Origin of the sequence: Enhygromyxa salina (genome assembly GCF_002994635.1) — a bacterium.
In the GTDB taxonomy this organism is placed as follows: domain Bacteria; phylum Myxococcota_A; class Polyangia; order Nannocystales; family Nannocystaceae; genus Plesiocystis; species Plesiocystis salina_B.
Map to the genome: position 1 here is coordinate 1 of NZ_PVNL01000114.1, position 41,221 is coordinate 41,221.

Genomic DNA, 41,221 nt, shown 5'->3' on the forward strand with positions numbered 1-41,221 from the left:
GCGAGGACGAAATGAGCACTAGGAAACGCCCATTGCGGGATGGAGTGGTCGCTTTGCGAAGAGACACGCGGTCTGGGTCCCAGAAAGCGACCACTCCATCCCGCAATGGGCGTTTCCTAGTGCTCATTTCGTCCTCGCTTCGGAGATGGCGCTGCTCTGGCGAAGCCAAGCCAGAACAGACCCCTTCTCGAAGATGAGGCGCCGGCCAAGCCGGCGGTGGGGAATATCCCCACTCTTCGCGGCCTCATAGATCGTCTTGCGGTTGACCCCCAGGAGCTCCGCAAGCTGGTCTGCGCTGTAGATCTCTATCTCACCGTGATCTGCTGGCATCGATACGACTCCACGGCACCGCGTGGATGAGCACGGCACACCACCCATGGTCGATCAAATGGCGAGCTGTTGCCAAGCTGGTCGCGGAGTTGGCTAACCTTGCGAATGGGCTCTCCACCGCGCCTACAGCAACCGTCAAAATGCTGCGATCACGGGCGAGTATCCTGTGCGCCGGGCTGGAATCAGCTCAGTCGTCATCGTCTTCGCGGCGCCGAGCTTCGCGGTCGAGTTCGGCGGCGACCGAGCCGCTGATCGAGCCCAGAGTCGACCCACCCAAGCCCGGGCTCAAGAGAGCCGACGCGAAGAAGGACATGCTGAGGCGGTAGCCGCCAGAGTAGATGATGACCTCGCGCGGCAAGGTCAAGCCGACCTGCGTCACGTAGGAGCCGGTCTCGGCTCGATGCGTGGTCAGGGAGCGCTCCCAGCTCAATGCCGCTGGTGGGTCGCGATCTGGATGATTAAGCTCCGCCGAGAGGCTGACCCAGGTTGACCCACCATGCCGGCTCGGGCTCGTGCTCGCCCGGAGGCGCGCGAGCACGGCACCACCCAGGGCTAAGAACACTGAGCCGTCGTGGAGATCTGTGAACAGTGGGCGGTTCATGGCGGCTCGCAGTGCGAGCCACAGGACACCGAGATACTCGTCGGCTCGGTGCCACACCTCGGCGTCAATGGAGAATAGGCTTGGCGACGAGTTCACACACTCGACGATGCCGAGTGAGTTGTTGGTCAGCTTTCGCTTGTAGTTAGCGAGTGTGCCCTGTTCCTTCCGCAACACCGCGTCATCGAGGTAGTCGGGCAGCAGGCCCGACGCGTCGACCAACCCTTGCCACGTGGCGATGGGACCGGATGCGAGTTGCCGTAGCGAGACAATGCCCCGACATTCTGGAAACACGTACGATTCCCTTCGCCCCCATTGGTCCACGTCTTCGTGGTAGCGGTACGAACTTGCGTGTTGAAGTGCGTGAAAGGTCCAGCCCCTCGCGTGAAAGCCAAGTTGACTGTGGCGATCGACCCGCAGCAACGTGGTCACCGACGGTAGATATTGCCACCACGACACGTCCTCGTCTTCAACAGTCAGGCGCGGGTCGCCATAGGTGTTCAACCACTGCGTCGGCCTCCCCCATATCTTCTCGGTGCCGTAGCGTGAAGGCAAGAGCAGCTCGGCCGCTGGCGGGCCCTTGGTCAGTGCGGCATCGAGCGCCGCACGCCAGTCGGCGGGCTCACTCGGTGTTGCCGGTGGGTGGTGCCCCGTCGCCAGCAAGAAGGCGCGCGCGTGGTGAAAGAGCAGCTTGTGTTCGTCCGGGGGGGCGAGGCGCTCGAGCAGGCGGTCGTAGTAGGGGTCGCGCAAATAGTCTTCCTCCCCCCAGCCCTCGAGCTCATTCAAGAACTCGCGGAGAATGACCTTTGGCGAGGACTCGTGGATGTGTACGCGCCCGGAGTCGGGCGGCTCGGCGGCGAGCGGCTGGCACGACTCCACGAGCAAGTGGAGCTCGTCGTCGACGCGTAGGACCTTGGGCTGGATGCTCCGAGTTTTGCGAAGCTCGAGTTCACGGTCGAGCTGTTCGCGCTCGACGGTCTCGACCGCCTCGGTGCCGAGGGAATGGCAAGCTGCGCGGCCAAGCTCTCCAAGCTCGTGCTCGAGCCGCTCCCGAGCAGTCGAGGTCGCCTCGACACCGAGGGCGAGGGCGAGGGCCGCCCGGTCCTGGGGCGTCCGCGTGCGACACAACTCGGACGTCTCGTCGCCGAGTTCGTAGAGCACGCGACGACGCTCGAGTGGTGACTCGGGCAACTTCGCCGGGGCCTCGGCGACGACCCCAACATCCGCGAGCGGGTGGTCGACAGCACCGACTTCGGGCAGGGCACCGTCGCGGGCAAAGTCGGCCAGACCGTCAGGGGGGTAGAGTTCGATCTTGCGCGCGACGATGTCCATAGCCAGCCAGTGCTCGGGACGCTCGTACTGGGCCCGCGAGACGACCAACGTTCCCTCGTCGGCCAACTCCTCGACCCTGGGCCACGCAAGATCCACACTTTCGACCGTGTCCAACTTGACCCCGTCGAGGTTGGCGACTCCGAGGGGAGTCCTATCAGCCTGGCCCTTGGTCAAGACCAGACTGAGCGGACCCAGCTCCAAACCCATGAGCAAGACCGGCAGGCCCTCAAACAACGCCGCCTGGTCCTCGGCCGACGAGAAGGGCGTCAGGTCGATGACGACCTTTGGCGGGGCCGAAGCACCGCTCAGCAGCGCTTGGACCGTATCCCACAGCGCAGCCTGCTCCTCGGTCGGTACGCCGAGGATCTCGAACAGGAGGTCCGCCCGGACCCGCTGGCCAAAGAAGAACCTCAACCCGGTCGGCGCGAGGTTGACGCAGCGGCTGAACTGCGCCTCCACGGAGCTGGGCTTGTTGGTAAACTCGGGGTGGCCAGCCTGCCAGCGCTCGTGCCAGGTCATGGCGATCTGCTTGCTGGGGCGGTCGCCGATGTAGCGTCGTAGTTCGTTCTGAACGTTCATGAGATGCAGGCTAGTGGCAGGGGTGGGTTGCGTGCATGCCAAAACGCTTGCATGCATGAACTCGACAGGGTTCTGCGCTTGACGCGGGCGCCCGCCTGGCGCTTGTGCAATCCGTGCAATCCTAGAAAATTCCTGATCGAAGCTTGGTCGTCAGCACACCGCTAGGCCGCGCGAGCCCAGTCCTTGGCGACCCGCTCCGCTTGCTCGATCACCGTCAACACGGCCAGCTCTTGCTTGTCTGGCGGGTAGCCGTGCTTGCGAAGCAACCGCCTCACCTTCCGCCGCATGTCGGCGCGCACGGCCTCTTTCTGTGTCCAGTCGATCGTCACCGACCGCCGGATCGCCGCCACCAAGTCATGAGCGATCGCTGCGAGGATCGTGTCGCTCATCATGTTGTTGCGGAGCAGGTCGGCCGCTGCCCACAGCTTGTCCTCAAATCCGAGCGACCCTGTGGACTCGCTGCTCTTCGCCTTCTTGCCATTCGCCTTCTTCGTCCCTGGCTTCTCCGCGACGACCTTTACTGTTTTCTTCGACGCTGCGGGAGGCGGAGTACTGGGAGCCGCTGGCTCGTTGCCAAGAATCCGGGCGGCGATCTTCGCCCTGTCTTTGCCGGAGTCGTCGAGCTCATGCGCCTGGCAGATCGACTTGAGTTCCTTGCGGCCAAGGGTGTCGAGGACCTCAGCGAAGTTCGCCCGCTTGGAGCAAGCCAGCACGCCGATCAGATCATCCTTGAGCGTCAATCCCGTTCGGTCGAGTTCGAATGCATCACAGAGGCCACCAAGGCGCTTGACGGTGAGCGTGGCGAGGGCTGTGCGCTTTGTTGGTTTCGTCATCGCGAAGCTGGCACGAGAGTACGGCGGCAGCCGGCCCTGTGGGAGATCGGGCACCGAGATCGATGGGCCGAGAACCTGGTTGCACTCACCGCCAAGCGCGGCTCGCATGCGTGCAACCCGCAAGAAGAACTGAACGGAAAACTCAACCTCACCTCCGGTTGCTTCCGAAACCCAGCAACTCGCCGAAAGGCTTGGTGTTGACTGCCACCCGTCTTCAAACGGCGGAGCTCACGCGTCGGGCACCTGGGAGTACCATGGCGGCCTCGTGCGCCCGCCCAACGAGATTGTCGAGGCCAACGTCCGCCGCTACGCCGCCACCAAGCAGATGCCGCTCGACGCGGTTGCCCGCGCGAGCGGCATCTCAGTTGACCGCCTGCTGGCGATTTTCCGGGGCGACTTCGACCCCGACCTGGATCTGGTCGGGCGGATCGCCGAAGTGCTCGGTGTGACGGCGTCGGATCTGCTCGCCGAGCCCGACTACAACTGACCCGGCCGGCCGGTGACGTGATCCGACAGCGCCCGGAGCATGACGGTGGCGATCTCCTGCTCCGCGTCGGGCAGCCCCAGAACCAGTTCAACCGTCTCCTCGCTGAACTTCTCGGCCAGCAAGACCGATGGAGTCGTCTGCAGAGCTTCGGCCACCTTGCAGAAGGTGAACAGGTTCGACTGGCGGCGTCCTCGCTCGAGCCGACGGATGGTCTCGGGCGATAACCCGGCGGCGTCGGCGAGAGCTTCTTGTGTCATGCCCAGAGTGCGTCGGCGATCGACGAGGCGGCGACTGATCTGCCGGATGGTCAACATCGCCGCCTCCCCGCGAGCAGTAACGTGGGAGACGGGGCGCGTGGTTGTAAACGGGTGCTTTGGTGGCGCATGTTCTCCTGCCCTTGCACGGGCATGCGGGTGCGAGGCGGGTGCAACCACCCCGCTACGTGCCGAGCCCCGACTTCGCTCGGAAGGCCGCCCTACAGCCGGAGAAGGCCGCAGGAGGCAAGAAAGTTTTCTCTCCAAGCCCTTGCACAGGCTCACAGCCACCCTAGCAGGCGGCCGGATCGGAGGCAAGACATCCCCGCAAAGGTGCCGGCGACCTCGGCTGATCGAGCGACAGCAACCCACTTGTCACGGGCCACGCCACGATCCGGCATCGCTGACCTGTTCCCAGTCGCGATGGTTCGCCATGTTTGTGGCATGTTTCGCCAAGCAAAAGTTCGAGATATCGAGGTGCTGTCGTGAGCGAGCCTCAACGCGGTGACCGGCCGGCACGAGCGGAGAGCGGTCGACGCTTCGGGCGGCACGTGCGGTCGTGTCGTCGAGCGCGTGGCCTGACACAGGAAACGCTCGCTGAGCGCTCGCGTCTGTCGCTCGACACCGTCCGACGGGTGGAGAAGGGCACCTTCTCGCCGTCGCTCGACACGCTCAGGAAGCTCTGCATGGGGCTACGACTCGAACTCTCGACGCTCTTCGAGAGTCTGGAGCTTGGCGAGCGCGAAGCTGCGCGCGAGCTAGGCGATGCACTCGCGGATTTAACCCCGGAAGTGCAGCAGTCCCTGTTTCAGCTCGTGGCAGCGATCCGGCGGCAACGGAGCGAGGATTGAGGGGCGACGACTACCTCGATCTCGCCGAAGCCGTCGAGCGCGGCGCGGTTGGGGGCGACGGGCGACTCGAGCCTGATGGGCTGCGGGCTTGGTACACGGTCGAGCTTCGCTCGTGGGCGATCATGCTCGACGATCTGTGCTGTCAGCTGGCCGCGGATGCCGGGTCGACTCGCAAGGCGCTGGTCCTGCTCGGCGCCCCGGGCGAGCTGCTCGACGCCTGGATAGAGGGTCCGATGGTCGGGAGCGAAGCGACCTCTCTGTGGTGTGCCGGGCGATGGCGCGACGGGCTGCGCCGAGTCGCGCTCACGCCGGGCGTGCGGGCCCTCAGGGGCGATGACTACCTCGACCTCGCTGAAGTCGTGGGCAGCGTGGGGCTCGCTGGCGATGGTGCCCTCGACCCGGCGCGGCTGCGCGCGGGCTACACGGTCGAGCGAGCGTCGTGGGTGCGGATGGTTGCCGACTTGCTCGGCCAAGTCGTCGCGGACGCTGGCTCGATCGAGCGAGCGTCGACGGTGCTCGCGGTGCCGCTCGACGTGTTGGCCCCGTGGGTCCGCTGGCTCATATCACGGGGTTCGCTGTGTGCGGCGGACTCGCGCTGGCCCGTTGCTCCGATCGGCGATAGCCCGGGAGCGATGGCTTATCTCGACCTCGCCGAAGCTGTGGAGCGCGGTGCGGTTGACGGCGACAACGCGATAGACCCGCCCAGCGTGTCCGACTCCTACACCGTCCAGCTCGACAGCTGGAAGCGCATGGAGGCCGACTTGCTCTGCCAGGTCATTACCGATGCTGGCTCGAGCCGTAACGCGGCGAAGGTCCTAGATGTGCCTCGCTCGACCCTCGGCGCGTGGAGCAGGCGAGCGCGGGCACGGGAAGCGAAGCGATGACGACGCTCGCTCAGGCCCCGCGCAGGGTCGGTGGTCAGCCGTCCTCGAACACTTCGAAGATCTCACTGCTCTTGGGTCAACTCCCGATCCTCGCGCAGGCGCCTGACCGTCGTTGTTAACAGACAGGTCAGGTCTTGGACCGTTGGTCATCGAGGGACTCACTGGGGGTCTTGTGGTCATCATCATCGTGCATATCGATCACGGGTTCGCGTTGGAAGTACTGGGCAACCTTCCCCAGTCCGATCGTGGATAGCGACGCCAGCATGGCGACGCCAAACTCGCGGCGTCGAACCTTGCAGCGCCGGCCAGGGATCACCAGATCGGTGAGCGCGTCGGCGAGCGCATCCATACTCGAGAAGCGATCGCCTGGTTCAACCGTGAGCCCCCGCATCAACGTAACCGTTCAGGGGAGGTATTGAGCGGCCGATCGAGCCGTGAGAATCGAGGGGCCCGTGGCAACGGCCGCCGCTGCACCGTCGACGGCGAAGGCCAGCAAGCGCGCGTCGTCCAGCAAGCGGGCCAAGCCCAGCAAGCAACGGACGCGGGCCGAGGTCGCCGAGCTCGGCCCGCGCTTCTACGAGACCCTGTGTGCGCACCCGGGCGAGGCGATGGTCATCCTCGCCGCGCAGGTCGGCGCCACGCCACGCGAGCTTCACCGCTCGGTCACGTTGCTCGAGGAACGATCTTCCCGCGGCCCTGCTGGCGTGGCTTCCCGACCCATGCCGGGGCTGCGGCCAGCGGCACGCGGAGTACGACGTGCTGGCGTGAGCGGGAAAAACGATCGGATGCCGCGCCTCGCGGCGTGCGCGCTGGAGATCTCGTCGTCCGATCCGAGCGAGAGATCTTGATCAGCCTCACGGCCTGTGGCGCCCCAACGGTGCGCTAGCTCCAACTTGGATCACGAGTTCGGCAGCGGGTGCGCTATATTGCGGCGGCAATGCCCCAGAACCGCAAGCCCCGCACCCCATTGGTCGTGGCGAAGAGGACGCCCCCAAAGCCATCGGACTTGTATCCGGTGTTTTGGCGTTTCGCGGCGGAACGCCACGATGTGTATCTGAAGCGAGTCGCCGGAGTTCGGCCCCCCTGGACCGAGGACGCAGTACTGCGAGAGTATAAGTTTACAAACGTGTACCGGGCTTCCGACCGCGTGAGCCAGTACTTCATCCGAATGATCTACTCGGAGCCACAACAAGATACGAACACCGTATTTCTCCGCACACTGCTCTTCAAGATCTTCAATAAGATCGAGACATGGAAGCAGATCGTGGGCCAGTTGGGCCAGCCGATTGCCTCCTCGTTCGATTTTGGAGCCTGCGCACGGCTGCTCGACACACTTCGGGCACGCGGACACTCGATTTACTCTGGGGCCTACATTATGCCGTCAGGGGGCGGCAATACTCCGTCGAAGCACCGGATGCATCTGGAGCTGCTGAAGCAGACTCTTGCGGAAGGTCTGCCGAGCAGGCTTGAAAAAGCCGCCACCCTCGAGGACGCCTACAAGCTCATGCTGGCGGTTCCCACATTTGGACCCTTCCTGGCATTTCAGTATGCCATTGATCTCAACTATACGGAGCTGCTTTCCCACTCGGAAGGCGACTATGTTGTCGCCGGACCGGGGGCGCTCGATGGCCTTTCAAAGATTTTCGAGCATCTTGGAGATTACACTCCAGCGGAAGCAATTCACTGGCTGGCGAAAACTCAAGAGGAGGAGTTTGCAAAGTACGGGCTGCATTTTCACGGTCTATGGGGCCGGCCGCTTCAGCCGGTTGATGTCCAAAATGTCTTCTGCGAAGTGTCCAAGTACACTCGTGCTTCCCATCCAGATGTGATGGGAAAGAGCGGGCGCACCCGCATCAAGCAAAAGTTCAAGTCGCACGGCCCGCTTCCGAGCCCCTTTTTTCCTCCCAAATGGGGCCTCAACCAGACTGTGGAAGACGACTTGGCTGACGAACGGCAATCGACCGTAGCAAAGTGCGCGCGCGAACAGATTTCACTGCCTCTGTGACTACTTGGGGGCAGTGTACCGCATTGTCCTTTCGTTGAGGTTCAAATCGACGGTCCCGCCGTTGTGATTGCGGAGAGCCCGAAATATCCTGAAGCCCTCAAGAATGGCGAGTTCCCACTGCCACAGCGGGATACTCTCGACTTCATAGCCACGCACGAACTCCTGAATGGTCTTGAGCAGGTCGTAGTCGACCTGATCGAGGCCGTCATAGAAGTTCAGCGACTTCGCGCGGTTGAATACAATTGCCGAGACCGCCTCCTCAGTGATGGTAGCTCGACCCCCATCCTCCGCCTCGTCAACTTTTGGCTTGCTCTTCCGCTTGCATTTGAGCAAAGAGCGCATCACCGGCGACCAGCCGAGATGAACGGCGAAAGCGAAATGAAATATGTCGTGGAACCGGTAGTGATCGGGTTCGGAGATGTTGTCGGTCAGCCTGTCTCCAAAATTCAGGTTGTTACAGCGGAGGATAGCAGTCTCAGAACCCCCGTCCTTAGCCGGTAGACGCCGGAATTCAACGGTCAGGGTGCGCGGAAGTTTCTCCTCCTCCCGGTCGTCATCATCGAACAACCCGTGATGACGCCGCTTCGACTTCATCGGCCAGCGGCTTTGCGTCTTAGCAAGGTTCCGATCAGCGATCTCTTGGAGCGAGAGGTCACGAACTCGAATAAGCCGGGACAACGCACGCCATGCATCGCGTATAGCAACGACCGCGCTCACAGGCTCGGTCCGACTCTCCAGCAGCCTGCCAGCGGCGGCTCCCAGATCGAAGGCGACCAAGAGATCGATTCCATTGGTGCGTTCATCCGGCGTTCCGCCGCTGGGCGACTGGCCTAAGAGAGCCTCGGGCGTCTCAAGTTCCGTCGGAGCAAATACGTCGGTAAGGCGCGTGAGGTACCACAGAACGTCGCCGACTTCATCCCGCAGGCGATCGTAATCTCGCGGGTATGCAGCCATCTCGCGCTGTTGCTTCTTGATTTCGGCCAGAACGCTCCCTACTTCGCCGCAGAGACCCGCAGCGAGAAGATCAATGTGGTTGGGTTTCTCTCGTAGCTGGTCGCTTTCAAAAGCCTGAACGCTGTAGTCGCGGAGCCATGTCATGGTGACAGCCTTTCTTGATTGAATTTCTCGAGCAATGCCTTGAACTGCTTGAGATCCTTCACGTAGTTGGGGAACTCCAGACGTGCGTGCGTCGAGACGCAAAGGAGACGTCCGGGCTCGAGCCCAGTTTGCTCACAAACAAAAGCCATCAGTCGGCTCAGTCCCAACAGGTTTCCCAGCGCTTTCTGGGCGTAAAAGTGACTACGGTAGATTGCCGCAAGATGGAGTTTTCGGTCGCTACTGAACTTCATGCTGAGGTGGGAGAGGCAAGGTCCATTGGCGGGATTCGGTTCCCGCCGGGACATCCTGGTGAATTGGAGTTCGCCAGCCAGGTCCTCCACGAAGTCCATTTCGTAGATAACCCTGTTGTTGCTCTTCTGTGTGAGCTGACGGTTCATGCGGTCGATGCATCGCCTCAGCGGGTTGATCGGAACACCATCGTCGAGCGCAACTTTCCCCTTGCTATCCAGCCTTCGCACGAGCAAGTAAGCGTAGCGGCCCCAGTGGCTTCCCTTGATCGCAGGGTAGACTTCGTTCGGGTAGATCTCGTACACTCCGTCGGTACCGTATTGTTCGTAGAGTCCCGCTGGAAAAATAGTCTCGGCAACTGTATGGACAGGCTGCCATTCCCCCTTAGTGTTCTTCTTAAGAAACTTGTCCAGGCCATCCCGAAGTCCCATTTGCCACTGCTGTGGCTGGGCGCAGGGATGCATGATTTCGAATACCAGATGGTGCTGCTCTCGGCCCGGTTGATCAAACAAGTGCAAACAGGCGGCAATCCAAGCACTTTCGAGGGTCGGCTCTGCGTGGGGCTTCATGACGGGTCTGCTGACGGTGTGAGGGTGATGAGGGTGATGCAGCGCGCCTCGAGATAAGAGGCCGAGATCCACATGTAGCCGCTGTTCCCCCAATGGGGCCCCCAGCTGTTTCGTACGAGGACGGGACCATATGAACTGGACATCTCGATCGCCAGGACACTGTGCAGAGCACGGTCTGGCCCAGATGCATCAACAAGCTGGGGGATGTCCTTCGCTCGGCGAAAAGCGTCGTTGATCTTGAGTCCGAGAACACAGGGCTGCTTCCGCTCGATAATTGAAGCGGCGATGTGAGGAAACACCTGGCTCAGCCTGACCGAGGATTGTGCGTGCACTGCCGTGGCAGCGGGCGCAGGGTGCCACCGTGCTGACCTCGGCTCGGGGCTGTACGGGCACGTAACCTCATCAGGCTGTCCGTTGGACCGTAGTGCGGCGAGGGCGTCCTGTAGCGAAGGGGCGTCATTGATACTCGTGCCCGTAGTCCTGGTGGCATGGTAGTGCAGATAGTCGGCTGCCAAGGCTCCACTCTGTCGAAGGATGGCGTGACAGTCACTGAGCGCGAGGGACAGGCACGTGTCGCGGGATCCCTGATTGCGGATTGGGAGGCCGGAGCCTGCATCTGTCAATTCAATTCGATCCACGGAACTCGCCTTCGGGATGTGCGCCGGAGGTGCATGCGATCAGGGACAACGAACCCAGACTGTCGCTCTTGTCGAAGGCACGGTGATGACGAAGTGCGATTCGGGAGTCAGGTGAACGTTCAGAAATCTCAAGGAGAAGATGCCGCCTGGTGGCGGCACCGATTCGGTCAAAGTCGATGGCGCTGTGATCATGCACGATACGGACGACGGGCACGTTGGAGTCGTCCACCTCCCATAAGTATCCGGCGGCGGCGGACTCGGCAAGATCGAGCACAAGAATGTCCTCAGGGCTCGCCATAATTTTCCGCCCATGGTCACGGTCAGTAATCTTCCATACATCCGCCCATCCGTGCGGTGGCTCGAAGCCAGACGGGAGCAACTCCTTCTTGAGTTTGCGCGGCGGAACTTTGGACAGTTCCGCCGCCGTTGGCACCGGTAATATGGAGTGGGCGCCAAGGGCCCAGCATGTCGCCGAGTAGCTCGCCCCCAAGCGAAGCGAGAGCTGATACACGGTCCCGGGGTCACTCAGTCGGGACGAGTCCCACCACGCATGCTGCTGCGCAACCATGGTGAGAAGCCAATTCGGGATCAGGAACTCGGCCGCAAAAGAATCTGCGGCGGTCTCCCTGGGATCCTTGCGGGAGGACCAGGGGGTGAGGATCTCCCGGTCGAGACTTCCCTCGTGCTCGAGAACAAAATGGCCGAGCTCATGGGCCGCGGTAAAACGCTGTATATGGAGGCGCCGACGCGATGTTACAACGATTCCAACAGCGGGCCCATGTTCGCGGATACAGGCCCCAAGTAAATTGTCCAGCGGCGCGAAGTAGAGAGGAACAGCCAGCTCGTCGATCGCTCCGAACACGTCGATGTAGGGGGAGCTGCGCTCTACTGCGGACTCTTCGGTCCGCAGCATACGGTGGACTGTCGTTGCCGCGTCGACGCCAGCCAGGATGGCTTGGGATTGCAGACTCACTCGGCACCCTGTCCTTTTTTTCGCAGAAATTCTGCGAACTGCAGAACCTGCTTGCGGTCGTTGTCGGAGAGATCCTTGACCGCCCGATGAAGTACCGACAGGTTGTCGTAGTCCTGTCCTTCGTCCGCGAAGTAGTTGAGCGGCCTGCCGTAGAGTTTCGCCATGCGGCCGAGCTCCAGCGCCTCAACACGGCGGTTGCCATTCTCAATCTGAGAGATGGCAGGACGAGGAAGGCGGAGTTCGGCCGCGACCTGCTCCTGCGACAGCCCGGCTGTTTCTCGACCCATCCTCAGCTTCTGTCCGAGCCGCTTTCGAGCTTCAGTGGACACGGGCTGACTCCGATACCGAAGACATTGCGGCAGTCGGCGGGTTCGGGAGACAAGCGCCTCGGAGCATCTTGCATGAATGATTGAAGAAGTGAGCGAAAGACCGGTAGCCCCCTTTCCTGATGAACTTCGGATTGAACCGAACACCGAGAACTTCCCGGAAGATCGAGTTCGCGCGGACGACCTCCTTCGAGTCGATATCGGGCAAGCCCGCGAACGGGCCCGAGGTAGACGAGTCCGGCCGCGGGGGACGAGGAGGGCGACGATCATACCAATCTTCGCGCAGACGACGCTTCAGCTCGCCCGACAACTCGTCGAACTCGGAGCAGGTGAGATCTGGAGTGTACTTGGACATGTTTGATTTTCAAACATATAGGATCGGTCTGTTCGATTGTCAAACATGCGCATGTCGCACGATGCACACAGAGACAATCCAGGGGCCGGTGGCTAGTTGAACGCCGTTCGCCACGACACCACAGGGTCCAATCCCGCGGAAGGTCCCGTCTTGCGCGCTTTGCACGCAGACGTCCGGCCAGTACGGTGACTCTCGAGTGACTGGGAATTGAGCCTTGTAGTAGCTCTCTTTGGCACTCAGTAGCGCTGTTGCGAGTGACCTCACGGGTGTCATGAAGCGATCTCCAGGGGCCATCACCTCGGTCAGCCAGCCGTCATCCGAGATCTCGTCCAGCTCAAGATCAATCCCGACGGAGCGATAGAGCTCTGCTTGAGCGATCGCAGCGAGTGCGGTTTCGCCCTTGTGGCTGATGCTGCCCACGAGACCGGCCGGCCACAGCGGCTCCCCCTCGGGGCCAGCGAGCACGGGTGAGATCTCGGCGCCCAACTCCGCTATTGCGTCTCTAGCGCAGTGGCGGCCAGCGGCAAACTGCGCAAGTCGTAGCGGTGTCATGGCTCGGGCGTGAGCGACCTCGAGCTCTGCTCGGAAGAGAAATTCGAGTCGATTGGAGAGCGAGGTGTGCGACACGACCAGTCCCGGCAGGCGCTTTGTGATTGCATCCGTCAAGGAATCCAGCTCAGCACGCATCGTCTCTGCAGCCCGATGTGCAATCTAGGGCGGGCAACTGCCGTGGCAAGTCTCCTCGACTTAATATCTGGTGACCGAACCAGTCTTGAGCCACATCAGGTGGCAACGGTGGAGCGGCACCCCCGAGCTCCGCGACGCCACGCTCGACGAGTTCGTGAAAGCCGGTCGTGTTCTTGCCCCAAATTCAGACACCTGGTTTTATGCGGCCTGGCTGGCGGCGCTCTCCGAGATTACCCGATCGCGCGAAGCTGACCCGAGCTGGGATGGTGAAACCGGCGCAGGTCAACTTCACGCGAGCGAAATCGCTCGAGCCGGTCCACGGCAGCTTCCTAATCAGACCGGCGGAGGCGTGAACGTCGAGACTCAAGCCCACCGTGCGAAGCAGGACGACCGATCGCTTTCGATGTCGCCCACTCTCGGTTCTCATCCACAAAGCATCGAGGATCCCACCGATCCCACCCACTCCAACCCCCAGAAGGCAAACGCGTCACACCGCGGTTCTGTGGTTGGTCGTCATTCCTCCGACTCACGCTCACGCTGGGAAGAGATGTAGGTGTGCAATATCGCGCACGCGTCACGCGTAGCCCCTGAACCGGTGACTGTCAAGAAAGTTGCAGCATTGTTCAGGTTGATGGAGCGGTTTCCGCTTGCGAGGCCGAGGATCGTCCATCAGATTTGAGCCACCTCGTGTAGCAAAGCCATGGTCTGAGGAGCCGGATGCGGGAAATCTGCACGTCCGGATCTGTGTGGGGCCCACATGTTGCGCTATCACGGCGTGCTCGCGGCTCACGCCAAAGCGCGGCCGGAGGTCGTGCCAGGCCCCGAACCCAAGCGCGCTGAGCCGACGCAAATCCCGTTGTCACTCGCGGGGGATCCGACCGCGCTCGAGGGGCTCGCCAAGCAACCCTCTCGACATCCATGGGCGTGGCTGCTCTCGCGGGTGTTCGCGGTCGACATCATGACCTGCCCCCGCTGCCGCGGTGCGATGCGCTTGGTGAAGATCGCCAACAGGCCCGACGACATCGCACGGGCGCTCGCCGATCTGGGTCTCGGTCCCCGTCCGCCTCCGTGGCCAAGGCCAGCCCCAGCTGGCCAGCTCGAGCTCGACTTCGCGGCGTGACCGACCCGACTCTGCTCGAGTTGTGCTCGTCGAGCCGTACCTCGGGTGCACGGGGCTGGCTTCGTTAGGGGGCGACATCGCGCCGAACGGGTCCTGTCCGGCAGCTGACCCGTCCACGATGCGCCTCGCCGGCCAACAAGCACGTCGAGCGCGGGGCCGCGCGATCTTCACGCACCCCGCGACCCCGCATCGGATGTCTTATCCGCTCGGTGCGACACGAACCTACACTCTGGGCTCCCGCGAGGCGAGCCCGTAAGCGGACGTGCTCGGGCGGCTTACTAAGAGCCACATCCGGGTTGCCAAGAACAAACTTGGGCAAGTGTCGGTGCTCGGTTCGACTCCGGTCATGAGGTACGCTCGCTAGACATGGACGACGCGTTCGACCAGGCACTCAAGACTGGACTCCTCAACCAGCAGACCATCCAGCTATTTCTCAACTGGTGTACCCACGCCAACATTGAACGGGATCCGGCCTGGGGCGTAGGGCTTTACGAAGTCAATACGGGCTTACCGATCAGTGGACGCCGCATTCGCTGCGTTCACGCACAGCATCCGTCGATCGCAGCCATGAACATGGAGAGGGTCGCACTCGACTTTCACGACAAAAATTGCAAAGGTTGCCAGCATCGAGTCCCGAAAAACATACCGAACTTCTCGGAAGTCCTAGAGAAACGCGACGGGCTTGAGCAGCGTCGTATGAAAGAAGAAACTGCCCGAGATGCCGAGGCCTCGCAGGCGCTCGCTGCTCGAAATAAGCATCGCACGGAGCTGACGAAGAGTGTCTCATCAACGGTCCAGGCAGGAATAGAAATCATTGGGAAGTTCGACTTAAATCCCAGTGACGAAAATGGCGCTCATATGGTCGAGACCATCCAAGCTGTTGGCCACGGCCATGAGCCACTAAAGATGGCCCTTCATGCCATTGTTGATTCCGGCGGCGAACTGAGCGCAGCCTATGCGCTAGAAGCACTGCGAATATGTGGAGTCGACACTCGCGCCATGGTTGACGCGGCATGCGTCGCACTAGGAAAGCGTCAAGCTCTCAATGTGGCCAGTCAAATCGTGGCCGATTTCCTTAGTACCGAGATAAGTACAGATCTGGTAGGTGGGGCACTTTTTGGCCTAGTCGCCCGAGCCGTGCCACCAATGTTCGCTTTCTCTGCTCGAGAAGATCCGTCGCGGCTAAATGGACTTAGGGCTGCACTGTCATTATTTCCTGAGGTGTGTGTAGAACATTTCCAGCGTTCCCTTGCTAGCATGCACCACCACGTCCGCCAGGAGGCGTTGGAGTCGATCAAGGCTTTTGACACGCAGTTCCCGACTTTACTGACGAAACTCACGCCTGCGATTGTGCGTTCCCTGCGCTTGCCAGACGACGAGTTTCGGACTCAGGGTGCCACGGGAACTGCCACGACAGTACTGGCATATGCAATGGCTGTCGACCCTGAGAGCACGCATGCACAGATCCAGGAAGGCTATGCAAATCTAAGTGATGAACTGCAAGGTCACCTTGTGAAGGTCTACGCGCTTGCGTATGTACTTGGCCTTGGGTCAGGGGCTGAGCACCTGATGGCGCTATGCTTGTCAACTGTATTTGAGATCGCAATGCGCCGTCGCTACGACGAGGCGTTCGAAGAGAGTATTCGAACGCTTGGCATGGTTGCCCGCAAGGGATCCATGCCTCAAACCGCCGCGCAACAACTGTTCGGATTACTTGTTCTCATGGACAGTGACTATGACGAGCAAGATCCATCACCGCTTGATCTCCGTCCGACAGCGTTGCAGACACTTGACCTTATGCATCGAAAATCCGTCATTAGCTTCGGGATAAATCACATTATCGAGACCATTCAGGCATCGAAAGTTCCGAACATTCTTGAGCAGATCGAGAAGACCATGGCAGGAGTGCCTGCACGCCGCTGGCGGCTTCGCGGCTACCTTGTCTTAACAGCGAAGGGCGCCCAACGGAGTGTCGGAAACCGCGCGATGATTCCATTCGTCTACCGTGGCATGATGCACGCCGAACAATTTGTCCGAAAATCGTCCATAAGCTTATACAAGGATCTGTGTCGGAGTCTTCCTGTTGACAGTCTACCTGATCGGCTACATCAGTGTTTTGTCATTCTTGTTGGCGATCCTTTTGTGATGGTACACAAGGAGGCACTTGGAGCTCTGGGAGATATCAGGCTGCCGGATGCATACGCAAGCCAAATATTTGAGCATGTCTGGAGTTGGGCGAATGTCTACTCGACAGGGGAAGCCGACGGCAAGGTCGCTTTCAGTTGCATATATGTGATTCACAGGATGATTCGGAGCAACGCCATCCGTGTGAATCCTGAGAAGGCGTACCGGCAAATGCTGAACTGGGCGATCAGGCTTCCGCCTAACGACTCTTACCCTGTACTGCGCAGGCTCTTCGAGGAGTTTCTGAAACTCGGCCAGCCCCTCACGGAGGCCATCTTCGATATGTTGACAGACCCTCGACTCAGCAGCCACCACCGTCGCAGTATTTGCGAGGCTTTTCACAGGGTTACAACGCATGGCATGTCGGGTAGCCGAATCTGGTCGTGGTTGGAAAAGTTCTTGCAGCAAGAACCATACCCGTACACCGTGTTCGTGATTGCTGAAAACCTGACTAGGTCGGGGCACTGGGATATCACAGCAAAATTGCTGGAGCATTCCTCTCGAAACTTCCGAGGTGATTCGTCCGATAGGGAGGCGAAGCGTGCGATCGATGAACTTGCTAGGTTTGTTCGAGCTGAGCAGTTGGTCTTGTCAGGGGATATCAGCGAGGCCGGATTGGCCTTCTCCGAAATACTGGAAGAATTGGTCGAGCCTGGCGAGGGGTCGTTAGCGAAATCAGACTCGAATATGCCTCAAGACTTTCGACCACGAGGATTTATGATCACCGTGAGGCCCTCTGCAACCTATCGGGTTCGAGCAGAGAATTATGTCAGGACCGAGCGTATTATTCGGGATCTTCGGCGCGGCGAGTGGGCAACTGTTGCTGACACAGGGCCCAATGAGTTTGCTGCACGGTTTCTGAAAGAGGTTGGGCATAGCTTTTCATCATATGCATACAAGCTGTGGCTCAGTTTGATCGAAATTTCAGGTTTGCTACTCAAGTGGGCTGGGGAGGTGAGGCGGGCCCGTGATGGCTCACACTTCAGGCAAGCAGCGCATATGAGGCTCGATGAACTCAACCTCGAAGGAAACTCAGAGTGGGATGTCGGTCAGTTTGTTGACGTTGTGTCTCGTATGCGCGGTGTGGCGATGCCTCTTGAGATCATCGATGTGACGCATGCTCTTCTGTCGATCCCATTGCCCGTTCCACTGTATTCGTTCTCTGTCGACCGTGAGGGGGCAGTCACGTCCCGAACTGAGAACTCCTTAGTCGCTCGGCGAGTCGCCATTATTTCATTCACCGTAAACGCACAGCCAGTGACATGTCCAATGACTGTGCAACCTGATGCTCTGCACGATCTTGCGATTGATATAGCACTATCAGGGTGGCCCGAAGGAGCAACCGATCTCGTCCTCGAGCCTCTCGGAGTCGCCCCAGTTGACACATGGACACTTCCCCAATTTTCGGTGAAAAATTCGGGAGATGTCAATCTTCGAGCCACGGGAAACATGCGATTTCATGTCCCTCAATCCTTTGGAGCGGAGCCGTTGCAGTTTGAGTATTCGGGGTATTTCGTTAGTCCGAGCGGACAGATCCCCGTTGCCGTCGAAGGGGCAAGGGAACTGCTTTTTCGTAGCTATGATCCAGCCCTCACCCCGGTCACTGGCTATGAACAGGTAGACCTGAAGCTAATGGCTATTTTAGATCAGATAAGGATGGTTCCAGGTGTCGGAATGAGGGAGCTGTCCAGTTTTGCTGAGGCCATGAAGACGATCGCGCAGGCCGCCGCTCGCTCGTTGCAGGACGGGATATTCAAGGATTGTCGGGGCGAGGCAAGTTTCCAGAGTGCGATGCGGAAGTGTATGCGCGACAATCCCAGGATTGGCTCTCAGCTGGAGGAGCATCCATGGGCTGCCGGAGGTGGGATTGTTGACCTGTCTTTTAATCGGGTCCGGATTGAGTTGAAATACGAAGGCAGTTGCACCGTCAACGTTGAGGGTGCTCTGCGATACTCCGGGCAGGCAGCGCAGTATGTCTCGGGAAGCGATCGTCGCCTCGGGATATTATGTGTTCTAGATAACGCACCCAGCGATTCAGCAGCCGGTTCTGTTCAGAATGATATATTTCTAGAGACAGTCTACCCTAAGTCTGGCGGCTCTGTTCCGCTGTTACTTGGCGTTGTGATCATACGTGGCGCACTACCGAAGCCCAGTTCTCTGAAGAAGGCAGCCAAGAAGAAGGTCGCCAAGAAGAAGGTCGCCAAGAAGAAGGTCGCCAAGAAGAAGGTCGCCAAGAAGAAGGCAGGTAAGAAATCCTAGTCCGGGCAACCAGGACTGTCGTTGAGGCGTAAGCACTCGGTGACGAGATCTGCCGCTCGCTCCGACGCCGAGCCAAGCTCGCGCTCGGCCTGCGCTCGGTCGAGGAGGCCAAGTTCGGCGCACACCTCATTAGCTCTGCAAAGCTCGAGCTCGACTTCGCGGCGTGACCGACCCGACTCTGCCGGCCCGACTCTGATCCGAGTTGTGATCGTCGAGCCGTGCCTCCCCCGCGCCGCCTTCTGCAACCAGCACGGCCTCGATCCGCAGTGTCGCAGGCGGTGGACCGCCGAGCCCGAGCGTCGCGGCGTCGTCGACCAAGACGTCGCCAAGCACATGTTTCAGCTCGAGCCGCAGCAGGACCCCAGCGGCTTGTGCTGCAGGTCATGACGTCGACAGCAAACATGCGCTTTCGAGTCGGTCGGATCCATGAGCCTCCTCGCTGAGGTCGCAAAGGCTATCGTGGGGAGACCATGCTCGGGTTCGACAGACGACGGCCGGCGGCTTCGGCGATTCAGCGAGCGTGAGACCGGAGCGGATGCACGCGCGCGTCAATCCGACCTGCGGTGTCCGCCGCGCAGAGAGGGTCGGGCCGAGACACTCTCTGCCTTGCCAACTGCGCCACAGTTTTCACCGCAAGCCCCTTACGGCGGGGGCAGCTGCATTCATGTCACAGCCCGCCAGCAAACATGGCGGCGTCGCGCACGTCGGTCGCCGTCTACTCAATGCAGGCGAAAAAACTCGGTCGGATGTCAGCCGGAAGTTGGGGGCAGGCCGCGAGCGCAGCAGCGAGATCGGCAGTGCAGTCAGTATTCTCGCCTTCCTCACATGAGGGGTTCAACCCCAAGCACTGCACGTGGAACCGGTAGGCCGAACTCGCGCAGTCCAGGTAGTCCCTGCCGATCTCTTCGTTGCCGTCCAGCACTCCTGCGAGGCATTGCACGTCCTCGTTGGTGACGGTGCCGAGCGCATCACCACACTCGACCATGGAGTCGTAGCCGAGCTCCATCGGGCACCTACACGCCTCGGAGTTGGCCTCGTTGACCACGCGCTCATACTCGTTGAGTTCGTCGGTCAGGTCGGGCGCTTGCTGGCAGGAGAGCACAAGCCCCAGCAGGCCAAGTGAGAGTCCGCGACGGGTCCGCGAGCGCATGGCCCAGCGTACACCGGAGTCAGTCGTTGGTCATCCTACGCAGGGCCATGATCCCGGCAGCCGTCAGCAGCACGCTACCGGCCGCGACACTCATCGCTACCCCCGCGTTGGTCTCCTTGGTCTTGGCTGGGGCCGGGGCCCTCGCCCCGGCGACCCTGGTCGGTGCGTCTGCTCGAGTTGGCGCCCGTTGAACGAGGTTGATCGCCCCTTCGAACGGCGACACCCGCGAGACCTTGGGTGAAGGGGGCGCTCGCTGGGGCTTGATGTCCGGGGCGAGAAGTTGGTGGCCGGCCATACCGGGGCTAACCAGCAGGCCCTTCTTGACGGGGGATACCTTGACGCCCGCCCGCTCGAGCTCCGCTCGGTAGTCGGGGTCGCTGACGTGACGCAGGTCGACGAGCATGCGTTTGGTGCTGCCCAGCAGTTCACGACGTGCGGTCGTGAAGTGGTCGCCAAGCTTGTTCTTGCGGATCTTGCCGTGGGTGTAGAGCGCGCCAGCTCCCGGCGGGACGTAGGCGACCGACACGCTGTCGAGGTAGTGGAGCTGCACGGCCGCCAGATCCCGACAAAATGGGGCGATGATTTGAGTGAAGATCGAGTCTGCGAACGCGACCTTGAAGTCGGCCTCACGTGGCGAGCTGATCAGGCTGACCGGCATCGCAGGCTCGCGGCCACCCAAGCGGATCTCACCGTCGGTCTCGAACGCGGTCATGAACGTCGCAAGCCGCGAGATGAGACCCCGCCACCCCGAGCCGTTGTATCGACGCCACTCGGCCGCTGCGAACTCCCAGAAGCGCTCGAAGCAATCCTTCCACGACTTGTGAACATACTCGATGTCGATCGTGTACAGCAGCGGCCCCGGTCGGGCGATCATGTCGAGCAAATTGCCCAAGAGCTTGTTCGTCGAAGGATAGAACGCGCCCACATTTTCGCCGGGAGTGGTCGCGTTGAGGGGCGCACCGCCGTACGCCCACCCCAGCCCTTCAACCGGCCAGACCGACTCGGCGCGGACACACTGACGACAGTCACGTTTGCCGTCAAAGGTCTTCGTGGTCTTGTAGCAGGGCTTGTTCTCGCCGCGGCAGAACAGCGAGTAGCGATCAACCGAGACCGTCGCCCGCACGGCTTGATAGAAGCGATAGGACGCCTGCAGAACCCGAAGCGAGGTTGTCGTGCCCGGCATGAACCCAAACGTCGATGCATCGCCGGGGTCGAAGTGGTACTGGGCGTGGCCGTCGGGGCCGTGGCTCTCTTGCGGATGCCCTTGCTGCGCGGCGATACCCTGTGCGCGGTGCTGGATGTGCCACGGCCGCTCGGCGCGGTAGGCAGGCAAGTACAGGCTGGTGTAGTCGGCGTTCGAAGCCGGCTCGATCCCACCGTCCGGGTACACGACGCCCCCGGTGCCCTTGCTGCGGAACACCTCGAACACACGGTTCACCTGCCAAGTATCCGTCGCCGGATCCTCAGTCTGCAGCGGCGGAAACGAGATGTTCTTGCCGAGGTCCGCCTCGACCTTGGCGCGACCGACATCCACGGCCCACACCGCGACCGCGAGCACCTGCGCGACGGTCTGCGTCACGATGTTGCTCTGGCAGACGATCTGCAGGATCTGGATCGCCGTGTTTTTGAGCAGCTCCGGGAGCATCTCCGCCGGATCCTCGAAGTTCTTGATCGTGTTGATCGTGCTGTCGAGGGTCGTGTACACGTGCGACATGCCCTCGGCGAGCCCTGTGCCCTCGAGCGGTGGCATGCCAACCCGCGTCCCGAGCTCGAACAGACTGATCTGCGTGGTCGAGACCCAGTTTTGCCAGTCGGCGGCCGCAAAGGTCTTCATGGCCAGATCGCCGCCGATCCCGATCGCGGGGTCGAGCACCGAGTTGGCGAACACCTCCTTGCCCGGCAGCTGGCTGCTGAACGTCTTCCAGTCGATGCCCCGCGGAAACACCCGCTCGGCGCGCTTGGTGGCGTTGTCGATGAACGTCTCGTCTGGTCGCAGCAGCATGGTCTCACTTGCTCTCGTTGGGCCCGTTGCGCCGGCCGGGGCCCGCTTGTGTCACGCGCACACCCTCACCCGATCGCGTGGGCGCAGACCTTCCGGTCGGTTCGTCGAGCAGCTCCGCGAACAGCTCGCTAAAGCACGCCTCGTAGCTGAAGTCATCCAGCCCCAGATCACGCGACAGATCCTCGCTGGTAGGGCCGCCGTCCCTATCCGGCGGTGGTGTCTGCGGTTTCCGAGTCGTCGCCATAGTCGCCCATCCTGTACATGGCCAATCGACCGATGATGTAGCGAGCAGCGAGCTGCTGCTCTGGGTTTGCCACGTCCCGAAACAGATCGCTGCGCAGCAGTCGGACCAACCGAACGATCTGCACGAGCGCCTCCTGCTCGCTCTTGATACTGGCGGCCTGGTCGAGCACGGCCAGGACCGCCCCCGCGGCCTTGCGGTCGCCCTTCATGAGCAGATCGAGCTGGGTCACGGTCAGCGTCAGCACCAGGTAGGCCATGGCCTGCTGAGCGCACTTGAACTCGGGAAACACGGTGATGTTGCGGTTGCCGAGCACCTCGACCAGCCGGTCTGCAAATGGCAGCACGTTGGCGATCGCGGAGTCCAGGCCGTACTTGAGAAACCCGAACATCTGGGCCGCTCGCCGGGTCTTCTCCATCTCGGCCAGCGCCCTGGCCTTGAGTTCGATTCGCCCAGACTGCTGATCCTGTGAGCGGGCGACCTGCTCGCGCTGATAGTCGATCGCTTCGCGGACCGCGTTGTTCGCCTGCGCCCAGAGCCGGTGATTGTTCTCGAGCGTCTCGTTCGCCCGACCGACCGCGTTGTCCCGATCGGACTTGGTGTAGTCGATGATCTCTCGGAGTGACTTGGCGTGCTCGCGCTGAAGATCGAGCCAACCGGCCGACTCGCGGGCGTCGCGGCCCCAGGACCGTGGCCCGTCGCTGGGCGGGGATGACGAGTCACCGTCGTCTTCGTCCTCACTGAGGCGACAGCGCCGACCATCCTCGAACAGCAGCTCATCGTTGATACCGAAGCCAACGAGCTGAAAGTCGCACCAGTCGCCACGAGACCGGGTCCAGTTGACGGCGATCGTCCACAGATCCCCGACGGTCTCTTCGATCTTCTTGCGGCGCGTCGCGGGAAACTCCGCGTCTTCTGAGCACCACTCGAAGTGGGTCTCAGGCAGCTCCAAGTGGTCCCAGTCTCGATCGTCGTGGAGATCGTCGACGTTGACGTGGTCGGGGACCACTGGCCGATAGGGGACGTTCCCGCGGCGCCAGAGCATCCGAACGCGATGGAGTTCGTGGTGTGCTTCGGCCAAGAGCCGACACCACTCGGTCGGGGGAGCAGTAAGGCTGCCTTTACGTCGGGACATGCAACACCTGCGGCGATCGAGAGAAGCGGCACCCTGTCACCACTTCCCCGACGCTGCAAGCGACATTTTTTTGCCCACACGGATGCACCCAATCCACGAAAGTGGCGTGCACCCATCCAAAAGTGCAATGCACTCTGCCGTGCACGTTGGGAAAAGTGCCATGCACCGTGCGGCCCACAGTGGACAAAGTGCACTGCACTTGCCAAATTGTGCATGTTCGAGTGCGGTGCACTTTGGAAAAAGTGCCATGCACTTTTCAGCTGCCATTCGTCAGAACGGCAATAGGCCTCGACCCGGGATTGTGTGCAATACGCACGCAAGCGCGACCCAAAAACGGTGGATTTTGGAGGCTCACATCCACCATGGTTGATCCATGGCGCACCACACACGGACCATGCTGGACCGGAGCCCCGACGCGATGGCGGCGCTCGAGGGCCAGCTAGCGACCTTCGACGACGGGGAGACCCTCCAAACCGAGCTTCAGGCGCACGCCTTCTCGCAACAGTGCTTGCGCGAGATCGAGGAGGATGAGCGCCTCAACCGGACGGAGACCCTGACAACCGAGGTCTTGGAGGTCCTTGTCACGCCAGCGGCGGGGGCACTCTCGACCTGGAAGACCCAAAAGGACTTCCCGATCGGGAGCGTCGCCAACCTGCTGTTGGGGTCCGGCGCCAAAGCGGTGAGCGTCTGGAACCCCGACAACCGCGGCGTCCGTGTGGCGGGCCGCGTGGGCAAGGTCCTGCTCCACTCGCAGCTTTCGATCATCACCCGAACCCTCATTCAAGGGACGCCATGAGCGACACATCAGACAACAACGCACTGAAGCCGAGCGAGCAGCGCACGGCGCAACGACGACAACAAAAGCAAGAAGGCCGCGCCCGTCGGGCCGAGCTGCTGCTCGACAAGCAGGCCAAAGAGAGGGGGCGCCAGGACGCGCTCGAAGACCAACAACAAAAGATCGAGAAGCGACTCGGCGAGCTCGAGTCTCGCCTGCACGCGCACGAGGGCCGACTCCAACGGCTCGAGAAACCCCGCCCGCCGGCCTGAATCTCCACCTCCACCTGACCCAGAAAGAACAAGATCATGATCATGAGTACCAACCTCGGCAGTCTGCTCCCTTGCGTCACGCCCGGAGCCCCCTACGGTCTCGAAGCGGCCCAAGAAGCCATGAAGCGGGACATCGTGTGTCCGAGCGAATTCTCGTTTGGGTGCATCGTGCCCTTCGAGGTCGAGATCCCGGTCGGGCCGGGTGCGACGGTGCGCCACGAGGTCAAGCCTTACGAGCCGCTGCTGCCCGTGGCCATGGTCGCGCACCTGTCGGGGCCGGACATTCGGATCGAGGCGATCTCGCGCCGCGACGATCGCAACGCGGGCCTGACGGGCACTGGGATCACGACCACGCGCGACCCCGACACGTTTGACTGGGAGCCGCTCAAGACCCCTTTCAACCCGTTCCCGCCGGACATCGGCCCGGTGGACAGCGCGAAGGGGTTCACGATCGAGGTCTCGAACCTCACGGGCGCCAGCAGCCAGATGTTTCAGGCGACCTTCTTCGGGGCGATCGGCGGCTACGCCGGGCTCAAGTACCTCAAGGAGCATGCCGGGCTGTCCGACAAGCTCTACGGGCTGCTGCGCAACTGGCTCAACGAGTCGGGGATCAACCCGACTGACACGGGCAAGAAGGGCTGATGATCAGCTTCCCGACAGAGCTCGTGGGCGAGCACCTGGTCAGCGAGGCGGCGGTGTTCTTCACCGAGGCGCTCGCGAAGATCAACGCCAGGCAGTTCGTCCGTGAGCAAGCCGAGGACTCGCCGTGCTGCGCTCGCTGTGCCGGGTGTGCGCTCGACCAGGACGCGGCTTTGCAGGACGCCAAGCGCCTGCTCGAGACCCGCGTGGGTCACCCCGTGAGCATCGTGGCCTACTCGATGGGGCGCGAGCTCGCGGCCGGCAAGCCATGTCGGCCCGTGCTGATCGACGGGGATCGCCTGGCCTACCAGCTGGAAGACGGCTCGGTCATGGATCCCGTCTCGAAATTCGAAAAACCCAAGGAGAGCTGCTGCTGTGGCGACCAACACTCGAGCAACCAACCCGACGAATGAGGCGCTGGCCGTGCGCGAGCCAGATCAGCTGGCCGAGCCCGACCAAGCGGCGTCGCTCGCCCAGCCCACGCCCACGGGCATGACCAAGTGGCAGAAGGCCGGCGTCGGGGCCGGGGTCGTGGGCGCGACCGGGCTGGCGGCGTTCGGGCTCTACCGGCTTGGAACCTTTATGGGCTGGTGGGGCGGGAGCACGCTGATCGTGATCGACGACGAGAAGCGTCCCGACAAGAAGACCGACGACAAGAAGGCAGACGACACCCCGACCGACGGCGGCGAGTCCAACAGCCGGGACCGTGCGATCGGCAAGCCGCCCAACGTCAGCGGCGACCGCGAGGGCTACAACACGCAGCGATACCCTCACCCGGGCTCGGTGCGCCTGACCATGACGGGGCTCGGCTACAAGGTCGAGTACAACAACGAGACACTGGTCCCCAACAACAAGCCTCACCCCGAGGTCACCAAGTTTCAGAATGACTGGAATCGGGTGATCCGGGGTCTGGACAGCGGGAAGGTGAAATTCCCGTCAACGGTGTCGGATCCGAGCAAGCTCAAGCCGTTTCGCGGGCTGCTCGACGCCGACGGGATCCCCGGCAAGAACACGCTCAACGCGATGGAGATCGCGTTCAACAACTCACTGAAGAACCTGATGAAGTGGTCTTCACTGGTAGGGCAAGCGTGATGACCACACACAACATGTTACGCGACTTGGGCTACACGACCGCGAGTTCGGGGATCAAGGCGTTTCAGCGCGACTACAACCGCGTTGGATCTCGGCCGCTGCTCGTGACCGGGGAGCTCGACGCGACGACGACCGCAGCGGTCGAGCTGGCGCATTCGACCAGCGAGATGTTCAAGGCCATGCGGGACCAGGGGAAGGGCTGAGAGGATGCCAACGACCAACGTCGCGTTCATCGATCCCAAGGCCGCGCTCGCGGCCCTGACCCCGCACGTGAAGGCCCCTGATCTGTCGCTGGGTCCGAGCGGTCCGCATGCGTTCGACGACGACGACGATCTCGAGGAGGGCGTGCCGATCACCAAGTCGGCCACGGTTGGCGCGCGGCTGTCGTTAGACCCCGGTCTCCCGCCGCCTGTGACGGCGGTCCACTACACCAACGTGCTCGATGACCTGTGGCCCGAGTTCGACGACCTCGAGGAGCGGACGGCGGCGCGGCTGGGGTCGCTGCTCGACGAGGTCGCCGACGAAGCCCAGCGGGTGCACCTGCTCGCGCAGGATCTCTGGGAGCGGTTCCCCAGCTACAAGATCCCGGACTCGGAGCGGAAGCGCTACGACACGGAGTTTCTGGCGTACCTGCGGCGGCTCAACGACTACCGCAAGGTTCTGAGCGAGCTCGACCCGGAGAGCACCGCGACCAACGCGGTCTACCTCGGCTTGGTCCAGCGACGGCGTGGGGCCGGGCCCGTGCCGGACGCGATCATGCACATGTACTTTGCCCAGCAGCTTGGGATCTTGGCTGACCACGCTGACGACATGGGCGAGGGGTTCATGGGTCGCGTCATGGATGGGCTCGCGCGGGCCAACAAGGTGGCCGACGACGCAGCGGAAGCGGTCGAGGAAGCTGCGGCCGACGCCGAGGAGAAGGCCGCGAACGTGTGGGAGAGGATCACGCGCCCGTGGCTCTGGGCGGCGGGGATCTTCGTGGGCTCGGTCGTGGCGATCGGCGGGACCGCGCTGATCATCCACGCGGCCAAGACACCCCCGGAGCCGCCACGGTGAACAGCGAGGTCCAGCCGGCCGTGCCGGGATGGGTGTGGGTTGCCGTCGCCGGGCTGGCGGTTGGCTCGCTCGCGGGTGCGGCTGTCTACGCTGCACGATCGCCCGGCTATGAGCGGCTGGTCGCGCGTACGGGGGCACCCAAAGAGCTGCAGATCCTCGCCGCGATCCAGCGCTACACCGAGAGTCGCGGCAACCCCAAGGCCGGGCTTGGTCGGCCGGAGTTGTTCCCATGGTGGGCTGAGCCCAGCAACGCCGCGCGCGAGAAGCAGGTCGCCGAGTCGGCCGCGGCCGCCGAGGGGTATGACCGCAACCTCGCCACCTACGGCGAGTCACCGTATCCGCGGCGGATGTGGATCTTCGGCAGCGGCGGACCCTACGGCCTGCTGCCGTCGAGCGCGTTGGCACCGTGGCGCGGCACCGACGAGATGCGCCGCGGCAAGGTCACGCCCTACGACGTGTTCAACCCGTGGCGCGCCACGGTGTTCTTTGTCGACTACGTGTGGCGGCTGGTGAACCGGGCCGAGTTTCGCAAGATGCCGGCCGCCGCTCGCAACGTGCTCGCGCTCAAGCGCGGACTGGCCTCGCCTGCGTTGGTGGCCGACTTTGAAGAGGAGAGCGCCCGGTCGCGCTCGGTCCGGCGGCGAGCGATCGAGGCGGCGGAGTCGCTGGGGATCGACGAGGACAAGCTCTACCAGCAAGTGCCGCTCGCGTGGCCCGACTACATCGGCGCGAAGGAGCTCGTGCCGTGATCTGCCGGTCGAGCATCCGCCGCTTCGACGGTGACGCCGGGTCGACGCTGCACGCGGCGGCGTTCACCCGCGGCGCGACGGGGCTGCGGTTTGTCTCGTGGGTCACGATCAACAAGGGCACCGGCCTGTACGTGGACAAGACGCAGGCGCCCGCGGTCACGATCGCGTGGGTACCGGCTGAGAAGATCAGCAGCGAGACCAGCAGCCCGACCGAGATCGACGCCGCGCTCGCGGACCCCGATCAAGTCCCGCTGATCATCATGCCCAAGCTCGAGCTGCCCGTCGCCTACATGAGCGACGACGGCTCGCCGTTCCCGGCGGTGGGAATTAAGGGCCAGGCCATGGTTTTGGCTGCGCGTGTCGAGGGGATCGTCCCCGGCACCCACGGCCAACTGACATTTGGGTGGGCAGGTGATCGATGCTGATCCACGACGCCCGCAGGTTCTCGAACACGAGGAGCACACGATGAGCACGATGAAGGTCATCGGGATCGTTGCTGCCAGTCTCACCGTCGCCGGACTCGTCGGCGGTGGTGTGTGGTGGTGGCAACAACGCAAGAAGAAGCCAGACGGCGCGCGGCCGATCTCACCCGACGCGCGCCCAGGACCGACGCCGAGCGGGCCGCCGCGGCCGGCTCCCAGCCCGGAGCCGACAGACACGAACCCCAAAGGCCATTTTCTGAGCCCGCCCGAGCTGCCGGCCGAGCTCGAGAAGGTGCTCAACGAGCAGTTTCCCGACTCGTGGCCGCCCGAAGACGCGGTGGTCAACGCCATGACGCAAGAGGATCAGGTCGTGGTCGCGGTCGAGAGCGAGCCGGTCGGCAACTACACGCAGACCCGGCAAGAGCTGATCTCGGCGAAGGTGCTGAGCGTGGAGAAGACCCTGGTCCGCGGTCGGGTCATCGGGCCGGTCGTGTACGCCGAGCACCATGGGGCGCACGCCGGACACGGGTTCAGGGTTGGGGACCTGGTCGAGGTGCCGCGCTCGAAGATCCTGCTCGCGGCTCGCTCGGTTGAGCCGAAGAAGAAGGGCTACGGCGGCGAGGGCAAGCCCGAGCAGACCTTTAAGCCGAGCAACCTAACCGGCGAGACCTATCAGGTGCGACCGGCCACGCCCTACGATCTGAGCCTGCCGTATCGCACCAACGAGCTCGAGTGGTACGTGGATCGGGAGATGGTCAAGATGATCAGGATCGGTGCGAGCGGGCTGCTCGAGCAGATCATGTTCAGCGAGGACAGCATGCGTGGCTTGGTCACCGTGCGGGCCCTCGATAATGATCCCAAGGAGGGCAAGATCTTTGTCGCTCGCTGGGAATTCAACATCGATCCCTGATCAGCAGCCGGCAGGAGTCGGCGACAACTCGGAGGTGAGTAATGAAGATCGAGGCACGAGAGCTGCGCCTCGCCGATGTCGTGCGCATCGTCGGCGATGGCGAACGAGAGATCCGACGGGTAGAGAAGGCCGGCGACCTGGTGCGCGCGTGGTACCGCGGCGACGAGGAGAATGAGCAGCCTAGCGTGGTGTGGACCGGCGAGGTCGAACTCGAGATCCAGCGGCCGGGGGATCTGTTCGTGGTCGACGACACGCCCATGACCGAAGCCCACGCTCGGAAGCTCGTGATCCAGCGGCTCCAAGCGGAGGGTTGGCGTCACACTCCACGCGAGCGCTGGAGCGGGATCAACGAGTTCGTCACGGATCCGACCGACACGCTTCGGATCGTGATCGACAAGGAGGGATCGGTCAGCACCCAGTCGCGGGTGTTCGCGGGCTACGTTGGCGGATGGCAGCGGCCCAACAACTACGGCAGCACCGAGTCGATTGTCGTCGAGCTCGAGCAGACAGTCGCAGAGTTGCTCGCGCGCGCAGCCAAGGAAGCGAGCGACCGCTCCGAGATCGAAGCCGCTCGCATCGGGCGGGAAGCCCAGCGGGAAGCTGCACCGGTTCGCGCGATCCCAGACCATCTGGGACTCGTCGTTCGCTACAGCCGAAAAGAAGGGGTCTTGCTGTGCGGTGCAACGGCCACGCACAAAGAGACGATCAAGCGGCTGCGCTCGCCGTATCGTTTTCGCTACTCGCGGCGGTTGCCGACCGGATGTGGTTGGTACGTGCCGAAGACCCGCGGCGGCTTTCAGCCGCGCGAGCGCGTGGAGCTCGTGGCGAGGTCGCTTCGGGCCAAGGGAATCCCGACCGAGGTGGAGTATGAGGGCGAGGCAGTTGGGGCGACGGACGTGGGTTCAGCGGGCAATGTCGAGCCCGCGCCCGAACGTGCACCACCGAGCGCCGAGGGCCCGACCGATGATGACCTCGCCGCGCTCGCCAAGCGCTTCGGTGTCGAGCCGGGGCCGCTCGCGCCGGAGCTTTCCAAGATCCGCGAAGCGTTCACGGCCGCCGAGCGCAAGGGATGGGGCGCGAAGCTCCGCGCGTGGATCAACCGCAACCGGATCGTCAAGCCCGACCAGGCGAGCGTGCTCTTGTCTCGTGTGCGCGGACAACTTGCGTTCGAGCGTGGGGATTGGCCGCCACCGCCCGAACGCGGCGACACCTACGGCCGCGCCGAGTTCAGCGGCGTGCTCGCCAGCATCGAACACGACCCCGAGAGTCGGCCGGTGTTCGAGCTCGCCGAGACGTGGCGGGCTCGACTCGAACAGCTTACCGACCAACGTTCGCATTCTTGGTACCGTGATTATGATTACGATCATTGGGTACGGCGAACCCCGTCGGAGACCCGTGAGACATTCGAGCGGCGAGCGTTCTTTGACGTACTCGGCAGGAACGACTCGCCCAGCATCGCGCTGGCGTTGGAGGCCCTCGCGTACAGCCGGGCGTACCTGGCCAGCTACGGCGAGAGCATGCGCGCGTCGCTGGATCCCACGCTCTATGACCCGAAGAGCGAGCCTGAGCAGATCTACAAGAGGCTGTGTTCGATCGCTACCGACGTTGCACAGCGGGTGCTCGCATCGATCCATGAGGTTTCATTTGTCGACCGTGATGATGGTTCGGCCTTGTGCAACGGGCGGATCGGTTTTGCGGGGCTCGACGCGAAGGGACAGGCGGAAGCGAAGCGCCGAGCGGAGAACGACGCCGACGCCGAGCGTCGACGCCGAGCCGACGCGCGGGCGTTGCTCGAGATCGCCGACGCGGCGATGGCCAAGGGGGAGCTGACCGTGCGTCGCTTCAACGCGGCGTACTGGCGCGCGCACCCGACTCTCGGCTCGCACGGTCGAGAGGAGCGACGCCTGCACATGCGTTGGAATCCTGGTGGGATCAACTACACCAAGGGTCTGGGGCCAGCCGGACACGTGACTGAGGTGATGGTTCGCGGTCCCGAGAGCTGGGGCTTTGGGGTCCGTGGGGTGTTTGAGGCCGAAGAGGACGCGATCGAGAGCTTGCTCGTCGAGCTGCGTCGCGCGGCCGACATTGATCAGCTTTCGAAACCCGTGAGGGTCCCAGACAACGTGAAGGAGCCCACCATGCCGAAATCCAAACTACCGACGCCGGACGAGTTCAAGCTCGCGTGGGATCAGTTTCAACAATCTCTCGCGGAGCAAGGCACGGGCTGGAGCTCGATCGCGGGGACGTCATGTTTCAAGCACGTCGACGACGAGTCGCTGACACTGTGCACGACCTACCAAACGGACCCCGTAGGTTCGTGCCCGCCGACCATGGAAGGGCTCAAGAGCCCGGCGCGCCAGCTGATGCTGTGTCAGCCTGACGACGAACCCGAGTTCTTTCGCGGGAAGCTGGTGGGGATCAGCGAGGCCAAGGCCGAGAGCGCGAACCGAGTCGCGCGTACGCGAGCCAGCCGATCTGCCCCGAAGGTGCCGGCCGTCGACAAACTGCCGGACGTGCTGGACTTCGTTGGCCAACAGGCGCTGCTCGAGCAGCTGGTGCCGAGCGGGATCGTGTACGAGCCCGATGATCCCCTCAACCCGATCGAGATTGGTGTGGGACAGCCGTACCTCGTGGCGGAGAACGGCGACCGCCACAAGGCGCAGTATTGGATCAGGGGAAAGCCGTTTCCGGCCGGGATGACCGCGGAGACACACGTCACTCCGCTTGGCGTGTCACTGCCGACGTTCATCGCCGCGCTGGGATCCAAGTACGTGCCGTACCGCGGGCCGATCAGTCGGCAGACTCTGCACGAGCTCGTGAACCTGATCCCACGCTCGAGGGTCAGCGGCAAGCTGAAGACGGCGAAGACCTCGCTCAATGACTTTCGATCGGGGCGCTTCGGCGGGCGCACGATCTACTGGGTCCCCGCCCCGGATGGGTCCGTGGGGGTCGGGCCGGTGACGGCGACCGGCGGCAACGTGACCAGCAAGAGCGTGCTCAGGGAGCTCGCAGAGCAGGCGAAGACTGGACTCCCGCTCACCGAGCTGCCCGAGGGCTGGACGCTGCAGGACACGGTGGTCGCGGCGATGCTGCGACGCGGCGAGCCACTATGGGCAGCGTGGAACATCAATGAGCTGCTGATACGGACCAAGGTGGGCGAGGGCGGGGGATGGTTGCCGGCCAAGCCCTTGCCCGCGAGTTCGACCTACGATCCGAAAGTAGGCTACGCGGACTTCCCCCATGCCTTGGCTGCTACCTTCGACAGGCTGTTTCGCGAGGCCCCGCAGGGCGTCAGGTTCCGGGTGGCCGGGCCGTGGCTCGGGCATCTGTATCCCAGTGACTTCGGCAACAAGGTCCAGTTCGACGAACCCACGGGTGGCGAGCTGGACCTGACAAAGCTCGAGCGGGAGTTTGCCGAGAACACCGCTTTGATGACGGCCGACGTCCACGACTTGCGCGCGAAGCGGTTGGCCGCTGAGGGCAAGAAGCGTCTTCGCTGGGCCAAGGCGCGGATCGAGGCCGAACGCAAGGCTGCTCGCAAGCGCGAGCGAGCTGTCGAGGAGAAAAACATGAGTGCCAAAAAGTCGACGAAGCAGACCGGCAAGGCGGCGAAGGCTGCGACCGAGAAGAAGGCCACGACCACGAAGGAGGCAGCGGTCACCATGAAGCCTGCGGCCATGAAGCCGCCCGCGGCCACCGAAGAGTCCGCGACGACGACCGCGATCGCGGCCAAGAAGCCGGCGACCAAGAAGAAGCCGGCGGCCAAGAAGCCGGCGGCCAAGAAGCCGGCGACCAAGAAGAAGCCGGCGACCAAGAAGAAGCCGGCGACCAAGAAGAAGCCGGCGACCAAGAAGAAGCCGGCGGCCAAGAAGAAGCCGGCGGCCAAGAAGAAGCCGGCGACCAAGAAGAAGCCGGCGACTAAGAAGAAGCCGGCGACCAAGAAGAAGCCGACGACCAAGAAGAAGCCCGCCGCGGCTGCCCTCGAGTCAGTGACGGACACGGAGACCACGCCTGACGCGAAGTCGTCGGCCGACCCGAAGCCAGGCAAGAAGCGGCGACTGCAGTTCAAGCGCAATGACGTCGTCCGCTTTCGCGCGCGCTCGCAGATCGCCGTTGGTCTCGGCATCGGCACCGACACGGTGTTCAAGGTCGAGATGGTGTCCAGCGACGAGGGGCGCTCGGTGGTGGTCCTGCGCTATGGCACGGGCAAGCACTCGGCGCTGATGAAGGTTGCGCCCGGTCACCTGGCGATCGTGGAGCGAAGCGTCGACATCCCCACGGAGATCCGGGCCTGTGCGGCGAAGCTGTCCCGGTACGAAGGTCCGATCTCAGCCAAGACGCGCCGACTCATGGCCGAGCTCGCGCGGAGGTCGTGATGTTGGCGGTCGCGGTCGGACTCTCGCCGGTTGTCGCGTTCGGTGCTGTCGCCTGGTGGGCGCACGCACGCTCGACGAGGGTCAAAATCGTCAACCTGTGCGAGGCCGCGCCGGCGAACAAGCGTTCGTCGCGTCGTCAGCCGGTCGACGCGGTGGTGCTTCATCAGATGGCGTTCTCGCGCGGGAACGATCTACTGTCCTACCGCAAGGTCACGGCGCACTTCGTGGTCACGCCGGATGGCACGATCGGGCAGCTTCACCCTGTCAACGCACGTCTGTCAGCGTCGCATGGCTTCAACTCGCGCTCCGTGGCGATCGAGTTTGCGGGCAACCTGCGTTCCGTCAACGGCAACTGGTGGCGCCCAGAGACGTACGGCCGCGACACCCTGACGCGCGAGCAGATCGAGGCGGGCCGGAAGCTGCTCATGCTTCTGAAGCGGCAGGGGATCCGGTTCGTGCTCGGGCACCGACAGAGCGACGCCGATCGTGGCAACGATCCGGGGCCGGAGATCTGGAGTTCGATCGCGCAGTGGGGGATCGAGAAACTGAGGCTGTCCGACGGCGGGCCGGAGTACTCGATCGATACCGGTCGGCCGATCCCCGAGAGCTGGCGCTCCTTCGACCCGTCGACGGGTGGCAACTCGTAGCGGCGAGAGACGGCACGGCATGCAGGACACCCGAGGATCTACGCCCCCGCCCGGCGCTCGAGCAGACAGGGCTCGCGCACCGACAAGTCAGACCCACCGCGAACGGCGGCCGCCAGCCCGCGATGCTGATGCGCCCGCCCGATGGTCGCGGGCCAACGTCACCGTGGTCGAGCATCGGCGGGGGAGTTGGTGCGGTTGGGTCGTCGGTGCGGCCGTCATGGTCGGCGTGGCGATTGGGGTCCATGTTCTCCGGCGAGGTCCGTCCCGCGCCGAGGTCGTGCACACCACGACGCTCGACGGCTGGACCGGCAGGGTGATCCAGCGCGGGCCGTGGTCTGAGGAGAACCGCGCGTGGACAGGTCCGACGACGTTCGATATCGAGTTGTTGAGCCCAGACAACGGAGTTCGGTGGATCAGGACGTCGATCCGGGATCTGGACCGGGCGATCGGTGTGACCATGGATGAGCTGCACCGGGCTGCTGCCAAGCAGCGGCGAGCGTGACATCTAGAAGCTGCCGGTTGGGAGTTGACCGGCTCGTTCGCGGCCAGAGACCTGGTTCGCTTCGATGGCACGACCTGGACGCGCGTTCCATTTCCGGACAACGAGGGGGGAGGTTCCTGCCCCACGCTGCCCAGACGATCCCTTCGCAGCATTTATCCTGCGGCGCCTAGTTTTCCCATTCGACTTGGTCGTGCGCAGCATATTCCGGACAACGAGGGGGGAGGTTCCTGCCCCACGCTGCCCAGACGATCCCTTCGCAGCACTTATCCTGCGGCGCCTAGTTTTCCCATTCGACTTGGTCGTGCGCAGCAAATGTTGACCTGTGTGAAAAAAGAGGCGCATTGTTTTCGCACTTATCCAGGAAGTGCTGGAAGACTTCCAGGGTCCAGCCTTTGTCACGCATATGCCCCAAAATCGTACGCACTGAACTGTCATATATTAGCTGCCGCCCTGCCGTCCAGTCATCGCAATGCACCTCCAGATTTATGGGGCCGTCTAAACCTAGAAATTGGGACAAGACTCGCAGTAGTTTAGGTGGCTCGATCTTGTTGCGCGTGTATAGCACTGCCCGGGGCAGGCCAAGCGGATTGATGTACGTGTAGCGGGTGACGTAGTTATTGATCTCGATCATTGTAGTCTGGGAGGTCAGAGGGACACGTTGGCACCACAAAGTGCATCAATAGCGATCGTGCCCCAGCGATCGTACCACGGGGTCGCACGCGGACCAAAACATGGAGGTTGGCGCTTATCGACACCGAGATAGCTCCCCCTGTTGCGCCGGCGGCCAAGGCGCTTCCGTCTCTTGACCGTGCCACGGCTATCCCCCAAAAAAATGGCTAGCGAACTTGCTGGGCGCGTGGATGGCGCCGGTAAGCAGCCGGACCTTCGAGCGCACCGTGCAGGCGGGCGGCGTGGCGGGCGCGGCGGCCGGCGAGGCCGACGTCGCCAAGGCCTCTCGCTGGAGGCTGGTGTGTCGCAGGCGCCTGTGCTGTCAGCGTGCTGTGACCCTGCAGCCCGAGATTTGGACCATGGTGCGATGTGCCTGTTCATGTGCTTGCCTGTTCATGTGCTGTGACTCTGCACCGCGTCGTGGCCCCCGTCGGCACCCGCCGGAACCAAACGGAATGACGAAACCCGAACCATATCAGCCACTTACGTCCCAAATCCCCGTCATCGTTGACGTTTCTCGAAGTGGCACTGATCGGGTTCGAATCCCGTCTCCCGCTAGCCTGCAGCCCCGTTTCCGGGGCTTTTTGAATTTCGGGGTCTCGCTGTTGACCGGCTGTTGACCGAGCCGCGGCCGGTCCCCGCTTGGACTTCTGCGCCGGGTGCGCGTACGATGCCGCACCATGAAACACGCCCAAATCACCTTCTCCATCATCGCGGTCGTCGTCGCGGTCATCGGCCTCTTTGCTTTGTTCGCAGGACTCGACGGGGCCAACAGTGCGCCCCAGGAGGCTGCGGTCTCCGCGATGGTTCTCGCCTTCGTGATCCCGTTCTACGTGATCGCTCGATGCGTCGAGATGATCACCAGCGGCCGGGGGTAGTCCGCGATGGCTTCACCAAGACCGTCCAGTTGTTCGGGGTAGGCCAGTACTCATCGGAGTAGGAGCACCAGGCGCCTCCGGGTGCTCCACCGACAATCCCCTCCTGCAAGAGTGCGGATCCGAACAGCCTTTATGGAGAGACAGGCCGAGGCTGCGGGCTATGCTCGTGCCACCATGGTCCTCGAGTCCAACCAGCAGCGACTGCTCGAGTCGATCTACAACGATCCTCGAGCCGACGACGCTCGACGTGTCTACGCCGACTGGTTGGTCGGCCGTGGGGACCCTCGCGGAGAGTTCATGAACTCCTGGCCTCAGACCACGACGGGATCCCAGTGGAGCAACGGGAGTTCGAAGCCGTGATCGACGGTGAGCTGGCCGAGCAGCGCGCGAAGCCCAGGTCCGAGGTCGCTTGATCGAACTCCATCCCGAAGTCCGCCTTGTGATAGCGAATCACACCGTTGCAGCGCTGAGGGTAGAGCCGCCAAGCGAGCATCGCCTCGAGCGACTCGAAGCAGGGCGCCTCGGCAAGGCTCACCCGGGCGTCGTTCGGTGTGCGATTGGCCGAGTCACTCATGAGACTCTCGGGGTGTGAGCACACGGCCCCGTCGTCAGCGCACAATAGTAGCGGGACGAGCAGCTCACAGCTGCCGCAAGGCGGCACGGTTTCGCCCGACGCAAACCGGCGCTCGGATTCTTCATCGGCGGTGATGGTGTCGGACTGAGACCCGAACAACATGCTGCTACCTCGACGACCCGCCCCACTCGAGCATGTCTTCATGTAGTTCCAAATCGTCCGATAGTGCGATTTCGCCCAGGAACCGGCGCAGCCAGGCCTGGCTCTGGCCGCCCAACCGGAACGCTAGCGTGTCTGTTTTGACGAGGATGCTCCGAGTGCAGGTCATCGTCATGTCCGTCCTCATGAAGATCCCACAATACGAACCCGTAGGCAGCGGCTGATCGAACCCGTGTCGAGTCATGAACTTCTTGAGTTGGTCTACAGCGTTTTGGCCAGGCGTGCGGCTGGCGAGGACGCCCGCACAGTGGGACGGTGACTCCATCACCAGAAGGACCGTGGTTTTCCCCCAGCCAATGTGTTCCCTGAACGTCTCGAACTCAGGATAGACCGGGCCGGCATCGGGCTCCCCCTTGCCCGTCATTGCGTCATCTCGGCAGGGCCGGGTGAAGTCATAGAAGATCTGAAGACCCATGGGGTCGTTCGTCGTGTCGAATCCGATCAGTAGGTCATTGGGGTCTGGTTCTGCGAGGCCTTGTTCGTAGCACCATAGAACTCGCCTCGCCGTGTAGTCGAACCGCGAAGTGACGCCGATGCGGCCCATGCTGCGGCCCATGCGGAGGAGAAACCACTCATAGAAGCGCGGGAGGTCATGCCCCACGATCCTCCGAATTTCGTCAACTTCACCGCTGGACGCCCCCTCGATCTCTTCATCGAGGCGAGGGAAGGCCCGTTGCAACCACGCCTCCATCTCCGGTTCTAGGTCCTGTGGTCGCATGTCTTTTTGTCTTTCGTGCAGAGCAGCATAGGGAGAATGACACTGCAAGTCTTGCAGGGAGGCGCTGTGTCTCGGTCGTTGATTTCTTGGACGAGAAGTTCGCGGCCGCCTCGACTCGCATCGATGTATTCGAGAGGCGAATCCGTCGACTCGCCTTGGTCGTGATACCATTCTTCGGTCATTGCAGCGGGCAGCGCCTGATCGTCAATGAGCAATAGCATCGCCCTCTGCGCTGCGCAGACTCCTGGAGGATAGGCGGCGGGACCGTCGCGCAGTTCACTGCTAACCTGTGCCTCTTGCACCGCGCAATCCCATCGTTCATTAACTGTCGCAGTACTGCCCGTGAAGTCCTTCAGACCTTCCGCCACCGCCGCGACTTGTTCGGCCCGGGCCGTCGCTTTCGCCTTCTTGCCGTCCCCGTAGGACGCGGTGACGCCGCTCGCGTGACGCATGCCCGACTGGGCGGCAGCGGCACACAGTTCCACAGTCGTCATCCCCGACTGATCGCCGTATTGCTTTTTGCACATGCACTCCACCACGCCAAGCATGGTTCGAACACTGACCTTCGACTTCATCATGTCCGCGGGTGGCTCCTTGTTGCGCTTGGTCAACCACTGTTGCCGCAGCGCTGCCTTCGTGATCGCGCGCTCCGCCTCGAGGGCCCTAATCTGCGCCTCGAACTGAATTCGGAGCACCCCGAGGTCGGTCTTGGTGGCCTCGGTCTCCTCGAGCGCCTCGTGCTCCTTTCCGCAGACGACGCATGTCTGGGCCTCCACCGCGGTCATGAGTCCGCTTTTTTGCATGATGCCGAGCACGGTCGCGGCATTGCCCGGTGCGCCGCTTGGCCCGCAGTTGTTCAACATGGGATCGCTGAGGAGCTGGACATTCTTGCCCTCGAACTTGACGTTCATCGAGCCGGGCCCGACGAACTTGGTCACCCCATGGGTGGCGGCCGAGACCACGCCGCCGCCGGTCCCCTTGCTCGCGGCGTCGCCGATCGACTTGAACGTGGCGCCCTTGATCGCAACCTTTTTGCCGCCGATGACGACGCTCTTGCTGAAGTTCTTCGGTGACTCGCCACTCTTGCCGATGTTGGGCAAGGGGGTGGGCACGAAGGGCGCGGGCGGGCCGGGCATCTTGCAGACGTTTGGGGTGGTGGCGGCAGCGATGCCGCCGCTGCCTGCCGTCACCGGTGTCATGGGAGGGTTGATCGATACGGTCACGCGTTTGGTCCTTGACGCGAGGGTTGCTCGAACAGTATCGCGCCGCGCAGGCCGTTGCTCGAACCGGTCAGAGCCAACGCGTGCGGACCGGCAGCATAGCCGCGGGCCCACGCACGTACGGCGAGCACGCCAAACAGGGCGCCGCTGGCCGCCCCGACGTCGCCCCAACAATCCGCTGGCGCGTCGTAGCCCGGCGCGCGAATGGCCGTGGGTTCGCGGAGGTTCACAAAGGCCCATTCCTCGCTGCGGTAGCGCTCGCCGTTGATGTCACAATATATCGTGTCGACGGCCTGATCGGGGAATTGCAAGCCAGCAACCGCACCGCGCAGGGCTTGGGTCATTCCCTCGCCGAACGAGCCGGTCTCGCTGCCCGGCAAGCGCTGCTCTCGTGCCGTGGCCACGCCGGCGATCGTCGCCAGGCAAGGCAGGCCCAGGACGTGACGCAGCCGCGGGCTGGCGAGCACCAGGCAACCCGCGGCTTCCCCCGGGTGAAAGCCGTTGCGGGCGTCGGGGCCAAACAAGCGCTCATGCTCGAGCCACGTCAGGGTTTCTGGATGGATGTAGCTGTCGATCCCAACGACGACAGTGAGCACTTCGCGGCCCACGGCGGCCTCTTGGGCCGCACGCTCGATGACCTGGGCGACCCCGGCGTGTCCGCGGCCAACCAGGTCGGCCCGCAACGAGGTCCCCGTGGCGGCCAAGCTCGTTGTCAATTGCTTCGCGGTGGTCTGCAACTCATGCTCGGGAAATCCCGGTCGTGACTCCGGCAGCGCGAGCCATAGATCGACCGGGCCGCGGTAGGGCCTTGGGGCGGCGGCGAGCTTGTGCGCGACCTCTTCGATCACGGCATAGGCCATCGGCAACAGGCGGTTGGCGCCGTCGAGTTGTGGCGACAACCTGGGGTCAGCCGCGACCGTCATGGGTTCGCCGCGAAGGGTCACAAACGGATACTCGGCAATCGTGCATATGCCCGCCCGCACGGCAGCGGCGGTCGTCTCGGCCACGAGGCCTACTGGCGTCCGTGCACCGACAGCGACGATCTCGAGAGAATCGCTCACGTGCCGCCGCCCTTCTCGACGATCTTGGTCTCGTCGAGATAGTCGGCGTCGCTTGCCGGCACACGCAGCACGCTCTGCCACACGAGAGCCAGCCGGCTGTCGTCGGGCTCGGCGAGCACGGTGGTGAGCACAGGTGGCTGGTGGGATTGGATGCGCCGACCGAAGTGGCTCTCGAGCTCGAGTCGGATGTGGGGCAGGTCGAGCACCAAAGCGCCGTGCGGGCTGAGGTTGAACAAGCCCAAACGCTCGCCGCCACGCAGGGCGGTGGACGGGCGCTGATCGGCAGGGGCACACATGGCAAAGTGGGGGTCGTAGTCGTCGGGCAGCAGCGGTTGTTTGGTCTTGGCCCATGCAGTGTCGTAGGTGCCGGCGAGCGTTCGGCGTGGCAGCCAGTGACGGTCGATCGGGCCGAGCCCCGCGGGGCCTAATGTCGTCGGATTGCCGTGTGGGTACTCGATCGCGTGGGCGAGTGTGTTGGCCAGGGTCGCGTTGCGGCGGGCGAAGCCACGCCCGATCGGGTTGCGCTCATCGAGGCTGTGATGACGCGGGTCTGGATCTGAGCTGTCACTTCCGCCGAACGCGAGTTCGTAGCGGATCGGCTGTCTGGTGAACGGGCGTGGATCGGTGAGCGAAAGACCGCCCCAGGCGTCGTGGTAGACGCGATCGCCGTGGACGAGCAGGGTCTTGTCGATCGATCCAATCCGCAGGGTGACGGGGACCGTTGGGGCCGGCATGGCTCCCGGCGCGTGGGCGCTGCCGAGCACGATCACATCGGTCGACGGCTTGCGGCCCAACAACTCGGAGTCGTAGCGGAGGCTCGACTCGCCTGGAGCGCCGTAGTGCTCGGGTGCGAGGGGTGGGGGCAGCTGCTCGTCGGCCAGGCTCAGCTTGCCGTCCGTTGTGATCATGAAGGTGGCGCGGATGGCCACTACCCACCAGTGAACGCCATGCTCGTCGCGGGTCCAGTTGCGGTCGGCCGCGTACGCAGTTCGGTTACGGAGGCCCCACACGCGCGCGATGTTATCAGACTCCCGATCTGCGGGGCAAGACAGCCCGAGATTGAGGGGAATCCGACAGCGAAAGAACGAGCAGCGCCCGCAGCTCATCTTTGCTGTCGACGGGTGTCGCAGGGTCATACAGCTTCGCGGCCATGAACATCACTCTACTCCACCTGCGGACGGAGCGAAGTGTTCGCGCCGCGAAGCGCGGCAGAAGCTCCGACAGCCGCCACAACCACCCGCTAAGCCTCAGGCGTCTCCGGCAGCGCAGCCGTCGACGCCTCACCCACGACCCCCGTCTCCAC

The 41,221-nt window shown here is 63.0% G+C and carries 44 protein-coding genes; 24 read left to right on the top strand and 20 right to left on the bottom strand.

What is annotated here, in order from left to right; translation table 11 throughout:
- Nucleotides 1-123 precede the first annotated feature (123 nt).
- The 3 genes from ENSA7_RS46215 to ENSA7_RS28245 form a co-directional block, all read right to left on the bottom strand.
- Nucleotides 124-378 (bottom strand): helix-turn-helix domain-containing protein, encoded by a 255-nt coding sequence (locus ENSA7_RS46215; protein ID WP_106092478.1) that lies wholly within the window; start codon nucleotides 376-378, stop codon nucleotides 124-126.
- Nucleotides 379-517: 139 nt separating this feature from the next.
- Nucleotides 518-2,839, bottom strand: a complete 2,322-nt coding sequence (locus ENSA7_RS28240) for a hypothetical protein (RefSeq protein ID WP_106092479.1) — start codon at nucleotides 2,837-2,839, stop codon at nucleotides 518-520.
- 161 nt (nucleotides 2,840-3,000) lie between these two features.
- Nucleotides 3,001-3,780, bottom strand: a complete 780-nt coding sequence (locus ENSA7_RS28245; protein ID WP_106092480.1) for a type I restriction enzyme endonuclease domain-containing protein — start codon at nucleotides 3,778-3,780, stop codon at nucleotides 3,001-3,003.
- Between the two features lie 157 nt (nucleotides 3,781-3,937).
- Here ENSA7_RS28245 and ENSA7_RS28250 point away from each other — a divergent pair, with 157 nt between their 5' ends.
- Entirely contained in the window at nucleotides 3,938-4,159 is a 222-nt protein-coding gene (locus ENSA7_RS28250; protein WP_244923934.1) for a helix-turn-helix domain-containing protein, read from the top strand.
- On the opposite strand, the gene ENSA7_RS28255 is transcribed toward ENSA7_RS28250, so the two are convergent.
- Nucleotides 4,150-4,473: a helix-turn-helix domain-containing protein gene (locus tag ENSA7_RS28255; RefSeq protein WP_106092481.1), complete on the bottom strand. Its 324-nt coding sequence runs from the start codon at nucleotides 4,471-4,473 to the stop codon at nucleotides 4,150-4,152. The genes ENSA7_RS28250 and ENSA7_RS28255 overlap by 10 nt on opposite strands.
- Nucleotides 4,474-4,898: 425 nt before the next feature.
- Here ENSA7_RS28255 and ENSA7_RS28260 point away from each other — a divergent pair, with 425 nt between their 5' ends.
- Nucleotides 4,899-5,264 (top strand): helix-turn-helix domain-containing protein, encoded by a 366-nt coding sequence (locus ENSA7_RS28260; protein ID WP_106092482.1) that lies wholly within the window; start codon nucleotides 4,899-4,901, stop codon nucleotides 5,262-5,264.
- A complete protein-coding gene (locus tag ENSA7_RS45480) occupies nucleotides 5,261-6,148 on the top strand; it encodes a hypothetical protein (RefSeq protein WP_244923935.1) in 888 nt (295 codons plus the stop codon). Before ENSA7_RS28260 ends, ENSA7_RS45480 begins: the two co-directional genes overlap by 4 nt.
- Nucleotides 6,149-6,275: 127 nt before the next feature.
- Here ENSA7_RS45480 and ENSA7_RS28270 read toward each other — a convergent pair whose 3' ends face one another.
- The gene (locus ENSA7_RS28270; RefSeq protein ID WP_106092483.1) at nucleotides 6,276-6,497 is read right to left on the bottom strand and encodes a hypothetical protein; all 222 of its coding nucleotides are present in this window, start codon (nucleotides 6,495-6,497) and stop codon (nucleotides 6,276-6,278) included.
- A gap of 103 nt (nucleotides 6,498-6,600) precedes the next feature.
- Between ENSA7_RS28270 and ENSA7_RS28275 the strand changes: the two genes are divergently transcribed.
- Both ENSA7_RS28275 and ENSA7_RS28280 read left to right on the top strand, forming a co-directional pair.
- Complete coding sequence (locus ENSA7_RS28275; RefSeq protein WP_106092484.1) at nucleotides 6,601-6,996, top strand: hypothetical protein; 396 nt, start codon at nucleotides 6,601-6,603, stop codon at nucleotides 6,994-6,996.
- Between the two features lie 89 nt (nucleotides 6,997-7,085).
- Nucleotides 7,086-8,153 (top strand): nucleotide kinase domain-containing protein, encoded by a 1,068-nt coding sequence (locus ENSA7_RS28280; protein ID WP_181234199.1) that lies wholly within the window; start codon nucleotides 7,086-7,088, stop codon nucleotides 8,151-8,153.
- On the opposite strand, the gene ENSA7_RS28285 is transcribed toward ENSA7_RS28280, so the two are convergent.
- From ENSA7_RS28285 to ENSA7_RS28305, 6 genes are all read right to left on the bottom strand, one after another.
- Nucleotides 8,154-9,251: a MazG C-terminal domain-containing protein gene (locus tag ENSA7_RS28285; RefSeq protein WP_106092486.1), complete on the bottom strand. Its 1,098-nt coding sequence runs from the start codon at nucleotides 9,249-9,251 to the stop codon at nucleotides 8,154-8,156.
- The gene (locus tag ENSA7_RS28290; RefSeq protein ID WP_146158229.1) at nucleotides 9,248-10,069 is read right to left on the bottom strand and encodes a thymidylate synthase family protein; all 822 of its coding nucleotides are present in this window, start codon (nucleotides 10,067-10,069) and stop codon (nucleotides 9,248-9,250) included. Before ENSA7_RS28290 ends, ENSA7_RS28285 begins: the two co-directional genes overlap by 4 nt.
- Nucleotides 10,066-10,707: a C1 family peptidase gene (locus tag ENSA7_RS46220; protein ID WP_372237573.1), complete on the bottom strand. Its 642-nt coding sequence runs from the start codon at nucleotides 10,705-10,707 to the stop codon at nucleotides 10,066-10,068. Before ENSA7_RS46220 ends, ENSA7_RS28290 begins: the two co-directional genes overlap by 4 nt.
- Nucleotides 10,694-11,680, bottom strand: coding sequence for an ImmA/IrrE family metallo-endopeptidase (locus tag ENSA7_RS28295; RefSeq protein WP_106092488.1), 987 nt, complete (start codon nucleotides 11,678-11,680; stop codon nucleotides 10,694-10,696). The genes ENSA7_RS46220 and ENSA7_RS28295 overlap by 14 nt, the downstream gene beginning before the upstream one ends.
- Nucleotides 11,677-12,009, bottom strand: coding sequence for a helix-turn-helix domain-containing protein (locus tag ENSA7_RS45090; protein ID WP_219908072.1), 333 nt, complete (start codon nucleotides 12,007-12,009; stop codon nucleotides 11,677-11,679). Before ENSA7_RS45090 ends, ENSA7_RS28295 begins: the two co-directional genes overlap by 4 nt.
- A 391-nt stretch (nucleotides 12,010-12,400) precedes the next feature.
- Nucleotides 12,401-13,048, bottom strand: coding sequence for a 4'-phosphopantetheinyl transferase family protein (locus ENSA7_RS28305; protein ID WP_106092490.1), 648 nt, complete (start codon nucleotides 13,046-13,048; stop codon nucleotides 12,401-12,403).
- A gap of 70 nt (nucleotides 13,049-13,118) precedes the next feature.
- Here ENSA7_RS28305 and ENSA7_RS44280 point away from each other — a divergent pair, with 70 nt between their 5' ends.
- The 4 genes from ENSA7_RS44280 to ENSA7_RS28315 all read left to right on the top strand — a co-directional run bounded on the left by ENSA7_RS44280 (nucleotide 13,119) and on the right by ENSA7_RS28315 (nucleotide 18,998).
- Nucleotides 13,119-13,601, top strand: coding sequence for a hypothetical protein (locus tag ENSA7_RS44280; protein WP_181234201.1), 483 nt, complete (start codon nucleotides 13,119-13,121; stop codon nucleotides 13,599-13,601).
- Between the two features lie 204 nt (nucleotides 13,602-13,805).
- Nucleotides 13,806-14,168 carry a hypothetical protein gene (locus tag ENSA7_RS28310; RefSeq protein WP_106092491.1) on the top strand — a complete coding sequence of 121 codons (363 nt, stop codon included), beginning with the start codon at nucleotides 13,806-13,808 and terminating at the stop codon, nucleotides 14,166-14,168.
- A gap of 366 nt (nucleotides 14,169-14,534) precedes the next feature.
- Entirely contained in the window at nucleotides 14,535-18,611 is a 4,077-nt protein-coding gene (locus ENSA7_RS44285; RefSeq protein WP_181234202.1) for a hypothetical protein, read from the top strand.
- Nucleotides 18,612-18,815: 204 nt separating this feature from the next.
- Entirely contained in the window at nucleotides 18,816-18,998 is a 183-nt protein-coding gene (locus tag ENSA7_RS28315) for a hypothetical protein (protein ID WP_106092492.1), read from the top strand.
- Nucleotides 18,999-19,326: 328 nt separating this feature from the next.
- Here ENSA7_RS28315 and ENSA7_RS28320 read toward each other — a convergent pair whose 3' ends face one another.
- The 4 genes from ENSA7_RS28320 to ENSA7_RS28330 are packed head-to-tail and all read right to left on the bottom strand — an operon-like array spanning nucleotide 19,327 to nucleotide 23,049.
- Entirely contained in the window at nucleotides 19,327-19,761 is a 435-nt protein-coding gene (locus ENSA7_RS28320; RefSeq protein ID WP_146158230.1) for a hypothetical protein, read from the bottom strand.
- A gap of 19 nt (nucleotides 19,762-19,780) precedes the next feature.
- Nucleotides 19,781-21,763, bottom strand: coding sequence for a hypothetical protein (locus tag ENSA7_RS28325; RefSeq protein WP_106092494.1), 1,983 nt, complete (start codon nucleotides 21,761-21,763; stop codon nucleotides 19,781-19,783).
- Between the two features lie 4 nt (nucleotides 21,764-21,767).
- Nucleotides 21,768-22,007 (bottom strand): hypothetical protein, encoded by a 240-nt coding sequence (locus ENSA7_RS42585; RefSeq protein ID WP_146158231.1) that lies wholly within the window; start codon nucleotides 22,005-22,007, stop codon nucleotides 21,768-21,770.
- Complete coding sequence (locus tag ENSA7_RS28330) at nucleotides 21,967-23,049, bottom strand: hypothetical protein (protein WP_106092495.1); 1,083 nt, start codon at nucleotides 23,047-23,049, stop codon at nucleotides 21,967-21,969. Before ENSA7_RS28330 ends, ENSA7_RS42585 begins: the two co-directional genes overlap by 41 nt.
- 463 nt (nucleotides 23,050-23,512) lie before the next feature.
- Between ENSA7_RS28330 and ENSA7_RS28335 the strand changes: the two genes are divergently transcribed.
- From ENSA7_RS28335 to ENSA7_RS28395, 13 genes are all read left to right on the top strand, one after another.
- Nucleotides 23,513-23,935, top strand: coding sequence for a hypothetical protein (locus tag ENSA7_RS28335; protein WP_106092496.1), 423 nt, complete (start codon nucleotides 23,513-23,515; stop codon nucleotides 23,933-23,935).
- The gene (locus ENSA7_RS28340; protein ID WP_106092497.1) at nucleotides 23,932-24,186 is read left to right on the top strand and encodes a hypothetical protein; all 255 of its coding nucleotides are present in this window, start codon (nucleotides 23,932-23,934) and stop codon (nucleotides 24,184-24,186) included. The genes ENSA7_RS28335 and ENSA7_RS28340 overlap by 4 nt, the downstream gene beginning before the upstream one ends.
- A 42-nt stretch (nucleotides 24,187-24,228) precedes the next feature.
- Nucleotides 24,229-24,828: a hypothetical protein gene (locus tag ENSA7_RS28345; RefSeq protein WP_244923936.1), complete on the top strand. Its 600-nt coding sequence runs from the start codon at nucleotides 24,229-24,231 to the stop codon at nucleotides 24,826-24,828.
- Nucleotides 24,828-25,238: a hypothetical protein gene (locus ENSA7_RS28350; protein WP_106092499.1), complete on the top strand. Its 411-nt coding sequence runs from the start codon at nucleotides 24,828-24,830 to the stop codon at nucleotides 25,236-25,238. Before ENSA7_RS28345 ends, ENSA7_RS28350 begins: the two co-directional genes overlap by 1 nt.
- A complete protein-coding gene (locus ENSA7_RS28355) occupies nucleotides 25,201-25,917 on the top strand; it encodes a hypothetical protein (protein ID WP_181234203.1) in 717 nt (238 codons plus the stop codon). The genes ENSA7_RS28350 and ENSA7_RS28355 overlap by 38 nt, the downstream gene beginning before the upstream one ends.
- Nucleotides 25,917-26,120, top strand: coding sequence for a hypothetical protein (locus ENSA7_RS28360; RefSeq protein ID WP_106092501.1), 204 nt, complete (start codon nucleotides 25,917-25,919; stop codon nucleotides 26,118-26,120). Before ENSA7_RS28355 ends, ENSA7_RS28360 begins: the two co-directional genes overlap by 1 nt.
- 4 nt (nucleotides 26,121-26,124) lie before the next feature.
- The gene (locus ENSA7_RS28365; RefSeq protein WP_106092502.1) at nucleotides 26,125-26,973 is read left to right on the top strand and encodes a hypothetical protein; all 849 of its coding nucleotides are present in this window, start codon (nucleotides 26,125-26,127) and stop codon (nucleotides 26,971-26,973) included.
- Nucleotides 26,970-27,722, top strand: a complete 753-nt coding sequence (locus tag ENSA7_RS28370) for a hypothetical protein (protein WP_244923937.1) — start codon at nucleotides 26,970-26,972, stop codon at nucleotides 27,720-27,722. The genes ENSA7_RS28365 and ENSA7_RS28370 overlap by 4 nt, the downstream gene beginning before the upstream one ends.
- Nucleotides 27,719-28,147: a hypothetical protein gene (locus tag ENSA7_RS28375; RefSeq protein WP_106092503.1), complete on the top strand. Its 429-nt coding sequence runs from the start codon at nucleotides 27,719-27,721 to the stop codon at nucleotides 28,145-28,147. Before ENSA7_RS28370 ends, ENSA7_RS28375 begins: the two co-directional genes overlap by 4 nt.
- 40 nt (nucleotides 28,148-28,187) lie before the next feature.
- Complete coding sequence (locus ENSA7_RS28380; protein ID WP_106092514.1) at nucleotides 28,188-29,054, top strand: hypothetical protein; 867 nt, start codon at nucleotides 28,188-28,190, stop codon at nucleotides 29,052-29,054.
- Between the two features lie 41 nt (nucleotides 29,055-29,095).
- Entirely contained in the window at nucleotides 29,096-33,430 is a 4,335-nt protein-coding gene (locus ENSA7_RS44290) for a hypothetical protein (RefSeq protein WP_181234204.1), read from the top strand.
- The gene (locus tag ENSA7_RS28390) at nucleotides 33,430-34,077 is read left to right on the top strand and encodes a peptidoglycan recognition protein family protein (RefSeq protein ID WP_106092504.1); all 648 of its coding nucleotides are present in this window, start codon (nucleotides 33,430-33,432) and stop codon (nucleotides 34,075-34,077) included. Before ENSA7_RS44290 ends, ENSA7_RS28390 begins: the two co-directional genes overlap by 1 nt.
- Nucleotides 34,078-34,294: 217 nt before the next feature.
- The gene (locus ENSA7_RS28395) at nucleotides 34,295-34,579 is read left to right on the top strand and encodes a hypothetical protein (protein WP_106092505.1); all 285 of its coding nucleotides are present in this window, start codon (nucleotides 34,295-34,297) and stop codon (nucleotides 34,577-34,579) included.
- A 277-nt stretch (nucleotides 34,580-34,856) separates the two neighbouring features.
- On the opposite strand, the gene ENSA7_RS42595 is transcribed toward ENSA7_RS28395, so the two are convergent.
- Complete coding sequence (locus ENSA7_RS42595) at nucleotides 34,857-35,210, bottom strand: hypothetical protein (RefSeq protein WP_146158232.1); 354 nt, start codon at nucleotides 35,208-35,210, stop codon at nucleotides 34,857-34,859.
- 718 nt (nucleotides 35,211-35,928) lie between these two features.
- On the opposite strand from ENSA7_RS42595, the gene ENSA7_RS28400 reads away from it, so the two are divergent.
- Both ENSA7_RS28400 and ENSA7_RS28405 read left to right on the top strand, forming a co-directional pair.
- Nucleotides 35,929-36,126 carry a hypothetical protein gene (locus tag ENSA7_RS28400; RefSeq protein ID WP_106092506.1) on the top strand — a complete coding sequence of 66 codons (198 nt, stop codon included), beginning with the start codon at nucleotides 35,929-35,931 and terminating at the stop codon, nucleotides 36,124-36,126.
- A 174-nt stretch (nucleotides 36,127-36,300) separates the two neighbouring features.
- A complete protein-coding gene (locus tag ENSA7_RS28405; protein ID WP_181234205.1) occupies nucleotides 36,301-36,486 on the top strand; it encodes a TIGR02996 domain-containing protein in 186 nt (61 codons plus the stop codon).
- 380 nt (nucleotides 36,487-36,866) lie between these two features.
- On the opposite strand, the gene ENSA7_RS28410 is transcribed toward ENSA7_RS28405, so the two are convergent.
- From ENSA7_RS28410 to ENSA7_RS28425, 4 genes are all read right to left on the bottom strand, one after another.
- Complete coding sequence (locus tag ENSA7_RS28410; protein ID WP_106092508.1) at nucleotides 36,867-37,610, bottom strand: hypothetical protein; 744 nt, start codon at nucleotides 37,608-37,610, stop codon at nucleotides 36,867-36,869.
- Between the two features lie 8 nt (nucleotides 37,611-37,618).
- The gene (locus ENSA7_RS28415) at nucleotides 37,619-38,860 is read right to left on the bottom strand and encodes a DUF4150 domain-containing protein (protein ID WP_244923938.1); all 1,242 of its coding nucleotides are present in this window, start codon (nucleotides 38,858-38,860) and stop codon (nucleotides 37,619-37,621) included.
- Nucleotides 38,857-39,780: a hypothetical protein gene (locus ENSA7_RS28420; RefSeq protein WP_244923939.1), complete on the bottom strand. Its 924-nt coding sequence runs from the start codon at nucleotides 39,778-39,780 to the stop codon at nucleotides 38,857-38,859. Before ENSA7_RS28420 ends, ENSA7_RS28415 begins: the two co-directional genes overlap by 4 nt.
- Nucleotides 39,781-39,914: 134 nt before the next feature.
- Complete coding sequence (locus tag ENSA7_RS28425) at nucleotides 39,915-40,928, bottom strand: DUF2169 family type VI secretion system accessory protein (protein ID WP_106092515.1); 1,014 nt, start codon at nucleotides 40,926-40,928, stop codon at nucleotides 39,915-39,917.
- Nucleotides 40,929-41,221: the final 293 nt, after the last annotated feature.

Coding starts and splice junctions, on each gene's coding strand:
- ENSA7_RS28270 (WP_106092483.1), bottom strand. CDS start 6,497: ATGGATGCGCTCGCCGACGCGCTCACCGATCTGGTGATCCCTGGCCGG.
- ENSA7_RS28405 (WP_181234205.1), top strand. CDS start 36,301: ATGGTCCTCGAGTCCAACCAGCAGCGACTGCTCGAGTCGATCTACAAC.
- ENSA7_RS28400 (WP_106092506.1), top strand. CDS start 35,929: ATGAAACACGCCCAAATCACCTTCTCCATCATCGCGGTCGTCGTCGCG.
- ENSA7_RS42585 (WP_146158231.1), bottom strand. CDS start 22,007: ATGGCGACGACTCGGAAACCGCAGACACCACCGCCGGATAGGGACGGC.
- ENSA7_RS28285 (WP_106092486.1), bottom strand. CDS start 9,251: ATGACATGGCTCCGCGACTACAGCGTTCAGGCTTTTGAAAGCGACCAG.
- ENSA7_RS28410 (WP_106092508.1), bottom strand. CDS start 37,610: ATGGAGGCGTGGTTGCAACGGGCCTTCCCTCGCCTCGATGAAGAGATC.
- ENSA7_RS28380 (WP_106092514.1), top strand. CDS start 28,188: ATGAGCACGATGAAGGTCATCGGGATCGTTGCTGCCAGTCTCACCGTC.
- ENSA7_RS28350 (WP_106092499.1), top strand. CDS start 24,828: ATGATCAGCTTCCCGACAGAGCTCGTGGGCGAGCACCTGGTCAGCGAG.
- ENSA7_RS28330 (WP_106092495.1), bottom strand. CDS start 23,049: ATGCTCTGGCGCCGCGGGAACGTCCCCTATCGGCCAGTGGTCCCCGAC.
- ENSA7_RS28245 (WP_106092480.1), bottom strand. CDS start 3,780: ATGCGAGCCGCGCTTGGCGGTGAGTGCAACCAGGTTCTCGGCCCATCG.
- ENSA7_RS28325 (WP_106092494.1), bottom strand. CDS start 21,763: ATGCTGCTGCGACCAGACGAGACGTTCATCGACAACGCCACCAAGCGC.
- ENSA7_RS28365 (WP_106092502.1), top strand. CDS start 26,125: ATGCCAACGACCAACGTCGCGTTCATCGATCCCAAGGCCGCGCTCGCG.
- ENSA7_RS28320 (WP_146158230.1), bottom strand. CDS start 19,761: ATGCGCTCGCGGACCCGTCGCGGACTCTCACTTGGCCTGCTGGGGCTT.
- ENSA7_RS46215 (WP_106092478.1), bottom strand. CDS start 378: ATGGGTGGTGTGCCGTGCTCATCCACGCGGTGCCGTGGAGTCGTATCG.
- ENSA7_RS28395 (WP_106092505.1), top strand. CDS start 34,295: ATGGTCGGCGTGGCGATTGGGGTCCATGTTCTCCGGCGAGGTCCGTCC.
- ENSA7_RS28390 (WP_106092504.1), top strand. CDS start 33,430: ATGTTGGCGGTCGCGGTCGGACTCTCGCCGGTTGTCGCGTTCGGTGCT.
- ENSA7_RS44285 (WP_181234202.1), top strand. CDS start 14,535: ATGGACGACGCGTTCGACCAGGCACTCAAGACTGGACTCCTCAACCAG.
- ENSA7_RS42595 (WP_146158232.1), bottom strand. CDS start 35,210: ATGATCGAGATCAATAACTACGTCACCCGCTACACGTACATCAATCCG.
- ENSA7_RS28240 (WP_106092479.1), bottom strand. CDS start 2,839: ATGAACGTTCAGAACGAACTACGACGCTACATCGGCGACCGCCCCAGC.
- ENSA7_RS28305 (WP_106092490.1), bottom strand. CDS start 13,048: ATGCGTGCTGAGCTGGATTCCTTGACGGATGCAATCACAAAGCGCCTG.
- ENSA7_RS28290 (WP_146158229.1), bottom strand. CDS start 10,069: ATGAAGCCCCACGCAGAGCCGACCCTCGAAAGTGCTTGGATTGCCGCC.
- ENSA7_RS44290 (WP_181234204.1), top strand. CDS start 29,096: ATGAAGATCGAGGCACGAGAGCTGCGCCTCGCCGATGTCGTGCGCATC.
- ENSA7_RS28310 (WP_106092491.1), top strand. CDS start 13,806: ATGTTGCGCTATCACGGCGTGCTCGCGGCTCACGCCAAAGCGCGGCCG.
- ENSA7_RS28360 (WP_106092501.1), top strand. CDS start 25,917: ATGACCACACACAACATGTTACGCGACTTGGGCTACACGACCGCGAGT.
- ENSA7_RS28420 (WP_244923939.1), bottom strand. CDS start 39,780: ATGACGGTCGCGGCTGACCCCAGGTTGTCGCCACAACTCGACGGCGCC.
- ENSA7_RS28280 (WP_181234199.1), top strand. CDS start 7,086: ATGCCCCAGAACCGCAAGCCCCGCACCCCATTGGTCGTGGCGAAGAGG.
- ENSA7_RS28335 (WP_106092496.1), top strand. CDS start 23,513: ATGGCGCACCACACACGGACCATGCTGGACCGGAGCCCCGACGCGATG.
- ENSA7_RS28255 (WP_106092481.1), bottom strand. CDS start 4,473: ATGTTGACCATCCGGCAGATCAGTCGCCGCCTCGTCGATCGCCGACGC.
- ENSA7_RS28340 (WP_106092497.1), top strand. CDS start 23,932: ATGAGCGACACATCAGACAACAACGCACTGAAGCCGAGCGAGCAGCGC.
- ENSA7_RS28345 (WP_244923936.1), top strand. CDS start 24,229: ATGAGTACCAACCTCGGCAGTCTGCTCCCTTGCGTCACGCCCGGAGCC.